This is a genomic window from Seleniivibrio woodruffii (assembly GCF_029267515.1).
GTDB lineage: Bacteria > Chrysiogenota > Deferribacteres > Deferribacterales > Geovibrionaceae > Seleniivibrio > Seleniivibrio woodruffii_A.
In genome coordinates this window covers 55,936-112,761 of sequence record NZ_JAJUIS010000008.1, presented here as the reverse complement: position 1 = coordinate 112,761, position 56,826 = coordinate 55,936, and the positions used below count along the sequence as shown (strand labels likewise).

The 56,826-nt window shown below is 48.5% G+C and carries 60 protein-coding genes and 4 tRNA genes (2 of these 64 cut by a window edge); 48 read left to right on the top strand and 16 right to left on the bottom strand.

The features are described from left to right. The 23 genes from Q7P67_RS09905 to Q7P67_RS09795 all read left to right on the top strand — a co-directional run. Positions 1-454, top strand: partial view of a shikimate kinase gene (locus Q7P67_RS09905; RefSeq protein WP_303851805.1) — the 3' portion only. 65 nt of this gene lie to the left of the window's left edge; 454 of the gene's 519 nt are visible here — the last part of the coding sequence; its start codon lies beyond the left edge, outside the window; its stop codon occupies positions 452-454. 20 nt (positions 455-474) lie between these two features. Beyond that, positions 475-1,524, top strand: a complete 1,050-nt coding sequence (gene aroB, locus Q7P67_RS09900) for a 3-dehydroquinate synthase (RefSeq protein WP_303851804.1) — start codon at positions 475-477, stop codon at positions 1,522-1,524. A 58-nt stretch (positions 1,525-1,582) separates the two neighbouring features. Then, positions 1,583-3,628, top strand: a complete 2,046-nt coding sequence (locus Q7P67_RS09895) for a tetratricopeptide repeat protein (RefSeq protein ID WP_303851803.1) — start codon at positions 1,583-1,585, stop codon at positions 3,626-3,628. Positions 3,629-3,715: 87 nt separating this feature from the next. Further along, positions 3,716-4,138, top strand: coding sequence for a type II 3-dehydroquinate dehydratase (gene aroQ / locus Q7P67_RS09890; protein WP_303851802.1), 423 nt, complete (start codon positions 3,716-3,718; stop codon positions 4,136-4,138). Then, positions 4,135-5,190: a Xaa-Pro peptidase family protein gene (locus Q7P67_RS09885; protein WP_303851801.1), complete on the top strand. Its 1,056-nt coding sequence runs from the start codon at positions 4,135-4,137 to the stop codon at positions 5,188-5,190. The genes aroQ and Q7P67_RS09885 overlap by 4 nt, the downstream gene beginning before the upstream one ends. Before the next feature lie 7 nt (positions 5,191-5,197). After that, on the top strand, positions 5,198-5,773 hold the full coding sequence (gene efp, locus Q7P67_RS09880; protein WP_303851800.1) for an elongation factor P: 576 nt from the start codon (positions 5,198-5,200) through the stop codon (positions 5,771-5,773). Between the two features lie 12 nt (positions 5,774-5,785). Further along, complete coding sequence (gene accB, locus Q7P67_RS09875) at positions 5,786-6,259, top strand: acetyl-CoA carboxylase biotin carboxyl carrier protein (RefSeq protein ID WP_303851799.1); 474 nt, start codon at positions 5,786-5,788, stop codon at positions 6,257-6,259. Between the two features lie 9 nt (positions 6,260-6,268). Beyond that, positions 6,269-7,603 carry an acetyl-CoA carboxylase biotin carboxylase subunit gene (gene accC / locus Q7P67_RS09870; protein WP_303851798.1) on the top strand — a complete coding sequence of 445 codons (1,335 nt, stop codon included), beginning with the start codon at positions 6,269-6,271 and terminating at the stop codon, positions 7,601-7,603. Then, a complete protein-coding gene (locus Q7P67_RS09865) occupies positions 7,603-9,195 on the top strand; it encodes a tetratricopeptide repeat protein (RefSeq protein ID WP_303851797.1) in 1,593 nt (530 codons plus the stop codon). Before accC ends, Q7P67_RS09865 begins: the two co-directional genes overlap by 1 nt. A 13-nt stretch (positions 9,196-9,208) precedes the next feature. Continuing rightward, positions 9,209-9,775 (top strand): hypothetical protein, encoded by a 567-nt coding sequence (locus Q7P67_RS09860; RefSeq protein ID WP_303851796.1) that lies wholly within the window; start codon positions 9,209-9,211, stop codon positions 9,773-9,775. Then, on the top strand, positions 9,772-10,614 hold the full coding sequence (ispE, locus tag Q7P67_RS09855; protein WP_303851795.1) for a 4-(cytidine 5'-diphospho)-2-C-methyl-D-erythritol kinase: 843 nt from the start codon (positions 9,772-9,774) through the stop codon (positions 10,612-10,614). The genes Q7P67_RS09860 and ispE overlap by 4 nt, the downstream gene beginning before the upstream one ends. A gap of 18 nt (positions 10,615-10,632) precedes the next feature. Beyond that, the gene (locus tag Q7P67_RS09850) at positions 10,633-11,583 is read left to right on the top strand and encodes a ribose-phosphate pyrophosphokinase (RefSeq protein WP_303851794.1); all 951 of its coding nucleotides are present in this window, start codon (positions 10,633-10,635) and stop codon (positions 11,581-11,583) included. Then, positions 11,584-12,144: an aminoacyl-tRNA hydrolase gene (gene pth, locus Q7P67_RS09845; RefSeq protein ID WP_303851793.1), complete on the top strand. Its 561-nt coding sequence runs from the start codon at positions 11,584-11,586 to the stop codon at positions 12,142-12,144. Positions 12,145-12,246: 102 nt separating this feature from the next. Continuing rightward, complete coding sequence (ychF, locus tag Q7P67_RS09840) at positions 12,247-13,341, top strand: redox-regulated ATPase YchF (RefSeq protein ID WP_303851792.1); 1,095 nt, start codon at positions 12,247-12,249, stop codon at positions 13,339-13,341. Next, complete coding sequence (locus Q7P67_RS09835) at positions 13,334-14,074, top strand: SH3 domain-containing protein (RefSeq protein WP_303851791.1); 741 nt, start codon at positions 13,334-13,336, stop codon at positions 14,072-14,074. The genes ychF and Q7P67_RS09835 overlap by 8 nt, the downstream gene beginning before the upstream one ends. A gap of 13 nt (positions 14,075-14,087) precedes the next feature. Beyond that, a complete protein-coding gene (gene moaC / locus Q7P67_RS09830; protein ID WP_303851790.1) occupies positions 14,088-14,570 on the top strand; it encodes a cyclic pyranopterin monophosphate synthase MoaC in 483 nt (160 codons plus the stop codon). Positions 14,571-14,924: 354 nt separating this feature from the next. After that, on the top strand, positions 14,925-15,761 hold the full coding sequence (locus Q7P67_RS09825) for a nitrilase-related carbon-nitrogen hydrolase (protein WP_303851789.1): 837 nt from the start codon (positions 14,925-14,927) through the stop codon (positions 15,759-15,761). Then, positions 15,749-16,570 (top strand): NAD+ synthase, encoded by an 822-nt coding sequence (locus Q7P67_RS09820; protein WP_369696018.1) that lies wholly within the window; start codon positions 15,749-15,751, stop codon positions 16,568-16,570. Before Q7P67_RS09825 ends, Q7P67_RS09820 begins: the two co-directional genes overlap by 13 nt. Positions 16,571-16,766: 196 nt before the next feature. Continuing rightward, positions 16,767-18,236, top strand: coding sequence for an IMP dehydrogenase (gene guaB / locus Q7P67_RS09815; protein WP_303851787.1), 1,470 nt, complete (start codon positions 16,767-16,769; stop codon positions 18,234-18,236). A gap of 255 nt (positions 18,237-18,491) precedes the next feature. Then, entirely contained in the window at positions 18,492-20,039 is a 1,548-nt protein-coding gene (gene guaA / locus Q7P67_RS09810) for a glutamine-hydrolyzing GMP synthase (RefSeq protein WP_303851786.1), read from the top strand. 6 nt (positions 20,040-20,045) lie between these two features. Next, positions 20,046-21,272, top strand: a complete 1,227-nt coding sequence (locus tag Q7P67_RS09805; RefSeq protein ID WP_303851785.1) for a lipoprotein-releasing ABC transporter permease subunit — start codon at positions 20,046-20,048, stop codon at positions 21,270-21,272. A 1-nt stretch (position 21,273) separates the two neighbouring features. Continuing rightward, on the top strand, positions 21,274-21,528 hold the full coding sequence (locus Q7P67_RS09800; protein ID WP_303851784.1) for a DUF167 domain-containing protein: 255 nt from the start codon (positions 21,274-21,276) through the stop codon (positions 21,526-21,528). Next, a complete protein-coding gene (locus tag Q7P67_RS09795; protein WP_303851783.1) occupies positions 21,529-22,143 on the top strand; it encodes an HAD family phosphatase in 615 nt (204 codons plus the stop codon). It begins immediately after the preceding gene. Positions 22,144-22,330: 187 nt separating this feature from the next. On the opposite strand, the gene Q7P67_RS09790 is transcribed toward Q7P67_RS09795, so the two are convergent. After that, complete coding sequence (locus tag Q7P67_RS09790; RefSeq protein ID WP_303851782.1) at positions 22,331-22,948, bottom strand: flavodoxin family protein; 618 nt, start codon at positions 22,946-22,948, stop codon at positions 22,331-22,333. Next, on the bottom strand, positions 22,945-23,223 hold the full coding sequence (locus Q7P67_RS09785; protein ID WP_303851781.1) for a putative quinol monooxygenase: 279 nt from the start codon (positions 23,221-23,223) through the stop codon (positions 22,945-22,947). Before Q7P67_RS09785 ends, Q7P67_RS09790 begins: the two co-directional genes overlap by 4 nt. Before the next feature lie 99 nt (positions 23,224-23,322). Between Q7P67_RS09785 and Q7P67_RS09780 the strand changes: the two genes are divergently transcribed. Continuing rightward, positions 23,323-23,724 (top strand): helix-turn-helix domain-containing protein, encoded by a 402-nt coding sequence (locus tag Q7P67_RS09780; protein WP_303851780.1) that lies wholly within the window; start codon positions 23,323-23,325, stop codon positions 23,722-23,724. On the opposite strand, the gene Q7P67_RS09775 is transcribed toward Q7P67_RS09780, so the two are convergent. Beyond that, positions 23,721-24,905, bottom strand: coding sequence for an NAD(P)/FAD-dependent oxidoreductase (locus tag Q7P67_RS09775; RefSeq protein ID WP_303851779.1), 1,185 nt, complete (start codon positions 24,903-24,905; stop codon positions 23,721-23,723). The genes Q7P67_RS09780 and Q7P67_RS09775 overlap by 4 nt on opposite strands. Before the next feature lie 268 nt (positions 24,906-25,173). Here Q7P67_RS09775 and Q7P67_RS09770 point away from each other — a divergent pair, with 268 nt between their 5' ends. The 6 genes from Q7P67_RS09770 to Q7P67_RS09745 all read left to right on the top strand — a co-directional run bounded on the left by Q7P67_RS09770 (position 25,174) and on the right by Q7P67_RS09745 (position 30,563). Then, positions 25,174-25,551 carry a cytochrome c3 family protein gene (locus Q7P67_RS09770; RefSeq protein WP_303851778.1) on the top strand — a complete coding sequence of 126 codons (378 nt, stop codon included), beginning with the start codon at positions 25,174-25,176 and terminating at the stop codon, positions 25,549-25,551. A gap of 17 nt (positions 25,552-25,568) precedes the next feature. Beyond that, entirely contained in the window at positions 25,569-27,956 is a 2,388-nt protein-coding gene (locus tag Q7P67_RS09765) for a molybdopterin oxidoreductase family protein (RefSeq protein ID WP_369696021.1), read from the top strand. A gap of 68 nt (positions 27,957-28,024) precedes the next feature. Beyond that, on the top strand, positions 28,025-28,336 hold the full coding sequence (locus tag Q7P67_RS09760) for a chaperone NapD (RefSeq protein ID WP_303851776.1): 312 nt from the start codon (positions 28,025-28,027) through the stop codon (positions 28,334-28,336). Further along, positions 28,333-29,088, top strand: a complete 756-nt coding sequence (locus Q7P67_RS09755) for a 4Fe-4S dicluster domain-containing protein (protein WP_303851775.1) — start codon at positions 28,333-28,335, stop codon at positions 29,086-29,088. Before Q7P67_RS09760 ends, Q7P67_RS09755 begins: the two co-directional genes overlap by 4 nt. Before the next feature lie 4 nt (positions 29,089-29,092). After that, entirely contained in the window at positions 29,093-29,893 is an 801-nt protein-coding gene (locus Q7P67_RS09750; protein ID WP_303851774.1) for a 4Fe-4S binding protein, read from the top strand. Between the two features lie 19 nt (positions 29,894-29,912). After that, positions 29,913-30,563: a Crp/Fnr family transcriptional regulator gene (locus Q7P67_RS09745; protein WP_303851773.1), complete on the top strand. Its 651-nt coding sequence runs from the start codon at positions 29,913-29,915 to the stop codon at positions 30,561-30,563. 58 nt (positions 30,564-30,621) lie between these two features. Here the strand turns inward: Q7P67_RS09745 and Q7P67_RS09740 are convergent, their stop codons facing one another. Next, positions 30,622-30,927: a hypothetical protein gene (locus Q7P67_RS09740; RefSeq protein ID WP_303851772.1), complete on the bottom strand. Its 306-nt coding sequence runs from the start codon at positions 30,925-30,927 to the stop codon at positions 30,622-30,624. After that, complete coding sequence (locus tag Q7P67_RS09735; protein ID WP_295224428.1) at positions 30,920-31,285, bottom strand: diacylglycerol kinase; 366 nt, start codon at positions 31,283-31,285, stop codon at positions 30,920-30,922. Before Q7P67_RS09735 ends, Q7P67_RS09740 begins: the two co-directional genes overlap by 8 nt. 112 nt (positions 31,286-31,397) lie before the next feature. On the opposite strand from Q7P67_RS09735, the gene Q7P67_RS09730 reads away from it, so the two are divergent. Together Q7P67_RS09730 and Q7P67_RS09725 are read left to right on the top strand one after the other, a co-directional pair. Further along, positions 31,398-31,625, top strand: a complete 228-nt coding sequence (locus Q7P67_RS09730; protein WP_303851771.1) for a hypothetical protein — start codon at positions 31,398-31,400, stop codon at positions 31,623-31,625. Continuing rightward, on the top strand, positions 31,622-32,017 hold the full coding sequence (locus Q7P67_RS09725; protein ID WP_303851770.1) for a type II toxin-antitoxin system death-on-curing family toxin: 396 nt from the start codon (positions 31,622-31,624) through the stop codon (positions 32,015-32,017). The genes Q7P67_RS09730 and Q7P67_RS09725 overlap by 4 nt, the downstream gene beginning before the upstream one ends. A 56-nt stretch (positions 32,018-32,073) precedes the next feature. Here the strand turns inward: Q7P67_RS09725 and Q7P67_RS09720 are convergent. The 7 genes from Q7P67_RS09720 to Q7P67_RS09690 form a co-directional block, all read right to left on the bottom strand. Continuing rightward, a tRNA-Asp gene (locus tag Q7P67_RS09720) sits at positions 32,074-32,147 on the bottom strand. Between the two features lie 11 nt (positions 32,148-32,158). Further along, positions 32,159-32,231, bottom strand: a tRNA-Val gene (locus tag Q7P67_RS09715). Between the two features lie 126 nt (positions 32,232-32,357). After that, positions 32,358-32,432 (bottom strand) — tRNA-Glu (locus Q7P67_RS09710). A gap of 9 nt (positions 32,433-32,441) precedes the next feature. Further along, a tRNA-Lys gene (locus tag Q7P67_RS09705) sits at positions 32,442-32,514 on the bottom strand. Between the two features lie 94 nt (positions 32,515-32,608). Then, complete coding sequence (locus Q7P67_RS09700; RefSeq protein WP_303851769.1) at positions 32,609-33,895, bottom strand: adenylosuccinate synthase; 1,287 nt, start codon at positions 33,893-33,895, stop codon at positions 32,609-32,611. Between the two features lie 9 nt (positions 33,896-33,904). After that, a complete protein-coding gene (locus Q7P67_RS09695; protein WP_303851768.1) occupies positions 33,905-35,029 on the bottom strand; it encodes an ATP phosphoribosyltransferase regulatory subunit in 1,125 nt (374 codons plus the stop codon). After that, positions 35,030-36,181: an alanine--glyoxylate aminotransferase family protein gene (locus Q7P67_RS09690; RefSeq protein ID WP_303851767.1), complete on the bottom strand. Its 1,152-nt coding sequence runs from the start codon at positions 36,179-36,181 to the stop codon at positions 35,030-35,032. A gap of 303 nt (positions 36,182-36,484) precedes the next feature. Here Q7P67_RS09690 and Q7P67_RS09685 point away from each other — a divergent pair, with 303 nt between their 5' ends. Together Q7P67_RS09685 and Q7P67_RS09680 are read left to right on the top strand one after the other, a co-directional pair. Next, the gene (locus Q7P67_RS09685; RefSeq protein WP_369696020.1) at positions 36,485-38,011 is read left to right on the top strand and encodes an aldehyde dehydrogenase family protein; all 1,527 of its coding nucleotides are present in this window, start codon (positions 36,485-36,487) and stop codon (positions 38,009-38,011) included. 13 nt (positions 38,012-38,024) lie between these two features. Beyond that, positions 38,025-38,399 (top strand): DUF779 domain-containing protein, encoded by a 375-nt coding sequence (locus Q7P67_RS09680; RefSeq protein WP_369696019.1) that lies wholly within the window; start codon positions 38,025-38,027, stop codon positions 38,397-38,399. 33 nt (positions 38,400-38,432) lie between these two features. On the opposite strand, the gene Q7P67_RS09675 is transcribed toward Q7P67_RS09680, so the two are convergent. Beyond that, positions 38,433-40,133 (bottom strand): nickel-dependent hydrogenase large subunit, encoded by a 1,701-nt coding sequence (locus Q7P67_RS09675; protein ID WP_303851764.1) that lies wholly within the window; start codon positions 40,131-40,133, stop codon positions 38,433-38,435. Then, positions 40,133-41,245: a hydrogenase small subunit gene (locus Q7P67_RS09670; protein ID WP_303851763.1), complete on the bottom strand. Its 1,113-nt coding sequence runs from the start codon at positions 41,243-41,245 to the stop codon at positions 40,133-40,135. The genes Q7P67_RS09675 and Q7P67_RS09670 overlap by 1 nt, the downstream gene beginning before the upstream one ends. A 119-nt stretch (positions 41,246-41,364) precedes the next feature. Here Q7P67_RS09670 and Q7P67_RS09665 point away from each other — a divergent pair, with 119 nt between their 5' ends. Continuing rightward, a complete protein-coding gene (locus Q7P67_RS09665; RefSeq protein ID WP_303851762.1) occupies positions 41,365-42,303 on the top strand; it encodes a radical SAM protein in 939 nt (312 codons plus the stop codon). Positions 42,304-42,580: 277 nt separating this feature from the next. On the opposite strand, the gene Q7P67_RS09660 is transcribed toward Q7P67_RS09665, so the two are convergent. Then, positions 42,581-43,459, bottom strand: coding sequence for a metal ABC transporter solute-binding protein, Zn/Mn family (locus Q7P67_RS09660; protein WP_303851761.1), 879 nt, complete (start codon positions 43,457-43,459; stop codon positions 42,581-42,583). Beyond that, complete coding sequence (locus tag Q7P67_RS09655) at positions 43,447-43,866, bottom strand: Fur family transcriptional regulator (protein ID WP_303851760.1); 420 nt, start codon at positions 43,864-43,866, stop codon at positions 43,447-43,449. The genes Q7P67_RS09660 and Q7P67_RS09655 overlap by 13 nt, the downstream gene beginning before the upstream one ends. A 256-nt stretch (positions 43,867-44,122) precedes the next feature. On the opposite strand from Q7P67_RS09655, the gene Q7P67_RS09650 reads away from it, so the two are divergent. The 13 genes from Q7P67_RS09650 to csrA all read left to right on the top strand — a co-directional run. Beyond that, complete coding sequence (locus tag Q7P67_RS09650) at positions 44,123-44,875, top strand: hypothetical protein (protein ID WP_303851759.1); 753 nt, start codon at positions 44,123-44,125, stop codon at positions 44,873-44,875. A gap of 3 nt (positions 44,876-44,878) precedes the next feature. Next, on the top strand, positions 44,879-45,646 hold the full coding sequence (locus Q7P67_RS09645; protein WP_303851758.1) for a flagellar hook-basal body protein: 768 nt from the start codon (positions 44,879-44,881) through the stop codon (positions 45,644-45,646). A gap of 11 nt (positions 45,647-45,657) precedes the next feature. After that, positions 45,658-46,446 (top strand): flagellar basal-body rod protein FlgG, encoded by a 789-nt coding sequence (gene flgG / locus Q7P67_RS09640; protein WP_303851757.1) that lies wholly within the window; start codon positions 45,658-45,660, stop codon positions 46,444-46,446. Between the two features lie 12 nt (positions 46,447-46,458). After that, positions 46,459-47,307, top strand: a complete 849-nt coding sequence (flgA, locus tag Q7P67_RS09635) for a flagellar basal body P-ring formation chaperone FlgA (RefSeq protein WP_303851756.1) — start codon at positions 46,459-46,461, stop codon at positions 47,305-47,307. Between the two features lie 93 nt (positions 47,308-47,400). Next, positions 47,401-48,120, top strand: coding sequence for a flagellar basal body L-ring protein FlgH (locus tag Q7P67_RS09630; RefSeq protein ID WP_303851755.1), 720 nt, complete (start codon positions 47,401-47,403; stop codon positions 48,118-48,120). Positions 48,121-48,130: 10 nt separating this feature from the next. Beyond that, positions 48,131-49,243, top strand: a complete 1,113-nt coding sequence (locus tag Q7P67_RS09625) for a flagellar basal body P-ring protein FlgI (protein ID WP_303851754.1) — start codon at positions 48,131-48,133, stop codon at positions 49,241-49,243. Further along, entirely contained in the window at positions 49,243-49,635 is a 393-nt protein-coding gene (locus Q7P67_RS09620) for a rod-binding protein (protein ID WP_303851753.1), read from the top strand. Before Q7P67_RS09625 ends, Q7P67_RS09620 begins: the two co-directional genes overlap by 1 nt. Positions 49,636-49,752: 117 nt before the next feature. After that, positions 49,753-50,052 (top strand): flagellar biosynthesis anti-sigma factor FlgM, encoded by a 300-nt coding sequence (gene flgM, locus Q7P67_RS09615; RefSeq protein WP_303851752.1) that lies wholly within the window; start codon positions 49,753-49,755, stop codon positions 50,050-50,052. Between the two features lie 68 nt (positions 50,053-50,120). Next, positions 50,121-50,600: a flagellar export chaperone FlgN gene (gene flgN, locus Q7P67_RS09610; protein WP_303851751.1), complete on the top strand. Its 480-nt coding sequence runs from the start codon at positions 50,121-50,123 to the stop codon at positions 50,598-50,600. 31 nt (positions 50,601-50,631) lie between these two features. Then, complete coding sequence (gene flgK, locus Q7P67_RS09605) at positions 50,632-52,383, top strand: flagellar hook-associated protein FlgK (protein WP_303851750.1); 1,752 nt, start codon at positions 50,632-50,634, stop codon at positions 52,381-52,383. A 13-nt stretch (positions 52,384-52,396) separates the two neighbouring features. Further along, complete coding sequence (locus tag Q7P67_RS09600) at positions 52,397-56,185, top strand: hypothetical protein (protein WP_303851749.1); 3,789 nt, start codon at positions 52,397-52,399, stop codon at positions 56,183-56,185. 83 nt (positions 56,186-56,268) lie between these two features. Next, complete coding sequence (gene fliW / locus Q7P67_RS09595) at positions 56,269-56,703, top strand: flagellar assembly protein FliW (RefSeq protein WP_303851748.1); 435 nt, start codon at positions 56,269-56,271, stop codon at positions 56,701-56,703. Positions 56,704-56,718: 15 nt separating this feature from the next. After that, a protein-coding gene (csrA, locus tag Q7P67_RS09590; RefSeq protein ID WP_303851747.1) for a carbon storage regulator CsrA crosses the window boundary here: on the top strand, positions 56,719-56,826 show its 5' portion. It continues 123 nt past the right edge of the window; 108 of the gene's 231 nt are visible here — the first part of the coding sequence; it begins with the start codon at positions 56,719-56,721; its stop codon lies beyond the right edge, outside the window.

The window sequence follows — 56,826 nt, the reverse complement described above, 5'->3', positions numbered from 1 at the left end:
TGAAGAGTTTAAACTGGATTTTGTTGATACTGACAAAATGATTGAGGATATGACAGGGAAAAAAATAAGTGAAATATTCGAAGACGCATCGGAAGAGGAGTTCCGCAGGCTGGAAACGGACGTTCTTCGCGACATTACAGAGGGCAAGGGAAGAGTGGTATCCACAGGCGGCGGAATAGTCGTGACACGCGGAAACCTTGAGCTCATGAAAAATTCCGGACTTGTTTTTACACTCATTGCGGATGCGAATACCATACACGAGAGACTGAAACAAGATCAGACCTGCCGACCCCTTCTGGAGGTTGAAGAACCCCTGGACGAGATAAAGCGTCTGCTTTTTGAAAGGGCGGCTTTCTATATTAATGCTCATCATATCATAGAAACTTCCGATATAACTCCCAGAGAGGCTGCGGATCAGATAGTTGCCATTATAAGGGAAGAGCTGGCGAACTAGCCTCCATAAGCAGGAGAAAAATGGGTAAAGTATTTGTTGATCTGAAAAAACAGGTTGACGATTCCTATGAGATCACTATCGGCAGCGGTTTTATAGCGGATACGCTGAAAAATTTCGGCTCTGCCAACGATTTTTTCATGGTAGATGATAACGTTTTCCGGCTGTACAGTGATATCATGCCCACAGAACGGGTATACCGTTTCCGTGCGGATGAACACAACAAAACCCATGAGTCGGTTGTCGCTGTGCTTGGCTTCCTTTTCCGCGGAGAATGCCGCAGAGACGGGAGACTTGTTCTTATTGGCGGCGGCATAACAGGAGACGTCGGCGGTTTTGTGGCGGCAACCTATATGCGCGGCATCAGCTTTGTTCAGATACCTACAACTCTGCTCTCAATGGTGGATTCCAGCGTGGGCGGGAAAACCGGAATAAATTTCAGGGGAGCAAAGAACAACGTCGGTGTGTTCGCCCAGCCGAAACAAGTATATATCGATATGGATTTCCTCAAAACTCTCACAGATGAAGAGTTTCTGAACGGCGTTGCAGAAGTTATCAAATACGGGATGGTATACGATGCTCAGTTTCTCGAATATCTGTATGATAATAAAGAGAGAGTGCTTGCCCGTGACACTGAGGTTCTGGACTATATCGTAACGCGCTGTTGTGGAATGAAAGCGGAAGTTGTGCGCATAGACGAGAAAGAGAAGGGCGAAAGAGCGCTTCTTAATTTCGGACACACCTTCGCACACGCCATAGAGACAGATTCCGACCACAGCGTTAAGCACGGGTTCGCTGTTGCAGCGGGAATGTATCTGGAAACGGATTATGCCGTTAAACACAGGCTGGCTGATGCGAAAGCTCTTGATGATATAAGGCGCGTTCTGACTGCATACGGATTTGATCTTACATACAATATAGCTGATAAAAATGTTTTCTTCGGTGCTATGACTGCGGATAAAAAAGCGGACAAAAAGGGGCTGACGCTCGCGATTGCCCCGAAAACAGGCACCGGTAAACTTGTTAAGAACATCCAGATAGAACAGGTGATCCAATACTTTACGGGCGTCTGATCCTCTCCTGAGTCTTAACCTTTGACTGTTGTTTCATTTCAAGGTAACATATCTCTGTATGGACGAAAAAACAAAAGCCGGACTTCTGGGCGATATCGAATATTTTTCCGCGAAGCTGGAGGCGGACAGTACCTCCATGCTATTTCTTCCGCTGGCAAAAGCATACGTTGAACTGAACCGTTTCGACGATGCCGTTCAGGTGCTTTTCCGCGGTCTGGATGCAAATCCCGAAGTTTCAACCGCAAAGACCCTCCTTGCAAAATGCTATGTGGGCATGGGACGCGTTGACGATGCGAAGGCTATTCTCACCGAAGTACGTGTTCTTGATCCCAATAACTATGCCGCCGAAAAACTGCTCGGAAAAATATATCAGAGCGAAAACGAATACAAAAAAGCCATTATTTCATATAAAAACGCATATTTCTCCGCTCCTGAGGATACTGAACTGAGGGAGCTTATCGAGGAACTCCTTGCCGAAACCGGAATGGAGCTTTCAGATCTGCGCGACGAACGCAAACTTATGGATGACGACGAGCTTCTTGATACTATCGGTCAGGAACTTGCGGATGAAGTCAAACACGAAATAGGTGATTCTGCCGAGCGCCCAAGCCTTTCCGAAGAGGATGTTAAAACCGCTGTTGAAGATATCGTCGGACATTCATCAGATATTGAAGATGCCGATCTCAGCAAGTTTGAGGAGGACGACAGTCCGCCGGATACTTCAAACGAAATAGAATCCGAAATGCTCGCTGAAATATCAGATGATGTTGAACCCACTGAGAGCCTTGATGAAGTGAAGGAAGCTGTTCAGAAATACGAACAGAACTACTTTGCCGGCATTGAAGAGCGCGAGGTGCCTGTTTCCGGCGGAGTTGACGCTCTTGCCGCGGAACTTTCCGCCGACTTCGGACTGGACGGAATAAAGAGCGAAGAGGAAGCCTTTGCGGACGAAGATGATACAGAGTCTGAACTTTCCGGTGCGGACTCCGCAGAAGAGAAGACGGAAGAATCCGGACAGGAGGAACCTGCCACTCCTGCCGAACATAACATATTTGACGATTTTGGCGACATAGAAGAAATATCTGACGAACACCTTGCTTCCATAGACGACCTTTTCAGCTTCGTGCCTGTTTCAGAGGACGGAGAAGAGATGGAAGCTCCTGCGCCTGCTGTTGCGCCCGTGTCTGAAGCCGTTCAGGAGGAAGAAGAATCTTCCGAACCTCATGAGATAGACGCTGAGGAACAGCTTGCGGACATCGGCTCCGAAGTCTCAGAAACACTTACAGAACCGGAAGCAGAACGTGACAGCACAGAAGAGGTCTCTGAAGATGAAACTGTTTCCGCGTCACCTGGATATGGTGAGCCTGATGAACAGGCTTTAGAAGAAACAGCCATGGAGGAAACCGCTCCGGAAGAGCCTGCTTCAGAAGAGCCTGTTTCTGAAGAGCCGCAGCCGGAAGACCCTGTCTCTGAAAATGTGACAGGGGATGATTCCCCTGCTGCCGATGAACCTGCGGAGGAGACAGCTGTCTATGATGAGGCTGCTGAACAGGAAGCAACGGAAGACGAAGCGGAAGAAATACTGTCGGAACAGCCTGAAATACAGGCTGATGAAGCTGAAGAGATACACGACGAGCTTATTACCGATGAAAAAATAGATGACGCACTCAAGGATGTTCTGGGTGATGCGGAGCAGGACGCGGCGGAATACGCTGATGAGATCATTCCGCACAACAGCAACCTGCGCCCTGTTATAGACGTTCAGGAGGCGGAAGAAACGCCGGACGGCGATATCACGGATGAACCCGAAGATGAGGTCATCCCTGAAGATATACTTGAACAGGAACCGGAACTTGTCTCCGAGATCCAGCAGGAGATAAACAGGGATACAGAACTTAACGACGAGCTTGCGACCCTGTTTGCCATGGATGAACTGGAGGAGAGAGACAGAAAACCGCATGTCGATGAATATGTGAACACTGATTCAGGTGAGAATGATGCTGAGAGTCTCATATACGACCCGGAACAGCTCGACAGTGAAACATATGAACAAGTGAACAGGCTTGAAAACTTATTGGAGCTTATAAAAAATAACTCAAAGTAACCCGAAACGGCTGTGTTTAATATTTATATAGCTGGATTTGGCGGTACTAATTGATATAATAGCTGAATTATCTCACGGGAGAAACAGATGAAGATCCTTGTTGTTAACGGTCCGAACCTGAACATGCTCGGTCGCAGGGAAAAGGGGATTTACGGCGACGTAACTCTGGACTCAATCTGCGAAGAGATGAAGCACAGGGCGGACGGCAGGTGCGAACTGGAGTTTTTTCAGTCGAACCACGAAGGCGACATAATTGACATGATACACAGGAGCGACGCGAACGGCATCATTATAAACGCCGGAGCTTATACCCACACGAGCATAGCCATAAGGGACGCGCTGCTTTCGGTTTCACTCCCGTTTATAGAGGTACATCTTTCAAACGTGTATGCAAGAGAGGATTTTCGACATAAATCATATATTTCGGACGTCGCAAAAGGGGTTATCGCAGGTTTTGGCGCGAAATCATATATGCTCGCCCTCGACTATTTCATCGGAGAGCTTGCTTGACAGGCAGAATTGATGAACTTCAAAAACTGATGAAACAGAGCGGTATAGACTGTCTTTTCGTCAGCTCACTTTCTGACATCTTCTACCTGACCGGATTCACAGGCAGTACGGCAATGCTTTTTGTGGACGGTCATTCCGCACTCTTCATGACTGACGGCAGATATGAAGAACAGATAAAGTCTGAGCTTTATAAAGGAATTGACAGCATCATTGTAAACAGCTATCAGGAATCTGCCGCTGCGCAGGCTGCACGGTACAGAAAAGTGCACGTAACTTATTCGTGCGGGCTTCTTGAATATGAAACCCTCACCGGAGCAGGATGCAGCGTTGACATAGACAGGGAAAACCTCATCGGCGGGCTTCGCATGATAAAAGACGCTGACGAGATATCACAGATAAAGGATATGTACAGGGCGGCATACGAAGGGTTCGTAAACTCACTGCCCGTTTTTGTTGCCGGCAACACGGAGGATCACTGGGCGGCGGAACTTGAAAAACAGATGAAGCTGGCTGGTGCGAGAACAACCTCATTTGATACTATCGTCGCTTCAGGCGCAAGAGGGGCGCTTCCCCACGGGATTGCAACCCGAAAAAAAGTTGAGGTTAACGATCCTGTGGTGCTGGACTACGGGTGCAGGCTGAACTATTGCAGCGACGTCACCAGACTTGTCATAGCGGGCGGGAACGCTGAGGCGGAAAAGATAGCCGGCATAGTCTATACGGCGCTTAAAAAGGCATCGGAGTTCGTGCGCGAGGGCGTAAGAGCCTGCGATGCGGACGCGGTTGCCAGAGAATACATAGAGTCACAAGGCTACGGGAAATATTTCAACCACAGCCTTGGACACGGAGTGGGCATAGACGTCCACGAAAAACCGTCGCTTAACAGACGGGACGAGACCGTCCTTAAAGCAGGGATGGTTGTGACCATTGAACCGGGCATTTACCTGCCGGAGAAATTCGGAGTCCGTCTTGAGGACACTGTTCTGGTCACAGAAAACGGATGCGAGAACCTTACAGCGGTTTTTGACAGATATATCTATAAGAATTTATGAGGTGTTTATGAGCGTTATCACTCCCAACCAGTTTAAGAGAGGAGCGAAAATTGAACTCGACGGTGAACCCTATGCCGTTGTCGAGTATCTTCATATTAAATGCGGAAGAGGCGGCGCAAACGTCCGCACAAAAGTGAAAAGTCTTCGCACAGGTGCGGTTATCGAAAGAACATTCAAATCGGATGAAAAGATAAAACAGCCTGATTTTGAAGAGAAAGAGATGCAGTATCTCTACAACGACGGCGAAAAGTTTTATTTCATGGACAACGAAAGCTATGAGCAGATAGAGATCCCCACCGACAGCGTAGGCGATAACTCACTGTTCATGCCTGAGAATATCCACGTTGGCGTGCAGATTTTCAACGGACAGCCCATCGGCATCGACCTGCCGAACTTTGTTGAGCTTGAAGTTGTTGAAACAGACCCCGGTCTGAAAGGCGATACTGTAAGCGGCGGTTCCAAACCCGCAACAGTCAGCACAGGCGGAACAGTTAACGTTCCTCTGTTCATCAACATCGGCGACGTGCTTAAAATAGACACGAGAGAACAGACATACATGGAACGGGTCAGAACCGCCAGATAAGGAGGGTGGAAGATGGACATCAAAGAGATCAAAGAACTGATCAGATTTATTGAAAAATCAGACATCAAAGAATTTGAGTATGAAAACGAGAATGAGAGCATTTACATATCCAAAAACAGCGATGCTCCCCAGATAATTCAGGCAGCACCTCAGATGCAGTACGCTGCCCCCATGCAGATGGCGGCACCCGCCCCTGCTGTTGCCGCAGCTCCCGCTGCCGCAGCACCTGCAGCACCTGCTGTTTCCGGCACGGAGATTAAATCGCCTATCGTCGGAACTTTTTATGAAGCTCCGTCTCCCGGCGCCGCCGCATTCGTTTCTGAAGGCGACACTGTAAAAGCCGGACAGACACTCTGCATCATTGAAGCCATGAAAATCATGAACGAGATTGAAGCTGAATTTGACTGCGTTATCAAAAAAAGAGTCGGTATGAACGGAAAACCCGTAGAATACGGAGAGACGATATTCATAGTCGAACCCATATAAGGGCGTGCCATGTTCAATAAAGTACTGATAGCAAACAGGGGCGAAATAGCCCTCAGAATAATCAGAGCGTGCAGGGAACTGAATGTCAAAACGGTAGCTGTCTACTCTGACGTTGACCGCGACAGCCTCCATGTTGCCATGGCGGACGAGGCGGTGTGCATAGGACCGGCTCAGTCCAGAGCAAGCTACCTGAACGTTAAGAGCATTATGGCTGCTGCCGAGATAGCCGATGCGGACGCCATCCACCCCGGATACGGCTTTCTTGCCGAGAACGAAGACTTCGCCGCTATCTGCGAGGAGAGCGGGTTCAAGTTCATAGGTCCCAGCTCAAAGCATATCGGCATGATGGGAAACAAATCGGCCGCTAAGGACGCCATGAAGAAATTCGGCGTGCCTGTTGTACCCGGCAGTGACGGCTCTGTTGCAGACGTTAAAGAGGGGCTCGAAATTGCGAAGCAGATAGGCTTTCCCGTCATAATCAAAGCTGCGGCAGGCGGAGGCGGAAAAGGTATGCGCGTTGCTCATAACGAAATGAGCTTCCTCAACGCTTTTGAAATGGCAAGAGCTGAGGGCGCAAACGCGTTCGGTTCCGATGAGGTTTACATCGAGAAATTCATCGAGGAACCCAGACACGTTGAGATTCAGGTTTTCGGTGACGGAAAGGGCAAGGGACTTCACTTCTTTGAAAGAGAATGTTCCATACAGCGCCGCCACCAGAAACTTCTTGAAGAAGCTCCCAGCACCGGAATCAGCCAGGCAACAAGGAAAAAAATGGGCGACACCTCTGTTCAGGCCGTTCAGGCTCTTCAATATGAGAACGCCGGAACAATAGAATACCTTGTGGATAAATATGAAAACTTCTATTTTATGGAGATGAACACCCGTATTCAGGTGGAACACCCGGTTACGGAGATGATGACCAATATCGACCTTCTTCAGCTCCAGCTCAGAATCGCCGCAGGCGAACCCCTTGAGCTTAAACAGGAAGATATCAGGATTGTTGGTCATGCCATAGAATGCAGGATAAATGCGGAGGATCCGGAGACGTTCCGTCCCTGCCCCGGCACCATTTCGGGGTATAACACGCCAGGCGGTTTCGGAACAAGAGTGGATTCCGCATGTTACGATGGCTATACAGTTCTTCCGTATTACGACAGTATGATAGCAAAACTTATCGTTTTCGGAAAAAACCGGGAGATGGCTATAGCCAGAATGAAAAGAGCGCTGGACGAGTTTGTTGTGGAGGGTATCAAAACCACCATACCTCTTCATAAACGCATACTCGATCATCACGCTTTCATAAAAGGCGAAATAAGCACGGCATTCATCGAAAGGTACTTTTAATGCGAAATAAACTCATTATCATACTGGCGGGGCTTTTTCTGACGAGTATAATATCCTCGGCAGACACAAGCACTGCGGACTATTCACTGGATTCGCTTTACATGCGCGCCTCGCTGTATGATAACGAGGGTCGTTACGAAGAGGCTGCCGATCTTTACGAGCAGATGCTTGAGAATACGGACAGCGCCTACGTCTACCTGAAACTTGCACAAACCTATATAAAGCTGAACGACCTGCAGGCTGTTAAGCTCACCGTTGAGAAAGGGCTTAGACATAATCCCGATTCCGTTGAGCTTGTTGGGCTTATGGGTGACATCTACCGTATGAACAGGGAGAACATGCCTAAGGCTGTGGAGATGTATAAGAAGGCCTACGAGCTTTCAAACGACAGCAAATATGTTGAATCCCTTGCCGACGCATACGAAGAGATGCGTGACTTCAACAGTGCTATAAGTGCTTATAATCAGCTTATCTCCAAAGAAAAGAAATCCGAATACTATGTAGGCAGAGCTAAAATGTACGCGATGCTGGGGCTTGACAAAGAGGCTCTGGCGGACTATCACACCGCGGCAGATATTGACGGAAACTTTTTTGCCGCATCCCGTCTTGCGGACTATTATCTTGGGCTTAACGACACTGCAAACGCTGTCAAATATCTTAAAATGGTAATACAGACCAACCCCGGTAATATAATCGCCCAGTTTCGACTTGCTGAAATTCTGAAAAAGCAGGGGAAAGAGGTTGACGCATACCCGCTTTATGAAAGCATACTGGAAAATTTACAGGGAAACGAAAAGCTGTATGTGCTGAAACAGCTCGGCTCGCTCAGCTATAATGCCGGAAAATACGACAGGGCTTACGATTATTTCAGACGTGCATTTGAAATAGACAACGACATCCAGACCGGATACTCCATGGCGCTTATGGCGGAGGCGGCAAGGATGGACACGGAAGCGGAGGCAGCATACAACGCTCTGCTTGTGAGACGTCCTGATTTTGCTGACGCAAGAAAACGCCTCGCTGTGATTTATATCCGCGACAAAGAGCCGGAAAGAGCAATAAAAGTGCTCGCAGATATCGATAAAATATATAAGGATGTGGATTTCTACCGCATAACCGCGGAAGCGTACATTCAGAAAGAGGACTACATTTCCGCAGAGAACGTTCTTATAAACGCACTTAGAGAAAATGACAAGGATATAAAACTCAGGCTTGACCTTGCTGTGCTCTACGACGAACAGAAACAGAGGGACAAGGCTGTTGAGCTGATAAAACAGGGGCTGAAACATCACCCCGACAATGAGTCGTTCCTGAACTTTCTCGGATATATGTATGCCGAAATGGGAGTTAATCTCAAAGAGGGCGAAAGACTTATCCGAAAAGCACTGGACAAGCGCCCGGAAGAGGCTGCATACCTGGACAGCCTCGGCTGGATACTCTACAAACAGGGGAAATACAAGGACGCTTTCGTATACCAGAAGCGTGCAGTTAAAAAAGCTCCCGACGAACCGGAGATAACGGCGCATATGAAGGCGATAATGAAAAAACTCGGTATTAAGAAAAGCATAGATGATATCATTAAAGAAGATTAGCCTTTTTTTCGCATTGGTCGTCTTAACCGCTGCCTGTACTGTCAGACCGGTGGTCAGCGATATCCCTGAAGACGCAATCAGCAGAATACAGGACGCCAACAGGGTTGTCTGCGAATATAAAGGTAAGGTTGTCGTGCGCTATCTTTACAAAGAGCAGGATATCCGCCTTAAAGGGTATCTGGACAAAAAGTGCAACAACGATTTTACGCTGACTATACTTGGTCCACTCGGAATAACACTTGCAAAAGTCGATTACAGAGACGGCAAAATAGCTGCTGTTGACGGCACAGGCGATGTGAGTCTGCTCGCTCAGTACATAATGAAGCAGAAAAACCTTGAGAGTATGGTTGAGCTGATCCGCTATCCGTATATGAACGTTGACGATTCATTTAACATATCACTTAAAGACGGCGATTATTTCCTCACAAAGGACAAAGTCGAGATAACCGCCGGAGACGATTACCTCATCAGAACCATCAAAACACCGGAAGGTACCTATACCTACAGATATAACGGCGGACATGCGGAGGATCTGGAATACGTCACTCCGAAACAGTCCGTTTTTATAAGGCTGCAATGAACAGTGTGACCGTTGAAAGCTGCGGGAAGATAAACATCTTTCTGCATATCCTCGGCAAAAGAGACGACGGTTTCCACGAACTTTATACGCTTTTTGCACCAATTGGCATCTTCGATACGATAACAGTTTCAGATGCGGACAGTTTTTCAATAACCTGCGACAATCCCGACATCCCAACGGATGAACGCAATATAATCAGTAAAGTCAGAGACATACTCGTAAAATATTATAATATTGACTGCCGCCACAGGGTTGACATAATAAAACGCATACCCGACGGCGGAGGGCTTGGCGGAGGAAGTTCAAACGCCGCTGCATACCTTAAAGCAGTTCTGAAAATTAAACGGTTACAGATGCCGCTTTCCGCCCAGACGGATATCATGGCGCGCGTTGGTTCTGACACTGCATTTTTCCTTTACGACAGACCAATGATCGGCAGAGGCAGGGGGGAGATACTCACTCCTTACGGATTTCTGCCGCAGGCTTTTGTGCTGTTGGTAAACCCTTCGGTTCATGTGTCAACAGGTCAAGTTTTCTCATCGGGCAATTTGCAGTTGACGGACAGGTCGGAACTGAATAGAATCCCGCACATAGTTAAATTTGAGCAGTACGGCGACATCCTTTTCAACGGGCTTGAACCTGCGGTTCTGCCTTTTTATCCGGCTGTTGCAAAAGCGAAGAACGCTCTGACAGGCGCCGGCGCTGATTTTGCACTTATGAGCGGAAGCGGCGCAACGGTTTTCGGTCTGTTCCGTGATTTCGAACGCGCTCTTGCCGCAGAAAGAAATATCGCCGGAGACAACCCCGGCTGGAAATGTTTTTTAACCAAATTGATATAAATTTCAGGAGTACACAACATGGACTATCTTGTTTTTTCAGGGACGTCAAACCGTCCTCTGGCACAGGAAATCGTTTCCAAGCTGGGAATGAGACTGGGCGATGCGGATATCCGCAAATTCAGCGACGGCGAAATATTCGTCAGAATTAACGAGAGCGTCCGCGGACGTGACGTATTCGTTATCCAGTCTACCTGCAAACCTGCAGAGGAGAACCTGATTGAGCTTATGATAATGGTGGATGCCCTCAAACGCGCATCAGCGAACAGCGTAACGGCTATCATGCCCTATTTCGGCTATGCCAGACAGGATAGAACGAGCGAACCCCGCGTGCCGATTACAGCAAAACTTATAGCTAACCTGCTTACGAAATCCGGTATCGACAGGGTTGTTACAATGAACCTCCACGCAGGACAGATTCAGGGCTTTTTCGATATACCCGTGGATAACCTCTACTCCTCCCCTGTTTTCGAAAAATATTTCGTGGCTAATAAGATGCTCGGCGAGGACTATATTGTGGTATCTCCCGACGCAGGCGGTGTTGCAAGAGCAAGAGCATACAGCAAGATTCTTGAAACAGGGCTTGCCATTGTGGATAAACGCCGTGAGAAAGCCAACGTTGCACAGGCTATGAACGTTATCGGCGACGTTAAAGGTAAAAAAGTAATAATAGTTGACGACATGATAGATACTGCCGGCACGCTGACTCAGGCTGCTCAGGCATGTATAGACCACGGCGCTAAATCTGTTATAGCCGCGGCGCCCCACGGCATCCTTTCCGGACCTGCCATCGAGAGGATAATCAATTCGCCTCTCGAAAAAGTGCTGGTAACGGATTCCGTACCCTTCGCGAAAGAGAAGGCTGTCAGCAAGATAGAAGTTCTTTCCATCGCAGGGCTTTTTGCGGAGGCAATAACAAGAATATGGCAGAAAGAATCCATCAGCTCCCTGTTTGCCAAAGGTCAGGTATAAGTGCTGATTGTCGGACTGGGCAATCCGGGCGAAAAATATGACCGTACCCGTCACAACCTTGGTTTTATGGCGGCGGACGCTCTTGTGAGCGAATACGGCGGCAGCTACAGAGAAGGATTTAAGGGGCTTTATGCAGAAGTTTTCATAAACGGAGCAAAGCACTATGTGCTGAAACCCCAGACATATATGAATCTGAGCGGCGAATGTGTTCAGCCGTTCAGCGCGTTTTACAAGATACCTGTTCAGGATATCGTGGTTGTTCACGACGATCTGGACATGGAGTTCGGCAAAATGAAGATACGCAGGGGCGGAAGCTCCGGCGGGCACAACGGCATAAAATCCATCATACAGATGATGGGCACCGATGATTTCATCAGGCTGAAACTGGGTATCGGAAAAGACAGAAGAAAAGAGACCGTAGGTCATGTTCTGGGCAGCTTTACACCGGAAGAGACTGAAAAACTGCGCGAGCTTATGTACAACAGCGTAAAAGCGCTGATTTCCATTGCGCAGGACGGGCTTTTAAAGGCTATGAACGCTTACAACAACAGAAGCGTGTAAAAAAATAGAGGCGGACACTTGCGTGTCTGCCTTTTTTGTTTTACAGTGAAACAGGGTCTCCTATATTAAAGGGAGACCTTTATTTTATAATCGGAGTTTTAAATGGGATTCAACTGCGGAATAGTGGGACTGCCCAACGTCGGCAAATCCACCATCTTTAACGCACTTACGAAAGCGGGAGCGGAAAGCGCAAACTACCCCTTCTGCACCATCGACCCCAACAAGGGTATCGTGCCTGTCATGGACGAGAGACAGGACTACATCATACAGTTCATCAAGCCGAAATCAATAGTCAGAACCACTGTGGAGTTTGTGGACATCGCCGGACTTGTCAAAGGTGCAAGCAAAGGCGAGGGGCTTGGCAACCAGTTTCTCACAAACATCCGTCAGGTGGATGCTGTTGCTCACGTCGTGCGCTGTTTCGACAACACGGATATAACCCACGTAGAGGGCGGAGTTGATCCGGAACGCGACATAGACATCATCAACACAGAACTGCTTTTAAGCGACATGGAGATAATCGACCGCGCAGTTGAGAGAACCCAGAAAGCGAGCAAGGGAGGCGACAAAGACCTCCTTAAAAAACTTGAGGCATTGAAAGTGCTTCAGGCGGAGGTTGCAAAAGGCACCCTCATAAGAAACATAGATGGCTACAAAGACCACGTTGCGGAACTTAGCGAGTATTCGTTCATCACGGCAAAGCCCGTTATGTACGTTATGAACGTTGACGAGGAGAACATCCTCGAAGATAACGAATATGCAGCAAGGGTTCGCAGTATCGCTGCAAAAGAGAACGCAGTGTGCGTGCGCATCTGCGGGAAGATAGAACAGGAGATTTCCGAACTGGACGAGGACGAGGCGAAAGAGTTTCTGGACAGCCTCGGACTGACCCGCTCAGGACTATCAGAAATGACTGAGCAGGGATATAAGCTGCTAGACCTCATAACTTTTTTCACAGCGGGCGAAAAAGAGGTCCGCGCATGGACAATAACGCGCGGAACCACAGCGCAGAAAGCCGCCGGAAAAATTCACAGTGATATTGAAAGAGGCTTTATCCGTGCGGAGGTTACGGGGTATAATGACTTCAAGGAGTTTAATTCTCTGGCGAAAGCCAAAGAAATGGGCAAAATGCGTCTTGAAGGCAAGGAATACGTCGTTCAGGACGGGGACATAATCTATTTCAGGTTTAATGTTTAAAAAAACACTGATTCTGACTCTGCTTTTTGTGTTTTTCTGCGGGTGGGCTGAGGCAAAGGTCACCTATGGCAGTGTAACGGCGTCCAGAGTTAATATCTATGCGAAACCGTCTTCAAAATCGGAGGTGGTGGGGCTTTTGGGGCGCGGTTCATCCGTTGAGGTGCTGTCTTCGCGCAGCGGCTGGCTGAAAATCAGGCTGCTGGACGGTGGAGCCGGATATGTAAAGGCGTCCGGAGTTCGAACGTCGAAAGTGAAACCGAAAGAACCGGAAAAGAAAGACAAAACGGGTGACGAGATCAGTCGTGTGCTTAATAAATTCAATTCAACAGTAAAAAAATCGGATTTTGCGGATAAAGAGAAGGTTTTTCCCGAACTCAAACTGGTTGTTTCAAAAAGCCCCACGGAGGCGGTTCTGAAATATTCAGGGATAGACGGGGACGGCAAGGAGATACCTTCGCTTAAAAATAACCCGCTGGCAAAGAACATGAGGGAACTTCTCAGTCTTCTTTTCCGCAAGATGCTGGTGCATGAGGCGGCTGAATATAAGCTGACAATCATGGTACCGTCGTTCGGAATCGGAGGAAAAGTTGCAGGTGAGGCGGTTTACGCCGACCTTGTGATGCGCCCGACAGCAAAGGAGCTTGCGGAGATAAAAGAGGGAAAAATGTCTCTGTGGACTGTTGTCCGCTCCACAAGGAAACTTGCCGATATGTTTGCCGAATATCCGAGATAATTGGGGGAGAAAGATGGAAGAACTGACTCATTTCGATGAAGAGGGCAGAAGCCGCATGGTGGATGTCACCGATAAGAATGAGACCGTGCGGGAAGCAGTTGCCGCAGGATACATAAAGATGAAACCCGCCACCATGGATATGCTCATCAAGGGCGAGATGGCGAAGGGCAGAAACGTTTTCGAGGTCGCAAGGGTTGCCGCCGTTATGGGCGTTAAGCGCACTTCCGACCTTATCCCAATGTGTCACCCGCTTTTCATCACTAAGGTTGATGTGTATTTCGAACCGGACAGGGAGAAATCGCAGGTTGATATTCAGGTTGTGGTTAAGATGGCAGGTAAGACAGGTGTTGAGATGGAGGCGCTGACAGGTGTTTCCGTTGCCGCACTCACTGTTTATGACATGTGCAAAGCCGTCGACAAGGACATGCTCATCGGCGGGATAAGAGTGATGAAAAAAACTGGCGGCAAAAGCGGAACTTACATCAGGGAAGAATAGACTGCATTACTGCGTTCGCAGAGACGGGAGAGACAGTCGCCTGTTTTTTTCGTCTGCATGGATGCAGACCGCGCAGCGTGAGCGGAATGAGGCTTAGCCGATTGGAGCGTTGGCGAAAAAATCCTATGATTGGATTTTCTCGTTGTTAAATTGTCAGGCGGCAAAAGCGGAACTTACATAAGACAGGAATGAGATTGCCGCGTCGCTGTTGCTCCTCGCAAAGACAGAGTTGTCTCTGCGAACCCATAAGGGTGAAGCAGTCTCATCCATTGATATGATATATTCTCCGGCTGATTGTAGCGTTGGCGAAAAAATCCTATGATTGGATTTTCTCGCTGTTAAATAGAGGCATTTATGAAAGTACATCTGGCGCAGATGAAACCGATACTGGGCAATCTGGAAAAGAATGCCGAGAACCATTTTAAAATCATTGAGCAGGCTGTGGAAGAGGGCTGTGACCTTGTGGTGTTCCCTGAACTCTCACTCACAGGCTACTATCTTCTCGACCTCGTATACGACGTTGCCATGGATGAAACCCATCCGGTCTATCAGCGCTTTCTGGAATATTCAAACGAAATCGCTATAGTCTTTGGCTTTGTTTACGAATCCAGAGAGAAGCTGTTTTATAACGCGGCTTCGTTCGTCCACAGAGGCAAAACCGTGCATTTGCACAAAAAAGTTTATCTGCCGGACTACACCCTTTTTGAAGAGGGCAGATACTTTGCCGCCGGAAACAGCATTGAGGCGTTCGATACTGAGTTTGGCAAATGCGGAATACTCGTCTGCGAAGACGTTTTCCATTTAAGCTCGCTTTATATCCTTTCCCAGTCCGGCGTGCAGAACATAATCATTCCTTCCAACAGCCCTGCAAGAGGTAATCTTGAGCAGGGGCACGACGCATCTAACACATGGCAGACATCCAACAGGTATATTGCAGGTGTGCTCACTGTAAATCTCGTGTTCGTCAACCGCGTCGGTGTGGAGGACGGAGTATCCTTCTGGGGAGGCTCAGAGGCATACGACGCGAAAGGCAGAAGGCTTGCTGCGGCAGATATGTTCAAAGAAGAGGGTATAACTGTCGAGGTTGACCACGACAGCGTGCGCAGAGCACGCATAGAAACGCCCTTCCTGCGCGATGAAAAGAGCTTTATTGTAAGGAACTTTCTGAATGAGGAGGGATGCGGAAAATGAAGCTGAACCTTGACCTCACCGTGGATATACTCACGAATTTCATCAAGGACGAAACTGAAAAAATAGGTCTTAAAAACGTAGTTCTCGGACTTTCCGGCGGAATAGATTCAGCTCTCAGCGCGGCACTCGCCGCAAAAGCGCTTGGCGGAAACAGAGTGTATGCATATTGTATGCCTTATAAACTCAGCAGTGACGAGAGTCTTAAAGACGCTATGAAAGTTGCGGAGACATTCCGGCTGAATTTCGATGTGATAGAGATAACCCCTATGGTGGATCCGTATTTCGACATGATACCGGATATAGACAAACTCCGCATGGGCAACGTAATGGCGCGTCAGAGGATGATATGCCTTTTCGATATGTCGGCAAAAGTTGCCGGGCTGGTGCTCGGAACCAGTAACAAGACGGAGCTTCTGTTGGGTTACGGCACATGGTACGGCGACCTTGCAAGTGCTCTTAACCCCATCGGCGACCTTTACAAAACGCAGGTGTGGGAGCTTTCGGAATATCTGGGCATCCCGCAGTCGGTTGTGGACAAAGCGCCTACGGCTGACCTCTGGGTGGGACAGACCGACGAGCAGGAGCTTGGCTTCACATACAGACAGGCGGACGACCTGCTTTATGCTATGGTGGACGAGCGCAGACGCATACCGGAGCTTATCGGGATGGGTTTTGAAGAGGAACTCGTTAAAAAGGTTGCGGAGAAGGTGCGGAGAAACCAGTTTAAGAGGAATATGACGGTCATTGCAAAGGTAAGCCAGCGCACGATAGGGCGTGACTTCCGCTATTGCAGGGACTGGGGCTACTGATAGATAAAGGTTTTGCACCCTCCTTTAGAAAACATTTACACTATTTATGTAAATGTTTCTGTTCCAAACTCGTTGAATAAAGGAGGGCGGGGGTGGATTTTGATTAACATTTAATGTAAATCCCCCTTAGTCCCCCTTTATTAAAGGGGGACAAAAAATAGCCAGACGATAATCGTAATTACATAGAGGTGATTGGATGTACCATGAGAAAATACTGAAGGATGCGCTGACGTTCGATGACGTTCTCATCGTTCCCGGAAAGAGCGAAATCCTGCCCAAGGATGTGGACACGCGAACCAAACTCACTGACAGAATAAGACTTAATATTCCCCTTGTCAGTGCTGCTATGGACACCGTAACCGAGGCGAGACTCGCCATTGCAATGGCGCAGGAGGGCGGCATCGGCTTCATCCACAAAAACATGTCTATTGAGGCGCAGGCGGACGAGGTTGACAAGGTTAAGCGTTCCGAAAGCGGAATGATAGTTGACCCGGTTACTATCGACCCGGACAGAACGGTTGAGGATGCCCTCGATCTTATGGGCAGATATAAAATCAGCGGCGTTCCCGTTGTTAAGGATGAAAAACTTGTGGGCATCCTTACCAACAGAGACCTGCGTTTCGTTGACAGATACACCGCTAAGGTGTCCGAATTTATGACAAGCAAAAACCTTGTGACAGTTCCCGTTGGAACTTCTCTGGAAGAGTCTATGAAGCACCTTCAGGAGCACAGGATAGAGAAACTTCTTGTGGTGGACGACCACTATCAGCTTAAAGGGCTTATCACCATCAAGGATATAAATAAACGCATCAAATATCCCAACGCTGCCAAAGATGATATGGGCAGACTGCTTGTGGGTGCCGCCGTGGGTGTTGGCGAAGAGGCGAAAGCCCGTGTTGCCGGACTTGTGGCAAAGAAAGCGGATGTCATCGTTGTTGACACGGCTCACGGTCACTCTTTCAAAGTGCTTGATATGGTGCGCTGGATAAAGAAAGAATATCCCGACATTCAGGTCGTTGCCGGCAACGTCGCAACAGGCGAAGCGGTGGAGGATCTGGCGAAGGCTGGCGCAGACTGCGTTAAGGTCGGCATCGGTCCCGGTTCAATCTGTACGACACGCGTTGTTGCAGGTGTGGGCGTTCCTCAGATAACAGCTATCATGGACTGCGCGTCAATGGGCGACAAATACGGTATCCCGATAATCGCAGACGGCGGTATCAAATATTCCGGCGACGTTGTCAAGGCTATAGCCGCAGGCGCTTCATGCGTAATGATGGGTTCCATGTTCGCAGGTACTAAGGAAGCTCCCGGCGACATCGAACTTTTTCAGGGCAGAAGCTACAAGGTATACAGAGGCATGGGTTCTGTAGGCGCTATGAAAGAAGGCTCCAAAGACAGATATTTTCAGGACGACGTAATGAACGAGCAGAAGTATGTGCCGGAAGGCATCGAGGGCAGGGTTCATTACAAAGGCGAACTGAGCGGAACTATCTATCAGCTTGTGGGCGGTCTGAAATCCGGTATGGGTTACACTGGCAGCCGCAATATTGACGACCTGCGCAAATACGCTAAATTCGTTAAGATTTCGGGCGCGGGACTGAAAGAGAGCCACGTTCACGACGTAATTATTACGAAAGAAGCACCCAACTACTGGGTTACAACTTAATATATTTAATGTTAATCCCTCCAAACCTCCCTTTATCAAAGGGAGGCTTTTTGCTCCCTCCTTTAACAAAGGAGGGCTGGGGTGGATTTTCTTGATAAGCAATTTATGGGAGAATAAAACTTCAGTATGAAGTTCTCGGAGGCAGCAGAGCGGGTTTTACCCGTGATGCGAACGGAGAGTGAGTGAAGCACGGGCTTTGCCCCGCTGAACGATATCAGAAATTTCCCCACGGAGGGGAAATTTATGGGAGATTAAATGGATATTCATAGCCAGAAGGTACTGATATTAGATTTCGGTTCGCAGTACACCCAGCTTATCGCCAGACGTGTGCGCGAGGCGAACGTTTACTGCGAAATATACCCCTGTACCGCAGATTTCGAAAAAATACGCAATTTCGGAGCAAAGGGGATAATCCTTTCGGGCGGTCCCGCATCTGTATACGATGAGGATGCGCCCAAAGTTTCAAAAGAGGTCTATGACCTCGGTGCGCCTGTGCTTGGCATTTGCTACGGACACCAGCTCACAGGTGAATACTTCGGCGGAAAGGTTGCCGCCGCAGATCACAGGGAATACGGACGTGCAGAACTCTTTATCGGCAAAAAAGACCCCTTCTTCGAAGGAATAGAAACCGAATCGTTCACCGTCTGGATGAGCCACGGCGACAGACTGGAAAAGATGCCCGAAGGGTTCGACGTTATAGCTTACACAAAAAACGCACCCGTTGCCGCCATGAAGCACCACACAAGACCTATTTACACGATACAGTTCCACCCCGAAGTTGCGCATACCGACAACGGTGCGCAGATACTGAAAAACTTCGTTGTGGGCGTTTGCGGATGCCAGCAGATTTGGACTCCCGCAAACTTTGTTGAAGCCGAGATAGAGCGCATCCGCGAGCTTGTGGGCGACAAAAGAGTCCTTTGCGGACTTTCAGGCGGCGTGGATTCATCCGTTGCTGCGGTTCTCATCCACAGAGCCATCGGCGACAGGCTGACGTGCGTTTTCGTAGACAACGGACTTCTGCGCAAAGACGAGGGAAAACAGGTTGAGGAGGCATTCCGAAACCATTTCCATATGAACCTGATAGCTGTTAACGCTGAAGACAGATTTCTTGAAGCTCTCAAAGGCGTTACGGATCCCGAAAAGAAAAGAAAAGCCATCGGCAACCTGTTCGTAAGGATTTTTGAAGAGGAGTCCAAAAAACTGGGTGATTTTGATTTCCTTGCACAGGGAACGCTTTATCCTGACGTTATCGAATCGGTCTCATTCCGTGGACCGTCCGTAACTATCAAAACACATCACAACGTCGGCGGTCTGCCTGAGGATATGAAGTTTAAACTTCTTGAGCCTCTGCGCGAACTGTTCAAGGACGAGGTGCGTGCTGTGGGTGCTGCGCTGGGCATCGGTGAAAACTTTATCTGGAGACACCCCTTCCCCGGTCCCGGACTTGGCGTGCGTGTGCTTGGCGAGGTCACTAAAGAGAGATGCGACGTTCTGCGTGAAGCGGACGCTATATATATGGAAGAACTGCACAAAGCGGGGCTTTACAGAAAGATATGGCAGGCGTTCACAGTGCTTCTGCCAGTCAACACCGTTGGTGTTATGGGCGACAACAGAACCTATGAAAACGCTGTTGCAATCCGTGCGGTGGAATCCACCGATGGGATGACAGCCGATTGGGCGCATATCCCTTATGAGGTGCTGGGCAGGATATCCAACCGCATCATCAACGAAGTGCGCGGCATAAACCGCGTGGCGTATGATATCAGTTCCAAACCGCCGGCAACTATCGAGTGGGAGTAATTTCCATTGAAATATGAACGCTTTATAGCGGAGAGATATTTAAAGTCAAGAAAATCGAACCGCATACTCTCGTTTATTTCGGGAGTATCGGTTCTGGGCATAGTTCTGGGCGTTGCCACTCTGATAGTGGTGATAAGCGTCATGAGCGGCTTTTCGGATAACCTGAAAAACCGTATCCTCGGTGCGAACGCCCATATTGTTGTCAACCGCATGGACGTCAGCCCAATAGAGGACTGGCGCACTGTGAAACAGCAGATAGCTTCCGTTGAGGGAGTTACCGGAGTTTCACCCTTTATTATCAGTCAGGTGCTTCTCACAAGCCAGAACAATGTGGCAGGCTCCGTTATCCGTGGTGTTAACGCGGCGGACGAGATGAAGGTCACTACAATAGCAAAGTTCATGAAAGAGGGATCGTTCTCTGACCTGAATATAAAAAGCGAAGTTCCGATGATTGCGCTTGGCAAGGAGCTTGCGGCGAATCTGGGCGTTGTGGTTGGCGACAACATCACCATGGTCTCACCTCTGGGTAAAAAGGGTCCCTTCGGTATCACCCCTAAAATGAAGCATTTTCAGGTGTGCGGTGTGTTCGATACGGGAATGTACGAATACAACAACACACTGGCGTATATAAATATGTCCGCGGCACAGGATTTCTTCGGTATGTCGGATGTGGTTTCAGGTTTCAGCGTAGGCACAGTGAATTTTGACTATGCGCCGGATATCGCCGCGAACATACAGAAAAAGCTGGATTTCCCCTATTGGTCGCGGGACTGGATAAGCATGAACCAGAACCTTTTTTCCGCTCTCAAGCTGGAAAAATACGCGATGTTCATCATCCTGACGCTTATAATCATAGTCGCATCATTCAATGTTATCAGTATGATAACGGTCACCGTAAAGGATAAGAAACGGGACATTGCAATTCTGCGTGCCATGGGAGCGTCGGAAAGCTCGATTTCGGGCATTTTCAAGCGGCAGGGCATGATAATCGGTGTTACGGGAACGATAATCGGCAACCTTCTGGGGCTTGCTATCTGTGTTGTGCTGATGAAATTCAAGATAATTTCTCTGCCAGCCGACGTGTATTTCATGGACAGAATACCCGTTAAGATAGAGGTTATGACATTTGTCGTGGTCTCATTCTGTTCGCTGCTGATAACCTATCTTGCAGGTTTGTTCCCAGCCAGACAGTCGGCGAAACTCGACCCTGTGGAAGCTCTGCGCAGGGATTGATATGAAATTGTCCGTGTACGTTCAGCCGGGTGCGAAAAAGACGGAACATTCAGGTATGCACGACGGCAGACCAAAGATAAGGCTGAACGCGCCTCCTGTGGACGGCGCGGCGAACGACGAACTGGTGAAGTTTGTGGCGAAGAGGCTCAAACTGCCCAAATCGTCTGTAAAGCTGGTTTCCGGTCATGCCTCAAGACTCAAGACCCTTGAGATAGATGCGGACGAAGAGGACATAATGGAAGTATTCGGAGAATAGATGTTCAAGGCTGCTCTTCTGGATTTCGATAATACAATTCTGGGCACTGAAAAAGGGAATTTCAAGGCGTTTCACGATGCCATGCACGACTTTTACGGGCATGGTCTGCGCGTTGACGATTTTCTGCATTTCAGCGGCAGTTCATGGCTGGATATCTTCCGGTATATCACGAATAAATACGGGAAAATCACAGCAGAAGAGCTGAACGTGCGCTTTATCGAGCGGAAAGCGGAGTTTTTTGCGCATCACGGGGTGGTCGTCGCCGACGGCTTTCGCGAGCTTATGGAAAAGCCGATACTGCGCGCCATTGTGACGGGCAGCAGCAGAGCGGAGATAGAGATTTTCTCGCATATAGTGGATTTTTCAGCCTTCGATACGATAGTTACGAATGATGATATAGTTAACGGAAAACCCCACCCCGAGCCATATCTATTAGCCCTGCAACGTTTGAACATCGAAGCCTCAAAAAGTTTTGCGGTGGAGGATTCGAAGATGGGCATCACATCCGCCCGTTCCGCAGGCGTGTTCACCTATTTTCTCCGGCAGTTTGCCGACGAGGATCACACATCCATTGCTGACAGGGCTGTGGATTCTATGCGTGAGATTATTTTTTGATGTTTCTGAGCGTTTTTCAGAAGTAATGTTGTATTGCTCCCCCCTTTGTCAAAAGGGTAGACAAAACACGAGATCGCTTCGGGCGCAAAACCCTCGCGAAGACCGGATTTTCTATCTGTCTTTGCGAACCCTGAACGGGTGAAGCAATCTCAATTCTGGAGATGTATAATCATATATTGTGTATGCTCTATTCCGCGCAGGAGCCGCCTGACAGCGGGTAGCTGTCTATAAAGGGCTTGATGGCTTTTCCCAGCCAGTCTGTAACAGCCGCGAGATGATCCATATTCGCCATTCCCTCTTCGTCGTTAAGCACTTCGCCTTTGCCCCGTCCGTATACCATGTTCCAGTAGGTTGAACCGGGCAGAATCATGCGGGAGAGGTGCAGGAAATGGTTGATGGAGTCTATTGTGTGTATGGAGCCGCCGCGGCGCACAGCGGAAACGCCCATGCCTATCTTGCCTTTCAGCAAGTGGCCGTTCGCTATCGCAACATAGCCGGCTCTGTCCATAAGTGCCTTTATTTCGGCGGTGACATCCGCAAAATATGTGGGTGAGCCGATGACGATTGCGTCCGCTTCCACCATTTTTGTAAAAACTTCGTTGAATCTGTCCTCTTTAAGAGTGCATTTTCCGTCATGATTTTTGAAGCAGCCTCCGCAGGATATGCAGCCGCGGAACACATGCCCGCCAATCTGTACATAGTCCGTTTCCCACCCGCGGGCTTTCAGTCCGTCCAGAACTCTGTTCACGATTATTTCCGTATTGCCGCCCTTTCTGGGGCTGCCGTTGATACCTAAAACCTTCATTTTGCCACCTCGTATTTGTTAATGACGACATCCTCTTTGTGCCAGTCCTTAGTTTTCTCAAAAAATTCAACCATATAAGGCTGTTTCATGTGCGCGTCAAGGTGCGCGTTGCTCTCCCATATCTCGAAACAGAAAACCTGATCATTGAGCTTCGTTATGGTATATTCGCCGCATCCGTCCTCTTTCAGCACGTCGGGGCGCACTTTCAGAAGCCCGTCCAGCGTTTTGTCGGCGTATCCGTCTTTAAGTGTCATTGTTACGTGAAGTATAAACATTTTTCCTCCTCTTGTTGCGCAAATAATAAACTGATACTATAGTAAACACAAGAACGGTAAAAAAATACATGTACTTACATAAAGTATAGTGAGGCTTTTATGGGCAACTGTAAAACGAAAAACCTGTGCGGGAAATCATACAACTGCTTTTTTGAGCTTACCATGACAGTGTTTTCCGGCAAGTGGAAGGCGATAATTCTTTACCATATAGCCGAGGCGGAGGTGCTTCGTTTCAGCGAGATACGCAGGGGCATGAACGGCATAACGGAACGGATGCTTGCAAAACAGCTCAGGGAGCTTGAGGCAGACGGCGTAATAAGCCGTCATATCTACAATCAGATACCGCCCAAGGTGGAATACCGCCTTACAGAAATAGGTAAGAAACTGATTCCGATACTTAATATGATGAAGGACTGGGGAATTGAATATGAGGAATACCTCGGCGGAAGAGAGATGTTCGCCTCCGCCGGGTATGAACAGCCTGATAATTCTATTGTTTAAAGTGAGGCTCTTGCCGCCTCTTTCGTGCTGCGTATGGCACAGTCTTCAAGAGCAAGCCCTGTAAACCAGTTGCCTGTAACGTACAGTCCTTTGGTTTTAACTATGATGGAATCCAGCATCGCCATCAGCTCCTCGTGCCCCAGTTTAAGTGTCGGGCAGTAGTGAACCGTTTCCGCAGTATGCACGAATTTTGACCTGTCGGTTCTCAAAGCCTTTTCTATTACAGCTATTTTCTGTTCACTTGTCAGTCTTTCGGGTTTGAAGTGGAAGGCGAATCCGCGGTAATAAGAGTCCTCGACGACATCCCTTGACACCACTGAAGTATATTCTCCCTCTGCCGGAATGATGAAGCTGAGTTCTTCAACGGGCGTATCACCCTTTTTAACGATAATCCCCATGCTTTCAACCTTTGCTGATGGTATTGAAGAAAGGATAGCCGAGGCTTCCGGTGAAGTAGTTTTAAGAAGTCTGCCCGCCTCTGCCGGATAACATGCCGCTGTAAAGTTATTGGCGGTGAAGTTTTCTCCCGTTGATGTCACAACGGTGTAAGCCTCGCCGTCATAAGAGACCGATTCGGCGCCGCACGATGTTTTAAGGGTGATGTTCTCCATCTGTGCAGTTTTAGTTATGAACTGCGCCATGCCGCCTTTGATGGTGAAGCTGCGGGGCAGCGATTTGTCCTTTGGTCTGCTTTTCAGCATCATGTCCGCCGGAAAATCGGAACCGTCCTGAGATATTACCGCCGCTATCATAGGGCGGAACATCTTTTCATAGTTGCCCTTTCCCAGTATCGCCGAGTAAAAATCCCTTACCGTTCTGCCCTCTTTTTTAACAAAGAACGCTTTTGGCATGTTTAAGGCGAGTTCCAGCTTATTCAGGCATTTTGTCAGCGGAACAAGCTCTGCCGATGTGAGCATACGGAAAGGAACCTTTTTTCTGGGCAGAAAATCCGCCGCCATTCCCGCGCTTTTCATAGCGGAGATATATGATGCGTATGACGCGTAAACTGTGTGACCTCCGAGTTCCAGCCAGAAATTATCATATGATGCGGAGGCGAGGCATCCGCCCGCTCTTTCCGCTTTTTCCAGAACCAGAACCGTTTTCCCCTTTTCAGCCATTTTACGGGCAAAGACCATGCCGCTTATGCCGCTGCCCGCCACAATAAAGTCAAAATGAGCCATAACTCCCTCCGGGTGTTTTATAATTCACTATACCCCCGCGCGCCGGCATAATCAATAAATCAAAGTGATGAAATAACGGGCGGAGGGTCTATTTACATAATTTACAGTATGCTTACAACCTTAATCTCTCATTTACAAAAATAGCGCTAGGCTTAAAGGAGAAATAGCGCAACGTTAAACCGTTTCCGACGGACTTACCCCAACTGCCGCACCCTGTGCGGTTTGAGTCGCGCCGGAAACGCTAATTTTTGTGAACCGGAGGTACTTTATGGGCAAGAGACTGGCTGTTTTTATTTTGTTGCTTTCGCTCGTCGCATTCGGCGCGGCGTCGGCAAAAAGTTCCAAGGCTAAAGGGCACCCTGAAAAAATGGGCACCGCTGACTGTATCGAGTGTCATATGGACGTTACTCCCGAAGTGTATCAGCAGTGGGAACAGAGCGCTCACGGTTTCGTCGGCGTTAAGTGTCAGGTTTGCCACGGCGACGAAAAGAATTTTAAAAAGACTCCCGATCAGCTTACCTGCATAGGCTGCCACGACCACGAGGCGGAGAACAACACTGCGCCGAAAGTAACCTGCATCACCTGCCACAAGGCACATACTTTTCTGACACACAAGCCGGGATACACTCCCACAGACGTTAAGTAAGGAAGGATTGCGATATGATGAACATTACCAGAAGAAATTTTATAAAAGCATCAATGGCTGCTGCTGCCGCCGCATCTGTCGGCGTTGCTCTGCCTAAACAGGTTGAGGCTGCGGAGGCGGTTGACAAATGGGTTAAAGGAACCTGCCGTTTCTGCGGAACCGGCTGCGGTGTATACGTCGGCGTAAAAAAAGGAAAACTTGTTGCCATTAAAGGTAATCCAGACGCAAAAACTAACTTCGGATTCCTTTGTGTGAAAGGTTTTCTTGCTTATAAATGTATGTATCACCCCGACAGGCTGAAAGCTCCTATGATCCGCCAGAAGGACGGAAAATTCAAAGAGGTTTCATGGGACGCGGCTCTTAACTATGTTGCAGACAGGTTTAAATATTACCGTCAGAAATACGGTAAGGACTCGGTTGCATATTACGGCTCCGGTCAGGCTCTGACTGAGGAAACCTACACCTTCAATAAGCTCTTTAAAGGCGGTTTCCGCACAAACATGGTAGAGGGCAACCCACGCCTCTGCATGGCTTCAGCAGTTGCGGGATACATCACGACTTTCGGTTCTGACGAGCCTGTGGGTTCGTATGCCGACATTGAAAAATCAAAATGTCTGTTCATCACAGGTTCCAACACCAGCGAGTGCCACCCTGTGCTTTTCCGCAGGATAATGCGCCACAAGCTGAACAACCCCGATGTGAAGATAATCGTCTGCGAACCCAGAAAAACATCAACAACAAAGATAGCAGACCTCTGGCTGCCCGTTGATCCGGGAACGGATCTTGCGGTGTTCAACGCTATGATAAAATACATTCTGGACAACAATCTGTACGATGAAAAATTCATGGCTCAGAACACCAGAATAACGAACGGCAAAGAGGAAAAAACTATTGCCGAATATAAAGAATTTCTGAAAGATTTCACCCTCGAAAAGGTGGAAAAGCTCACCCGCTGTCCCGCGGAGAACATTAAAAAAGCGGCTGAGTGGTTTGCGAAGAGCGATGCCACCATGTCTTTGTGGTGTATGGGGCTTAACCAGCGCGTTAAGGGTACATGGGCGAACAACCTTATACATAACCTGCACCTGATTACAGGTCAGATATGCAAACCCGGCGCAGATTCTTTCTCACTTACAGGTCAGCCCAATGCCTGCGGAGGCGTTCGCGAAACCGGAGCACTTTCTCACCTGCTCCCCGGAACAAAACCCGTTGCCAACGACGCATGGCGCGCCCATGTTGAAAAATGCTGGGGGCTTGAAGCGGGAACAATAGATCCTAAGCCCGGATTCCATACTATGAAAATGTTTGATGCACTGGGCGGCGAGGCGGATTCGTCTAAACCCATAAAAGCGGTGCTGGTCTGCACAACTAACCCTGCACAGTCGCTCCCCAACCTCCACCGGTATGTGAAGGGTATGCAGGACAGCTTTATGGTTGTGCTGGATATCTTCCCCACAAGAACAACCCAGCTTGCGGACGTTGTTCTGCCCGCCGCGTTCATATATGAGAAGGGAGGCGTTTACGGATGCTCCGAGCGCAGAAGCCAGCTCACTGAGAAGGCTGTTGAACCTGTTGGTCAGGCAAAGCCTGATATCTGGATTGCCGCCCAGCTTGCCAAACGCATGGGCATGGAGAAACTCATCCCCTGGAACGGCGACGACATTATGAAGATGAACGAAATGGCTTGGGACGACTACAGAAACGTTACGAAAGACACAGACCACACTTTTGCCGGAGCGCCATATTCACGTTTGAAAAAAGAGAAGGCAGGACTCCAGTGGCCCTGTCCCGCAGTTGATAAACCCGGAACAGTGAGAAGATATGTCCGCGGCGAAGACCCCATGTTCGAGCACGCAGGATTCAAGGCTAAGTTCGGACATAACTTCGACCCCGCAAGAAAAGTAAACTTTTATAACGATGCTAAAAAAGAGGGTAAGGCGAATATCTTCATGCGTCCATATGCTGGAGCCGCAGAGGTGCCGGATGCAAACTATCCCTTCTATCTTACAACAGGACGCGTTATTGAGCAGTGGCACACGGGAACCATGACAATGCGTATTCCTGAGATAGCCAGAGCGCACTCAAACGCGTATGTTGAGATTCACCCCGAAGATGCTAAAAAAGCGGGAATCACAGCGGGGGATATGGTTGAGATAGCCAGCAAACGCGGCAAATGTGTAATGCCTGCCCACATCGTTACAGGCACTCTGCCGGGCGTTCTGTTTGTTCCGTGGCATGATCAGGCTTTCATACGCATGATAAATTTCGTTTGTAACGATGCTGTGGACGAAGTTTCATTCGAACCCGAATTTAAGATTGCCGCCGTTAAAATCAGAAAGGTTTCAGGACCTAAAAACGTAGCGGAGAAGTTTATAATCAGCAACATAAATTCCAAATACTCCTAAGGGAGTTTATACGCCTCTTGCGCCCCGTGACGGCGGGGCGCTTTTTTTATACAATCGGAGGATTAATCATGATTTTTTCAGGCAGCGTGGTGTATGTAAACCCAGAAAATCTTCATAAAGCAAAAGAAATACTGAAATTCAGCGACAATATAGACGTTTTCGCCGTAAGCGACGACAAAACCCAGATAATCATAGCCATTGAAGCGGACGACGAGGAACACCTTCAGAAGATATGCGCAGACCTGCGCGGATTTCCTGAAATTCTCGAAGTAGCCCATCATATCTTCCATTTTGAGGATGAAGTTGAAGAAATCCTTGCCGGGAACAAGGTTCCGTCTCTGGACGGCTTCTTTAAAAGCAGAAAGCGCGAAGAAAGATGAGAAACAGATTTACGGAACTGTTCGAAGGGCTTCTTAACAGTAATCCGTTTAAAAACTATTATAAAAAGAACAGGCTTCGCCCGCCCGGCGCGGCGACTGAGGAGACCTTTATGGAGCTGTGCATAAGGTGCGCACGCTGCATAGAGGTCTGCCCCTACGATTCCATCGAGAGAGCCGACCTGTTTGAAAAACTCCAGATAGGAACGCCATACGTCTATCCCGAAAACAAAGCCTGCTACCTGTGTATGCGCTGTATGAAGGTATGCCCCACAGGTGCGCTTAACCCGAAACTTACCGAGGGCAAACAGGTGCGGATGGGGATAGCGGTCATAAACCAGAACGTCTGCCTTAACTTCCTGTATTACAGGGACGAGATGACGGGCGTTTCATCCACGGGAACAGCCCAGCTCTGCGGCACCTGCTATAATGTCTGCCCCTACACCGATGAGGCAATCGTCATGGAGAAATTCATTCTCCCTGTGGTGACGGACAAATGCACCGGATGCGGCATCTGCACGGAAAAATGCCCCGCCACGCCGGAAAAAGCCATTTCAATCTATCCTGAAGGTATGCCGGTTGACAAGAACACCGGATATTTCGGCAGACGGTCAAAGGTTCACGGTGAAGAGCGCAAAAAGAGCAAAGACGCTCTCAGGGGTGAAAAACTCCTTGAGGAGAAGCAGAAGATAGACTCGTCGGACGCTAAGCCCGATTTCGAGTACAACACAGAAAACTACGATCAGGAATGGTAATACCATGAAGATAAAAAGATACAGGCGCACTGCGCAGATACTCACGGTCTTTGCCATTTTTTTCATACCCGTTCTGAACGTTTTCGAGCTTTATTTCATAAAAGGAACGTTCATTTCAATGGATATAGGCGACGCGGCTATGGCAGACCCGCTGGCGGTTTTCCAGTCTATGATAGCCGCCGGACGAGTGAACGAATATATGCTCGGCTCTGTGGTGATCCCGATTGTTCTGATGCTCCTGCTTGGGCGTGTGTGGTGCAGTTGGTTCTGCCCGTACTACCTCTGCGCTGAGTTTATGTCGTGGCTGCGAAGAAAGTTGAAAATGAAGGCATATAAGCCGAAATTCGCGGAAAATATTCACATAAAACAGTCGAAGGTCAGATATATTTTCCTGTTCGCGGGGTTGGTGCTGATGGCGATTGCCGGAGTGCCCATACTGAACCTGATATCCGCGCCGGGTATAATCTCCACTCAGGCGATGGTACTTGTAAAATTCCATTACGTAACCTTCGAACTGGTGTTCGTTGCGGTGCTTCTTCTGCTGGAACTATTTTATTTCCGCTTCTGGTGCAGATTTTTCTGCCCGACGGGAACTTTTCTGTCATTTTTCCGCTCGAAACGCGGAATGACCGTTCGCAAAGTCCGCACCGAATGTTCTAACTGCATGTCCTGCGTTCGAAGCTGCCCAATGATGATAAACCCGATGACAATGGGCGAAACGTCCCACTGCAACAACTGCGGGGACTGCGTGGACGCCTGCCCCGACAACAAAAAGGAAGATACGCTGAAATTTACATTTAAGTGATTTATGCTATAATGCAGGTATGAATAAACAGGAAGCTATCAAACAATTTGCGGCGGGGTTTTTCGGCTCCGCCGATCCGGAACTCATTAAGGTGCTTGATGCCATCTGCCGCCACAGAACGGCGGAGAAGAAGAGTATTCTCTTTGTCGAGGGGCAGGAGGGCAGCACGGTCTATTTCCTTGTTAAAGGCAGTATAAAGCTGTTCCGCACCAACGACGAGGGCAGAGAGGCTGTCGTCCATTTCGTGCGTTCAGGCGAAATTTTCGCCGAGATACTTTTACAGCTCGGACTGAAATATCCCGTAACGTCTATGACGCTGGAGGAGTGCGAACTTCTGGAAATTGACGCGCACAGGCTGGAAGAGGTTATCTCGAAAGATCCGAAAGTATCCATGCGGCTCATAGGCGCGCTTTCAAAGCGTATCAAATATTTTGTGAACCTGATAGAGAGTCTTACCGTTAACGACGTGCGGGCAAGGCTTGTGAACTGGCTGAAATCCCAGAAAAAGAAAGAATCCGCAGTGATTAAACTACCTGTCCCTAAAGGGGAACTTGCGCTTCTGCTGGGTACGACCGCGGAAACCTTTTCCCGTATACTTAAAAAGTTGCAGGAAGAGGGGTATATCGAGGTGCAGGGCAGGGAAATTAAAGTTTTGAAGAATCTGGAATAAAATCAGACTGCCCCGTCTCTGCCGGGAATGAAATGACGAAGCAGTCTGTATTTAATTCTTAATACTCTACACCCGCCGCCTGAACGTGTTCGGCGCTGAAAGCGTGGCAGGGTGTTACACCGTATACCATCCCGCATTCACATTTGGCTTCGAATGTGTACATTTCAAATTCCTGTCCGCAGTTATCGCATGATATATGAAGCGGCAGGGGCATCATGCCTTCCGAAAAGCCCATCATCCGCAGTTTGTCCACCACCTGTTTTCCTGATTCAAAAGAACCACTGCATCCTTCGTGCATGGTTTCCTCCCTGATGTTTTTTGTAAGTATAGGCGGTTTGTTGCGGATGAAATTGATTTTAGTCAAAAAAGAGTGAAAAAATTGTCCAGAACCAGATAAGTCCGGTGATTATGAAGCTCATGAAGACCAGCGCACTTCCGGCATCTTTCGCCCGCTTGGCTTTTTCGTCATATCTCATGGTGACAAGATCCACCGTGCGTTCTATGGCGCTGTTTGCCAGCTCTGCGGCGAGGGGAATGAGCATGGAGGTGCTGAGTATACCTTTGTGAAGAACGGGGATAGGAGCGGCTATTATGCCTATCAGAAGGGCAATGAAAACATAGACCTCAAGTTTGAAAGAGCTTTCGTTGAGGAAAACCTCTTTCAGACCTTGCAGGGCATATCCCCAGTTTTTGAAAAGATGAAATTTCTGTTTGTTCAGCATGACGTTATTGTAGCATAGATTTTAAAAGTGAAAATAAAATTGTGGTCAGAAGATTGACAATAAATAAGCGAGGAATTATATTTCGGTTATAACATTGTATATACGGTGATTTATGATAAAAAATCTCACAAAACACGGCAACAGCCTTGCTCTGGTTATAGAAAAGCCGGTTCTTGAACTTTTAGGAGCAGATGCCAAGACACAGTTTAAAATTACTACAGATGGGAAAGCCCTCATTTTGACTCCGGTTACGGGTGATGAAAGAGAGAAAGAAATTCTGGATGCAGCCGAAAGGATTACAGAAAAATATAGTGACGTGTTCAGAAGGCTTGCCGAATGAAGGATGTATCCTTTCTGACTCCTGAAATTGTCATTAAACTTCATTCGTTACAGATTATGAAATTCGGTGGTGACAGCTCATTGAGAGATGCGAATTTACTTGATTCCGCGTGTGCAATGCCTGTTGCTGTTTTTGGAGATGAATACCTTCATGCTGATGTTTTTGAAATGGCAGCAGCGTATCTGTACCACATCACTAAAAATCACCCGTTTGTTGATGGGAATAAACGTACCGGATTAATATCTGCGATGGTGTTTTTAGATATTAACGGGTATGTCGTAAACTCCGGCGATGATGAACTGTATCGTGTTGCACTTTCGGTTGCAGAAGGCAGTCTGGGAAAACCTGACGTCGCGGATTTCTTCAGAAAATGGACAGAGATTAAAGATTAATAGATACAAACAAAAAAGCCTGTCTTAAAGACAGGCTTTTCGGTTTTTTAACAGGACGGGGACGAAGGGACTCGAACCCTCGACCTCTGACGTGACAGGCCAGCGTTCTAACCAACTGAACTACGCCCCCTGTTAAAAAAATGGGTAGTGCAGGGATCGAACCTGCGACCCTCGGCTTGTAAGGCCGATGCTCTCCCAGCTGAGCTAACCACCCGATTATACTTTGCAAAAATTTTCCGTCAATGGAAAATTTTTGATGCCGCTGCTCTCAGGCAAAAGCCTTCGTTCCGCTTACGCTCCGCGGGCTTCATCCTGAAGCCTTGGCATCTATTTTTAAAAACGTCTCCAAGGGGATTCGAACCCCTGTCGTCGGCGTGAAAGGCCGATGTCCTAGGCCGGGCTAGACGATGGAGACATATTAAAGTGAGCCATGTTGGACTTGAACCAACGACCCATTGCTTAAAAGGCAATTGCTCTACCGACTGAGCTAATGGCTCGTATCACTTTAGTTTTTCCCGCCCGGCGCCTTTCGGTCACCCACGCGAGAGGTAGGTTATACCAAAGTGATAAATCTATGTCAACTACTTTTTATCAAAAAAGTTCATTTAATTTTATTGTCTGTTCCCTGTCGGTTCCGAGGCTCACCAGAGCATAGGGAACTTTCAGGAAGTCACTGATATACTGCACATATTTTTTAGCGTTTGCGGGCAGTTCATCATAGCTTTTGACAGTTGTAAGATCCTCTTTCCATCCGTCGAACTCTGTATAAACAGGTACGCACTCGTCCAGATATTTAAGTTCTGCGGGGAATTTGTCGAGAACCTTGCCGTCGTACTCATAAGCGGTACAAACTTTGATCTTGTCCAGTCCTGAAAGCACGTCCAGCTTTGTAAGGGCAATAAGGTTTATGCCGTTTATTGAAACGGAGAATTTAAGGGATACGAGGTCGAGCCAGCCGCATCTTCTGGGTCTGCCGGTTGTTGCGCCGAATTCATGCCCCGCCTGACGCAGATCTTCGCCGTCCTGACCGAGAAGCTCGGTGGGGAAGGGTCCGCTGCCCACGCGTGTGGAATATGCCTTAACGACGCCGAGAACGTTGTCTATCTTGCGGGGTGATAGACCGGAACCGGTACATGCGCCGCCTGCGGATGCGCTGCTGGATGTGACATAGGGGTATGTGCCGAAGTCAAGATCCAGCATTGTTCCCTGTGCGCCTTCCATCATTATCTTTTTGCCGGCGTCGTAAAGATCTGTAATCATTTCTGACGTTTCAGCGACATAGGGTTTGATGTACTCTGCGTATTCTTTATATTGTTTGAAGATTCTTTCAGCGTCAATTTTGTCCTGTTTGAAGAGGTGTTCCATAAGGAAGTTCACTTCGCGGACGTTCTGTTCCAGTTTTTCACGGAAGACTTCGTCATCGTAAAGGTCGCATATACGGATACCTGTTCTGGCGGATTTATCGGCATATGTGGGACCGATACCTCTTCCTGTTGTGCCGATCTTCTTTTTGCCCTTCATTTCTTCTCTGAGGACGTCTATTGTCTTGTGATAGGGCATGATAACGTGTGCACGTTTGCTGATGTAGAAGTTTTCATCGAAAACAACGCCCTGTTTTTTCAGTATTTCCATCTCTTCGATGAGCGCGTCGGGAGCGATGACCACGCCGTTTCCTATGATGTTGATTTTTCCTCTGTGGATGATACCGGAGGGAATAAGGTGGAGTATGTATTTCGTATCGCCGACAACAACGGTGTGACCTGCGTTGTGACCGCCGGAATAGCGGACAACCACGTCTGCGTCAACTGTGCTGAGGTCTACGACCTTTCCTTTTCCTTCGTCGCCCCACTGGGCGCCAAGAACTACTGTACAGCTCATTTTGCTACCTCACGAAAGTGTATTTAAGAAATTGTAACTGCTCTCAAGTTCAGCTTTTGCCTTTTCATCCTCCGCGTAGAAGACGGAAAAGCCCTTATCTCTCAGTTCCTCGCATTTGCAAAGGTTTTCGCTGCCGACGACAAGCCAGTCTATCTCTTTAAGGCTGATGTCGGATTCGTCAACGCTGTATATCTCCTCGACATAGAACACCATGCCGCAGGCACAGGCTTTTCTGCCGAAGTTTTCAGTAAGATTGTCATAACGTCCGCCGACAGCGAGGCTTTCGCCTATTTTCGCGTGGAGAACGCTCAGTGTGATTCCGGTGTAATAGTCAAGCCCTGCGGATTCGGAAGCGTCGAAAACCAGCGCTTTAGGGTCGAGACCGAGCGCTATCAGCCTTTTGAAAAGGGTGACGATGTAATCCACGCTCTCCGCCAGCTCACTGTCAAATCGGCATTTCTCTGCCAGTTCCCGAACGGTGTCTATGCCGCCGAAAGCCTTTGGCAGATGCCTCAGAAACTTTTCAGGATCGTTGTCGCCTTTAAACATTTCCGCTATCGCAGTTATGTTCTTTGCTGCAAGGTGTTTGTGATATTCATCTTTGCAGTCGCCCGCCAGCTCCAGCGCGCGGCGTGTGAAACTGCTGTGACCGAAGACATATTTGCATCCGTCGATGTCCAGTTTTGCGAAAACGCGCTTCGCCATAAGGAGCATCTCAGTATCGGCCTCCAGTCTGCTGTTGCCGAACAGTTCCGCACCAACCTGCAACTTTTCGGACTTAACGCCCTTGTCCAGATCAACGTTGCGGAACACCCTTCCGTTGTATGAAAGACGGATAGGCAGGGGAAAATCGCTCATGTAGTTGGCAAAATATCTTGCCACCTGCGGTGTGAAATCCGGACGCAGCACAAGGGATTTGCCTGTGTTACGGTCTATGAAACGGATTATGTTTTCGTCACGGAAGTTGTGCATAGTGTCTTTGAGCATGTCGTAATACTCGTAGATGGGCAGGAAAATATCCATATACCCGTATGACTTCACAACGTCCTTTATAGTTTTTTCGATGCGGTTCATTTTGACCGATCTGCCTGGGGCTATGTTTCCCGCGGAGTTCGGCATCATATTGCGTACCATTTATTCACCGATGTAGTTTTTCAGTATTTCCTGCGCGGCTTTAACGCCGGAACCCATGTCGAATTTCACGCCGAATTTCGCCAGACCCATCTCCAGACCGCTGATGGCGGTGATGGTATCGAACGCGTCATGATATCCGAGGTGAGATATGCGGATTATCCTGCCTTTAAGGTGATCCTGTCCGCCTGCGTAGGTTATGCCGACCTTTTCACGCATGAACTTGACGAATTTACCTCCCTCGAAACCGTCAGGCAGGTAAAAACCTGTCGCTGCGTTTGAAGGTGTTCCCGTGGGCAGAAGTTTAAAGCCCATCGCCTGAACAGCGGCACGGGTCGCGTCCCCGTTTATCTGGTGGCGTTTGTAAACGTTTGTCAGCCCCTCTTCCTCCATCATATCAAGGACAACTTTGAGTCCGTTGATGATTGTTACAGTGGGAGTGTATGCAGTTGTCGCCTCGCGCTGAGATTTAAGCTCGCGCTTGAGGTCGAGGTAATATCTGGGGATGGTTGCCTTTTCGCAGAATTTCCATGCCTTGTCGCTGAGTGCTATGAAGGCGAGACCGGGGGGCAGCATAAATGCTTTCTGTGAGCCTGTAACAGCTATATCGATGCCCCATTCGTCCATGAGTGTTTCGTGGACGCCGATGGAGGTGATGCCGTCAACTATGAAAAGGGTGTCCTCTTTGGTTGAGATTATCTTTCCGATTTCTTTAACGGGATGATATGCGGTTGTGGAGGTTTCGCTGCCCTGAAGCATAACAGCTTTTGTGTCGGGGTTTGCGATGAGGAAGCTCTCAACCATTGCTGGGTCAACAGATGTGCCCCATTCGAGTTCTATGACGTGAACGTCCATTCCGAAAGTTTTGGATATGTTTTTCCAGCGCTGACCGAACTTGCCCGCATCGATAACCAGAACCTTGTCGCCTGGGTTCAGGGTATTGATGATGGCGGCTTCCATGCCTGCCGTACCGCTTCCGGCGAGCATCAGCACCTCTTTCTTTGTATTGAATACCTTTTTAAGCCCTTCTGCGGACTGTGCAAAGGTTTTTGAAAATTCGTCTGTTCTGTGGTGGATCATGGGCTTTGCCATTTCCAGAAGCACTTTTTCCGGAACGGGTGTCGGTCCGGGAGCCATGAGGTATTTTTTCAGCATATAAGCACCTTCATTTTAGAGAAAATTACTTTTCACGATACTACAGCGCTTCCATATAGTCAATGAAAGGAAGGGCAGAAAATAAATTAAACACAGAGGTTAACAACTCAGGCATTAAAACAGTCTTTTTTTCTCCGGTTTGAGGTTGAGCGGGTTATGCAGTCTTGACTGTCAAGGGGTGCAGACCTATTATTAATGTTAGTAATGATTGCATCCGGACTAATTCACTCCGGATACACTTCTGAGGTTTCCATAGAGGCGCTGCCTATGTCAAAACCCTGTGAAAAAGCTATGGAGGTAGCTATGGGAAAAATTTACGAGGCACCCGGAAAGGCGGGAAGTATTGTATCATTGAAAGCCCGTTACGATAACTTTATCGGCGGAGAATGGGTTGCTCCCGTCAAGGGACAGTATATGCCCAATATCACACCTGTGACCGGAAAACCCTTTTGCGAAGTCGCAAAATCCACGGCAGATGACGTCGAACTGGCTCTGGATGCGGCGCACAAAGCTAAAGACGCATGGGGTTCGGCATCTCTTACAGAGCGTGCCGCGGTTCTTAACAAAATTGCCGACGCAATTGAGGCGAACCTTGAAATGCTGGCTGTGGCAGAAAGCTGGGAAAACGGAAAACCCGTGCGCGAAACACTGGCGGCGGATATACCGCTGGCTGTGGATCATTTCCGCTATTTCGCCGGAGCCGCAAGATCCCTTGAAGGGACGATAACAGAAATAGATAAAGATACCGTTGCATATCACTTCCACGAGCCGCTGGGGGTTGTCGGGCAGATAATTCCCTTTAACTTTCCTCTGCTCATGGCAGCATGGAAGATAGCGCCAGCCCTTGCTGCAGGCAACTGTACCGTGCTGAAACCCGCTTCGCCGACCCCCTGGTCGATACTGAAGCTGATGGAGGTAATCGCCGGAGTCGTTCCGAAAGGCGTCATCAACGTTATCACAGGTCCCGGCGGAGAGATTGGAAAAGCGCTCGCCACAAGCCCGCGAATAGCGAAGATAGGCTTCACCGGAGAAACCACCACAGGCAGACTGATAATGCAGTATGCCGCACAGAATATAATTCCATCCACAACAGAGCTTGGCGGCAAGTCCCCCAACATCTTCTTTGAAGACGTTATGGCTGCCGACGATGCGTTTCTCGACAAAGCCATCGAAGGTCTGGTTCTGTACGCCTTCAACAAAGGCGAGGTCTGTACATGTCCCTCCCGTGCGCTCGTTCAGGAATCCATCTATGAAAAATTCATGGAACGCGCTCTGAAACGTATAGAAAAAATTGTTCAGGGCAACCCACTCGATACGTCCACGATGATAGGACCGCAGGTCTCAAAACAGCAGATAGAAAAGATAAGCGGCTATGTGGATATCGGTAAACAGGAGGGTGCGCAGTGTCTCATCGGCGGTGAACGCGCTGTTATGGGCGGCGAATTTGCAGAAGGATATTACTTCAAGCCCACCGTCCTGAAAGGAAATAACAAAATGCGCGTATTTCAGGAGGAGATATTCGGTCCCGTGCTTGCCGTGACAACGTTTAAAGACGAAGCGGAAGCGCTCAGTATAGCCAACGATACGCTGTACGGTCTCGGCGCAGGCGTATGGACGAGGAACGGCAGCCTTGCATATCGGATGGGACGTGCCATAAAAGCCGGACGTGTCTGGACAAACTGTTATCACATGTATCCCGCTGGGGCGGCTTTCGGCGGATATAAGATATCCGGTGTCGGAAGGGAGAACCACCGTATGATGCTTGAGCATTATACCCAGACGAAAAACCTTCTGGTGAGCTACAGCCCCGATCCGCTGGGATTCTTTTAAAAGAGGTGGCATGATGAAAACGTCAACAGGTGAACCTGCGGTTGTCGCCACACCTGCGGCTCTTGAGGCGATAAAGAAACTTCTGGAAGAGCATGAATCAATTATGTTCTATCAGTCCGGCGGCTGCTGCGACGGCAGCCTGCCGATGTGTTTCGGAAAAGACGAGTTCATCATAAGCGATAATGACGTTCTTCTCGGTGAAGTAGGAGGGTGCCCGTTTTATATTGATTTTCGTCAGTATGAAGTGTGGAAGCATACCCAGCTTATACTTGATGTCGGTGAAGGTTATCCGGAAGGGTTTTCACTGCCCGCAGGAGAAGACAGTCATTTTATAACAAGGTCGCGCGTATGCGTGCTGCAACCTGATAAAAGCGAAGGCAGACCCTAGGGTCTGCCTTCTTAATATTAAGTTCTGTAACTGTCAAAGTACCTGTACTTTAGTTATCTCAATCCCCTTTTCGTCCGTAAGGTGTACCGCGCACGCGAGACACGGGTCGAACGAGTGGATGGTTCTGAGTATTTCCAGCGGCTTGTTGGGGTCGGCTATGGGTGTTCCGATGAGGGACTGCTCATAAGGACCGTGGATGTCACCTTTGTCCATGGGACCTGCGTTCCATGTCGATGGCACGACAGCCTGATAGTTCTTTATCTTGCCGTCCTCAATGACTATCCAGTGACCAAGAGCGCCTCTTGGCGCTTCGTGCCACCCGTAGCCCTGTGCTGTTTTAGGCCATGTTACGGGTTCCCATTTTTCGCCTGCGTGGGTTGTGTAGTCTCCTGCGCGGACGTTCTCTGTCAGATCGTTGATCCATTTGTCAACACGGTTGACTATAACAAGAGTTTCGATTGCTCTTGCAGCGGTGCGTCCCAGAGTTGAGAACAGCGCTTCGGGTCCGGCGCCGAGTTTTGCCAGAACGGAATCCACAACGGGCTTTATCTCTTTGTGCCCCTTTGCGTATGCAACAAGCACCCTTGCCAGCGGTCCTACTTCCATAGGTACGCCGTTATAGCGGGGCGATTTGACATACGAATAGTCTTTTTCCACTTCAAGGAACTGATAAGGCGGTTTGGGTCCTGTGTAGCGTTTTTCCGTTGCTCCCTCATAGGGGTGTTTCGCGTCCTTGTCCACATACCATGAGTGGGCTGTGTCTTCAGCTATCTTAGATTGGTCAACCTCCATTATATTAGAGAGGTCGCCGCCCATGATTATGCCGGATGGTATCCACATGTCGTTCGGGTATCCCTTGTTTGTTTCGGGATATTCGCCGTATGACATATAGTTTTTATGTCCTGCGCCTATTCCTGCCCAGTCCAGATAGAAGGGTGCGACAGCAAGCACGTCGGGAATATACACTTTTTCAACGAACTCTTTGGCGATGTTGTTGTATTCCTTTATCATAGCTATGCGGTCTGCATTCAGTGCGTTCTGGCTGTTGGGGTCGATGGGGAGCGCCATTCCGCCCACAAGGAAAGTTTGGGGGTGGGGGTTTTTCGAGCCGAGAACCGCGTGTATCTTGATTATCTCTTTCTGTATCTCCAGGGCTTGCAGGTAGTGCGCCGCAGCCATCAGGTTTGCTTCCGGCGGCAGTTTGTATGCGCTGTGTCCCCAGTATGCGTTTGCGAAGGGACCGAGTTTACCGGTGTTCACAAATGCAGTGAGCTTATCTTTAACGGATTTGAAATAGTCTTCACTGCTGTATTTCCAGTCGGAAACAGACTGCTGAAGCTGTGCTGTTTTCGCCGGATCAGCCTGAAGAGCTGAGGTTATGTCAACCCAGTCCAGAGCGTGCAGGTGATAAAAGTGGATAACGTGGTCCTGAACGCACTGGGAACCCATTATTATATTGCGCATCAGCTCCGCGTTGTATGGCACATGGATATCCAGTGCGTTTTCAACGGCGCGGATGGATGCGATGGCGTGTACCGTGGTGCAGACACCGCAGAATCTCTGTGTGATGTACCACGCATCTCTGGGGTCTCTGCCCTGAAGGATTTTTTCAATGCCTCTGAACATTGTGCCGCTTGAAAATGCGTTTGTTATGACGCCGTTTTCAACCTTTGCCTCAATGCGCAGGTGACCCTCTATCCTGGTGATAGGGTCTACAACTATCCTGTCAGACATTATTTGCCCCCTTCTTCCGTTTTGTCATGGTCAAGGTGTTCCGCTTCGACCTTCTTGACCATGCCTTTGTTGCGTATCATGTTCAGTATGCCGTGAACCGCGAATACGGCGGCGACGGCTCCGGCGAGTTTAACGCCGATTTTCGTTGCCTGAGATTCGACTCCGAAGCCCGGAATATTGGGCAGGCGTCCATAGAACGGAGCCATTGTATCCATAAAGCCCGGTTCCGCACAGCCGACGCAGCCGTGACCTGCCATTACAGGCCAGCTTAGACCGTCGTTGAAACGGATTGTGGGGCAGTTGTGGAATGTTTCGGGCCCTTTGCAGCCCATTTTGTAAAGGCACCAGCCTTTTTTATGCGCATCGTCGCCCCATGCGTCAACATATTGTCCGGCATCGAAGTGACCTCTGCGTTCGCAGTTATCGTGGATTCTTTTCCCGTATGCGAATTTCGGGCGGAGGTGTCTGTCCACAGCGGGCAGATCTCCGAAAACGAGGTAGTGTACAACAAGTGCCGTTATGTTATCCGCGTTGCAGGGACAGCCGGGAAGGTTGACAACGGGTTTGCCGCTGACAATATCCTGAACGCCTTTGGCACCCGTGGGGTTCGGGTGTCCGGCGGGTATGCCGCCGAAAGATGCGCAGTTGCCCACTGCTATCACCGCTGCGGCGCCTGCGGCAGCTTTTTTAAGGTGGTTGATGGCGGTGTCGCCCGCCACGCAGCAGTATACGCCGTCGTCATTAACGGGTATAGCGCCCTCTATGACGAGCAGGTATTTGCCCATATTCTTTTCCATTGCCTGTTCTTTTGCTTCTTCGGCAAGGTGCCCTGATGCCGCCATAATGACTTCCATGTAGTCAACTGACAGAACGTCAAGAACGATTTCTCCAATTTTCGGACGACCCGAACGCAGAATCGCTTCTGAATCACCTGAGCAGCTCTGAAACTCCATCCATATAACGGACGGACGACCATCTTCGTTTTCCAGAGCCTCGGCAATCTGCGGAGCGAATGTCTGCGGCAGCGCGAGTGTGGCGCTGACAGCCGTGCAGTATTGCAGAAACTCTCTTCTGCTGACACCGCAGGATCGCAGGACTTCTCTAAGACTCATCACAGACCTCCTGAAACGGTTTTCTATATAAATACATTATAAACTCATTATTGTGTTTTTGCACAGTAGTATTACAATAAATTTAAACTTTTGTCTAAAACGTGGTGGAAAATATGTATATGAAAACTAAAGGATACAGATTTTTATTCGGACCTGTGCCGTCAAGGCGTTTGGGGCGTTCACTCGGTATTGATATAGTACCCTCGAAAGTTTGTTCCCTTAACTGTATATACTGTGAAGTGGGCAGAACAACTCTTTGTGCAGTTTCGAGACAGCGTTTTAATGACCCTGATGAGATTATAAATGAATTCAGCCAATGTTATTCATCCGTTGAGCATGGGCTTGATATCGTAACCGTTACAGGTTCCGGCGAACCGACCCTGTGTTCAGATTTAGGATATATTATCAGGGAGATAAAGAAAATCAGCAAAGTTCCTGTGGGCGTGCTGACAAACAGCACCCTTTTCACCGACCCGAAGGTGAGAGAAGAGCTTATGGAGGCGGACGTTGTTGTGCCCAGCATCGACGCGGCAACGCAGGAGACATTCAAAAAGGTGTGCATCCCTCATCCGTCACTTAATATAGAGGATATAAACGAGGCGGTTGTTACGTTTTCTCAGGAATATCAGGGCAGGCTGCTCATAGAGATTCTGCTTTGCGAGGGGATAAACGACAACTTTGATGAACTCGGAAAGATAGCGGACATAATAAAAAGGTGCAGATATGAAAAGGTTCAGTTGAATACTGTTCACCGCCCGCCTGCGTTTTCTTCCGCGAAGACGGTTAGCGGTTCTTTCCTTTTGGAGGCGGCGCTGTTTCTTTCCGCCCGCGGTATTAAGGTTGAACCCGTCAGCAACTATATAAAGGATTTTTCCGGCGGCAGCATGACACGCGCGGAGCTTGAAAGGCTTATCAGTATGCGTCCTTGCAGTGTTTCTGACATTTCCATGGTTTTCGGCGTGCCGAAAGAAGATGTTGAAACTGTTCTGTCTGAAATACCCTCAGAAAAACTAGAAATAAGGGATATGGACGGCGTGAACTTCTATTTTATGAAATAAAAAAGGCGGGTTTTGCGACCGGGCTCAGGTTGTTGCCAAACTACAGATTCGTACAAAACCATTAGACTGCTTTGGGCTGAAGCCCTCGCAGAGACAGATTTTTCTTTTCGTCATTGCGAGCACTAGCCGAAGGCTGAAAACATTTGCCTATTTTTGCAAATGTTTCTGTACCGAGCTTGCTGAAATGAGTCCACTTTAAACTATTTGTCGAATAAAGCGAAGCAATCCAGTTTTTTCTTTGTCATTATTCAGAGGGGCGCAGATGCGCCCCGTTATATTATTGTCCGGCGATGGCTTTTGCCACGTTGAGCATGTTATTTTCCCAGTCGGCAGAAAGCGGGTCAATCATGACAACCTTTGCCCCTGTTTCCTTGGCGATTGTCTCAACCTCTTTTTTAGAGAACTGAGGCTGTGCGAAGATGGTTTTCAGTTTTTCGTGCTTCGCTGTGTCGATAAGTTTTGCCAGTTCCGCGGGTTTCGGCGACTTTCCGTCTATTTCAACAGAAACCTGAGTCAGCTTATATCTGTCTGCGAAATATCCCCATGAGGGGTGGAACACCATGAATTTTTTATTCTTTGAAGCCTGAGTGATCCTTGCTATCTGCTGATCCAGCACTTTCAGGTTGTTTGTGAACCCGTTAAGGTTTGCTGTGTAAAAATTCTTATTCATAGGGTCTGCCTGTGAAAGAGCTGCGGCAATATTTTTTGCCTGCGCCATAACAAGTACGGGGTCAAGCCATATGTGCGGGTCTGCCATGCCTTCATGGTCGTGATGTTCGTGTCCGTGCTCCTCTTCGCCCTCATCTTCATCGTGGTGATGGTGTTCAGCCATCTGACGTTTTTTAATACCTTTGTCGGTGGCGACTATTTTGAGGTTTTTGTTCACGCCTGCAATCTTTTTAAGCCATGCCTGTTCGGACGGGTCGCTTATGGAAAAATAGATTGATGACTGAGCAAGCTCTGTCATCTGTTTCGGTTTCGGTTCGTATGAATGGGGGCTTGAACCTGCGGGAACGAGAACGAAAACGTCCGCCTTGTCCTTTGCTATCTGTTCAACGAAATATTTCTGGGGAGCGATGGTGACGAACACCTTCATTTTGGCGAACGCCGGAGCCGCGATGAGTACGGCACACATAAACAATACTAACTTGCGCATGAGCTGCACCTTCCTTTAAGTATAAGTTCAACGGATGTAACGTCTTTTTGCTGTCCGAGCTTTATAAAGAACGCGGACTCGTCGAATCCGTACGGTTTGAGACACTCTATCCCGCCGCAGTTTTCGCATATGAAATGCGCGTGGGGCGGGTTGTGTTCGCAGGATTTTTCATAGAACGTGAGCCCGCTGTCTGCATGGACTGGGCGCACAAGCCCTTTTTCTGTGAAGAGCTTCATTGCACGGTAAACGGTGGCAAGGTCTATCCCTCTGTCTTTGACCATGAGATGCAATTCATTTGCAGACATTGGCTTTGCGCTGTCCAGCACAGCATGGAGGATTGTTTCTCTCGCCTCGGTTTTTACGGTATTTGTTATTTTTAGCAGGTTATCTGCTTTACATTTTTCCATGAGCTAATGATACATTTTTGCAAATGATTTGCAAGTGCAAAAAAAGAAGAATAGATCGCTTCGTCGCTTTACTCCTCGCGAAGACGAATTGATGCTGTTTCTGAGAATGTATCAGGTTTCACGGAAGAAACCCGCTTGCGTGAATGAAGGGAGGCTTCGCCGACCGTAATGTTACGCAATTTTTCCATGGATGGATAAAATTGCGCACAATCAAATCTGGCATCTCCATTGCTTCTACATATTTCAGGAGCGAAAAATGAAGAAATTATTTCCCATCCTTCTTGCTGTGATGGTCTTCGCCGGATGTTCAGTGAAGAATAAGGCGGTTGATGTTATAGAGAACAACCCCGTCACGTCGGTCGGCAAAAACGTAACCAGCAGGATTGACAGTTTCATAATAGAGCCTGTAACGGAGCTTATGCGACCAAGTTCGGGTTTGCTGCTTTTCGCTGTTGTTCTTGAGACCAATACGAACGTTTCGTCGCTCCTGTATGACAAGACGAAGGAAAAGGCGGAAGATTACGCCCATATCGTTACGAAGAAGCTGGATCACGGCAGGTTCATATATGTGGTACCGCCGCGGATAATCCATTCCGACGGAACATATGAGTTTAACGAGACGCTGCATACCCAGATACGCAATTTTATGGCGGCTGGCGAATACGGTATTCCGGTGGATAGAATAGCACAGGCGGAATATATAGTTGTTTTCAACGCCAAGGAATCGTTTGACAGAAACTATGGAACGAACTCGTCTCAGGTAAATTTTTCCATAATGAACAAGGATGACACACCCGTCTATGCAGCGAGTCTGCGGATGGAGAGTAAATCGGATAAGAATTTCTGGTATTACGCTGAAAAGAAAGCCATGCCGGTCAGGACACTTACTATGAAAGGGCTTGCATATATAATGGCGAACAGCCTGCCCGAAGCGCACGGCGACAGAACAAAACTTCAGGCGGCGACAGACAAGGCACTTGCCAAAGTCGGAATGAACAGGGAGGGCTGAAAAATGCTGAACGGAATGTACACTGCAACCGGAGGTCTGCTGGTACAGCAGAGGAGGATGGACGTTATATCCAACAACCTCGCAAACGCAAGCACCAAAGGTTACAAATCTGATACGGCGGTATTTTCGCAGTACCTCGCAAATGCGGGCAAGTACCCGGACGACGTGATTAGAAACAGTACATATAACAAAACCATTAACGCCACATCCAGACTGGACGGCATAAAGACGGATTTTGCCATGGGAAATATGCAGGAAACGGGGCGCAGTCTCGACTTTGCCCTGACCAACCCAAACGCATATTTTGCCATTGATACTCCTTTCGGTATCCGTTTTACGCGGAACGGGGATTTCACTGTTGATTCCGAGGGTGAGCTGACCACGCAGGAGGGGTACAAGGTGCTTTCAAACCTGACGGTGCCCCAGAACATTCAGATACCTCAGAACGCGCAGACCCTTGTGATTGCTGAGAACGGCGACGTTCTGGTGAACGGCGTGCCGACAATGCGCATAGCAACTGCGGAGTTTGAGGATATGGACAAGCTGGAAAAGGTGGGAAGCAACCTGTTTGCCGCTGTGGACATGCTGCCGGAGGAATCAGAAAATCCAGGCATTGAGCAGGGGTTTCTGGAAGGCAGCAACGTGAATCCGGTCTCCGAGATGGTGCGGATGATAGAAGCGAACAGAACTTTCGAAACATATCAGAAGGTCGTTACAACCATAGACGAACTCAATAACAAAGCAGTTAATTCTGTCGGCTCTATGAGCTAAGGAGCAGATAAATGTTCAGAGCACTTTGGACAGCCGCCTCCGGCATGACGGCACAGCAGACAAACATTGATACCATATCAAACAACCTTGCGAACGTTAACAACATCGGGTTCAAAAAATCCAGAGCGTTCTTTCAGGATCTTATATATCAGGAAATTAAGCCGGCAGGTGCAATCTCTGCGGCAGGTTTGACACACCCCACAGGTATTCAGGTGGGTCTTGGTACGAAGGTTTCCGCCATTGAGAAGGTCCACTCTCAGGGCAGTTTCCAGAACACCGACGTTGACCTTGACATCGCCATCGAGGGGGACGGATATTTCCAGTTCCAGCTTCCCAACGGCGATATAGGATATACAAGGGCGGGTTCACTCAAAATAGACGTGAACGGCAACCTGACCAACGAGAACGGATATCTCCTTGATCCCGCAGTGACAATTCCGGACAACACCACTTCGATAGCTTTCGGTGAGGACGGAACCATCAGTGTTGTCACACCCGATCAGGACGAGGCGCAGGAGGTCGGACAGATAGAGCTTGTGCGGTTCATCAACCCTGCGGGTCTGAAATCCATAGGAAAAAATTTCTACGTCCCCACGGGCGCAAGCGGTGAACCGGTTGCAGGAACACCGGGCGAGGAGAACTTCGGTACCATAGCGCAGGGCGTTCTGGAAATGTCGAACGTAAGCGTTGTTGAGGATATGGTAAATATGATAACCGCCCAGAGGGCATATGAGATAAATTCCAAGGCGATTCAGACAGCAGACGATATGCTTCAGGTTGTAAACAGCCTCAAAAGGTAATATAGTGTAAGAATGAGATTGATTATTCTGTTTATAGCCTTTTTTGTATTTGCCGGAGCGCAGGCAAACGAAATACTTATCGATTCCGAATGTATAACGCTGAGGGATATTTTTCCCGATCTGCCCATAAACGATAACGTCGCCTGCGGGCTGGACTACGGGCAGGAAAAGGTCATCAACAGACAGATGGCAGCCTATATTATCAATAAGTATAAGATTGCCGGTGCAGTGCCGGGCGAGGCGACTTTCAGACGGCGCGGAACAGAGATAACCCCTGAACGATTCAAAGAAGACATTAAAAATCAGCTTGCCGTGATGTATCCGGATATCAACGTTGAGGTTGAGGACGTGCGGATGTCCAGACCCTTCTACACGGCGGACAATATGCAGTACAAAATTGATATTCCCGTGAACAGGTTCGGCAACGTCTCAGTGGGCGTTGACAACGGCACCAGAAAATACAGCTACAGTGTCCTGCTTAGAGCCTATAAAGACGTGTACATCGCGTCTTCGTTGATAAAAAAGGGAGACAGCGTCGCATCAAAAACAACGATCTATAAAATGGATATGTCTAAAGTTCACGGAGAACCCGTCATGAAGCTGAACGGGTTCATGGCGTCCATAAACATTCCGGCGGGCAGAGTGATAACCGACAACATTGTTGAGAAACAGCCGGACGCTTTGAAAGATTCCAACGTCACTATCATATACAGATCGGACAACCTTGAGATAGCCGCACAGGGCAGACTGACCGAAGACGCATACGAGGGAAAAAACGTCCGCGTGGAAAACATAGCCAGCGGCAAAATTATCCGCGGGATGTATGCCGAAGGACGGAAAGTCATTGTAAACTCAAGATAACACTTGACTGTCAACCCCTCTCCATAATCCATTCATAATCTGGCACGGATTTTGTTATTACTCCTTAGTGAAAATAAGCTGCGGAGTATGACAATGATGAAAAACATTCTTTTTATGCTGGTTCTGACCGCGTTCATCACAACAGGATGCGCGAAGAAGCCCACATTTGAGAACGATGCACTTTCAAACAGCTATCGCAAAGAGCTTGAAGACTATAAAAAGATGCAGGAATCCAAAAAACCCACCGCTTCCCTCTGGACAGATACGGCTTCTCAGAGCAGTCTGTTTCTGGATTATAAGGGCAGACACATAGGCGACATAATCACTGTCAACATCATAGAGAGTACGTCCGCCACAAACTCCAACTCCACGGCAACAGCAAAAACTCAGGCGACCTCTTCAACACTCACCAATCTGATGGGGCTGCCGACAAACCTCGGTGTTTCAAACCTTCTGGGCACGGGCAACCCGCTTAACCTCGACAACAGCCTTAATTCATCCAACACTTTTAACGGCAGCGGTTCAAAATCCAAAACGGATCAGGTGACAGGTACCATAGCCGCAAGGGTGACAGAGGTTCTCCCCTCCGGCAACCTTGTTATAGAAGGGCACAGAGAGATAATCGTTGACAATGAGAAACAGACGATAACTCTGAGCGGCATAGTCCGCCAGAAAGACATAGCAGCGGATAACACGGTATTTTCCACCGCCATTGCCGATGCAAAAATAGCTTACAGCGGTGCAGGTATGCTCTCCGACGCGAACAAACCCGGCTGGCTCATGACGCTTCTGAGCTGGGTAATGCCTTTCTAAGGGGGACAGGATGAGGACAGTTCTTTTAACACTTATAATCGCGGTATTCGCCCAGAGCGCTTTCGCTCTGGTTAAGATAAGGGATATATCAAACATTGAGGGTATCAGGGACAACCAGCTTATAGGCTACGGTCTTGTGGTGGGTCTCAACGGCACAGGAGACAAGAGCGGTACGGAATTTACCGTTCAGTCGCTGGTGAACATGATGGAAAGAATGGGAATAACCGTAGATAAGAACTCGGTAAAGGTCAAGAACGTTGCCGCGGTGATGGTGACTGCCAAGCTGATGCCATTTTCAAAGGGCGGCGCTAAGATGGATGTTATCGTTTCTTCCGTCGGCGACGCGAAGAGCCTTGAGGGCGGCACACTTCTTATGACCCCTCTGTCGGCTGCAAACGGACAGGTATACGCAGTTGCGCAGGGTCCGGTTTCCGTGGGCGGTATGAACGTTGCGTCCGCCGGAGCGGGCACGATAAAGAACCACCCCACAGTGGGTATGATACCCAACGGCGCCATTGTCGAGCGTGAGATACCTTTCACCATGGACGAATCCAACATAACGCTGAACTTTAAGAACGGAAGCATTTCCGACATGGTAAAGGCGAAGGATGCCATAAACCGTAAAGTCGGCTCAAACGTGACGAAGATAACGTCGCCTTCCACTCTTGAGATAGTGGTTCCCCGCGCGCAGATGGATAACTTTTATGTGTTCATGGATAATATTCTGTCCGCGGAGATAGAACCTTCCAACCTTGCCAAGGTTGTTGTTGACGAGCGTACGGGCACTATAGTTATGGGTGCGGACGTCCGCATAAACACCGTCGCCGTATCCCACGGCAATCTGACCATAAACATCAACTCCACTGTTGAGGTGAACAGGGATCAGAACTTCATAGGCGATCAGGGCGGTCAGAACAACAATAACAACCAGCAGGGACAGCAGCAGCAACAGATAACCGTTACAGAGGAGAACGCCAAGCTGATGGTGGTTCCCGAAGGCGTTGCCATAAGCGACCTTGTAAAGGCGCTCAACTCCATAGGAGTGACCCCCAGAGACCTGATATCCATACTTCAGGCGATCAAATCCGCCGGCGCGCTCCACGGCGAACTTCAGGTGATGTAATGAATATCGATTTGGTAGACAGCTCCGTAAACTATGCGAAGGATAAGAGTGAAAAGCTGAAAAAAGCCTGTGAGGACTTCGAGGCGCTTTTCGTTTCAAAGATGTTCGAGACTATGCGCAAGTCAGATGTTGAGGGCGGGCTTATCGAAAAGAGCAGAGGAGAGGAGATTTTCACCTCCATGCTTGATTCCGAGGTTGCTCAGGAGTCGGTTAAAAACGGCGGCATGGGCCTTGCGAAGATGCTTTACGATTCCATGAGCCAGTATGCGGACAACTCGAAAGGAAATAATTTCCCCGCACAGGAAAAAACAGCCTCTGCAGGGGACGATATAGTCAAATTAAGGCAGAAATTAAGTGGCACGGATGTTGCTTCTGAAATGTCAGTCAGGTAACTGACGCTATATGAGTGCAGGAAACGGGTAACAGATTTTTTTACTGGAATAACCGGATTAAAACTGCTAAAGTTTTTAGAGGGTAGTCCGATTAGAGACTAGTACCGGAGGCTCAAAATGAGAATAGACGACAAAATGAGATTCGACCTGAACAAGGCGAACGAAGCGGCTTCAAAGAAGAAGACATCTGCTTCCTCAGCGGAGTCTGCCTCATCAACATCCGGCTCTGATTCGGTTTCACTTTCTGACAGTGCTAAAGTGCTGGCAGGAATGAAAAATACTCTTGCATCCTCTCCCGATGTCAGAACCGATCTGGTGGCTGATCTGAAAAGCAGAATCGAAAACGGAACCTATAATGTTTCCGGACGCCAGATTGCGGATAAGATTGTACAGACATCGGTGGAAGACCTCTTCTAAAAACCTTTAGTCCAAAACCCGTATGACAGCCTGTATCTCATAGCTGCCGAATCATTCGGAGGTATGAGATGGAAAACATCAAAGCATTGCTTGAGATAATGGACTCTCAGAAAAAAGTTTACACTGAGATGCTGTCCATTCTTCAGCAGGAAAAAGAAGCCGCGATGAAATGGAACGCAGCCCGCACAAACGAGCTTGCGAAGACCAAAGACACCCTTGCTTACAAGGAAAAGGTTATCAACGAGGCTTTTGTCAACTGCATCAAAAAAATTGAGAAACAGCACGGGCGCGAAGGGCTTCGTGTTGAGATTATCGCGCGTGAACTGGCTGGCGAACATTCCTCGGAGCTGATGGCAGTCCGCAATGAGCTTGTTGCCCTCACAAAAAAGGTTAACGACGCGAACACCTCGCTCAAAATTCTTTTCAAGACAAATATGACGCTTATCGACGGGCTTTTCCAGAAGCTCGGAATCGCAGGCAGAAACACCTACGGCATAACTAAGCAGTATAACTCTGCCAAAACGTCAACCATCTGTCAGACAGGCTAAAGTTCGCCCCTGAAAAAGGCGGGAGAGGAACATGGGAAACATATTAGGAATATTATCCACAGGCGTATCCGGGCTCTTTGCATCGCAGGCGCAGATTGATGTTGCGGGTAACAACATCACAAACGTCAACACCGAAGGGTATTCGAGACAGAGGGTCAGCCTTGTAACTTCCAACTCCCAGCTCACAAGCTACGGAGTTTTCGGACGCGGCGTAACCGTTGAGAACGTTGTGCAGGTCTACGACGCGGTTCTTGCGTCAACCATACGGACGGAAACGTCCGATCTGGCGTATTATACGACGATGCAGGACACGCTGACCAACATTGAGATATACTTCAATGAGCTTGAAGACGGTTCCGGTCTCGGAGAGGCTATGTCGGAATATTTCGATGCGTGGAGCGACCTTGCGAACACTGCCACCGATGAATCCGACGAGGCGCTCATCAAGAAACAGACGGTAATTGAGAAAGCGTCCGTTCTTGCAGAGAAGATACGCGCGAGCTATTCCGCTCTTGAGGATATGCAGAGCCAGTCCAACGATAACATTAAAGACTATGTTTCCGAAATAAATTCCATCTCACAAAACATATCATATCTGAACGGTCAGATAGCGCTCATAGAGGCGACAGGCTCAATGGCGAACGATCTGAGAGATCAGCGTGAGATGCTTCTTAACGACCTTTCGGAACTTGCCAATATAACAGTTACTGAGCGTTCGTCAGGACAGGTTGCAGTTTATGTCGGAGGTAACGCCCTTGTTGACGAGGGTAATGCGTTCACTCTTACTGCTGCTCAGACATCCGGTTCCGATACCGATGTGAGCATCTACTGGGGATCAAAAACAACAGGACCGCAGGGAGTTGACATCACATCCGCTTTCAGTTCCGGCAAGATAGGCGGCGAACTGGAGGTGCGTGACAACCTTGCTCAGACCTATAAGGATCAGCTTAACGATCTCGCTTCCACACTTATAACAGCAACAAACGAGCTTCACGCTCTTGGTCAGGGTTCAGACAGGCTTACTCAGATAACTTCTTCCACAGGAGTAAAAAACGCATCATATCCTCTTAACGAACCGGCAGGTGCACTGCCTACAGCCGTTAATGCCGGAGTGCTGCGTATCTCCGTATACGACAGCGAAGGCAACGTGGTGGAGAACCTTGACATAGAGATAGACCCGTCAAAGGATTCGCTGAACTCCATCATATCGAAAATATCGTACGCCGACGGAAACCCCAACGGCGGCCTGGTACAGGCTTCCCTTTCGCAGAGCAACACGCTCAAGATAACCTCTGAATCAGGCTATACTTTCTCCTTTGCGGAGGATACTTCCGGTATTCTTGTTGCGTCAGGTACATATGGCTTTTTCTCCGGTCAGGACGCTTCCAATATAGACGTTTCAACACTGATAAAAGAGAACATAAGCTACCTTGCCACTTCTCAGTCAGGTGCTGTCGGCGATAACACTAACGCTGCGGCAATTGCCGATCTGAAGGGGACAAAAGTTTTTGAACAGAACGTAACTATTGACGAGTTTTATTCACTCTTCATAGGTACTATAGCAACCGATAAAGCCACCGCAGATACTTATGCTACCACAAAAGAGAATCTGGTGGATGAATATTCACTGAAGCTGGAGAGCATCAAAGGCGTTTCGCTGGATGAGGAGATGGCGGAAATAATCCGTTTCCAGAGGGCGTATGAAGCTAGCGCAAGATTCATCAACGTCATTGACGAGATGATCGACAAGATTGTGAACGGTCTTGGCACCGGCGGCAGATAATTAGGGGGCTGACATGAGAATTACAACCAATATGGTTCATATGACATATACGTCAGGTAACGCCAGAAGTCTTTCAAATCTTCTGGATGCGAATGAAAGGGTTACTGCCGGAAGAAACATGCTTAATCCGGAGGATGACCCGACATATTATGTCACTGCATACGGTATGCAGATAATGTCCAACGATGCCACACAGTACGGCAGAAACGCTGAAAACGCCGTGACATGGCTGGACAACGAGGATAACCTGCTTCAGACCGCATACGACTACCTTTCGAAAGCTAAGAACGAACTTGCAGTCGCGGGCAGAAACGACAGCCAGAATGCCGAAAGCCGGAAAGCTCTTGCCGGCGACGTGCTTTCCATACTTAATGCTATGAAGGATATCGGAAATTCACAATATCTCGGCAGATATGTCTTTGCCGGATATGAAACCCAGACGGAGCCGTTTGTAAGCGGCGACAGAGAGGTTTCCGCCGTGGTTTCCAACATCTCAGGTTCCGAAGCCATATCCAAAAGACTTTACGGCGATATGCCGGAACTTTCCGAAGGTTCGTACACAATGAATATGAGCATCATCGACGGTGTTGCATATCTTAATATGACAGATTCCCTTGGAAAGACCGTACTTCTGGACAGCAACGGCTCGGATGAGACCACCACCACAGGCAACATCACCACTACGACTCTGGTTGCTGCGTATGAGGGCGAAACCGTTATAAACACAGGCATAGGCGTAGGGGTCAAGCTCCCCTCAGGTCTGGTTGACGGTACAACCATGAAAATGCAGTTTTACTATACCCCCGGTGACGACATCACCTATCTTGGCGATGACGGGAAGATAACATCGAAAATAGCGTCAAATCAGGACGTTGTAATAAACGTCAACGGTCAGGAAACCTTTATGGAGACTTACAGAACCACAAAGGGAACCACAAGGAACACCGTTAACGGAATAGGTATAACGAACACCACCAAGTTCACGCAGATTGATGGTGCAAACGTAAGTACCGCTGATTCCATAAGTTTTTCCGGTACGGACCACAACGGATACGCCATCGGTACTGCGAAAGTTTCCGCTCCATCAAACGTGAACCTTGATATGGCGACCGCTTCCGAAGAGGAAAGAACAATAACTGTCAGATACGCCAACAGAGACTACCAGGTGACCCTTGCGCAGAAAGGTTATTCCGACATGGACGAAGTTATCTTCGATATAAACAGAAGCCTTGAAAATCAGGGACTTGGCGGTGAGATGTCTGCTGTCAGCGACGGCGACAGAATAATGTTTGTTTCAAACAGAACAGGCGAAGGCGTTCAGATATCCGTCACAGGTTCCCAGAACAATAAGCTGGGATTCAACGCTTTGCCGGTTACGGCAAACGGCATGGATACGACTTTTGAACTGTCATATGACAATTATGTCGGTCCGGTTACTACAACACACAACGACGTTGCCATAACAGGCGGCGTATATACCGAGGTCACCGTTAACGGTCAGACCATAGGCTTTACACCCGCTTCCGGTTCTGCAGCAGACATTCAGTCAGCTCTTAATCAGTCTTTGCTGGACAACGGGTTGGGTTTCGATGTGTACGGCACCGTAACAGACACGGCGACTCCCGGTCAGTATGACATAACCTTCGAACTGATTAACGCGGAATACACCGATGAAACGAACCTCGCCACAAAGGTCGGAGCAGACTATCAGTTCGATACACCGCGCGGAAGCGACTATCCGGTGGATAACGAAAAGAATATCAGCGATATGCTGGCATATATTGAAAACCTGTACGGAAACGCCGTGGACGCATCCATAGTTGACGGCAAACTGCAGCTTAAAGACCTCAGAAGCGGAACGAGCAAGCTCTCGTTTGCTGTTGATGAACACAACTCCGGTATCGGTTATGCGAAAAACTCATCGGATATCATGCTGTCAGGGTATTACAGTTCCAAAAAAGACGACAGTTGGGACGTTGTGGTAAACGTAGGCGCCACAGACATTACTGTGAAAGTTACCGACAAGCTCGGAAACGTAATATACGATAATTCCGCCAACCCGATATTAAAGGCGAACTATGACGGCGGAGACATAGATATCGGAAACGGCGTGAAGATGCAGCTCGGTTCCATAGCAGGTTCGGCAACGCCCGTTACGACTACTTTCTCAATCGACCTGACGGCAAACTCGAACCTCAGCTTCGGCGACCTTAACATTACGGAAAAGGGTGAAAACGTAAACGTTTTCAAGTCCCTTGAAAACCTTTACTACGCTCTTGAGATGAACATCCCCGATTCGGGGATAGGTGCTCCAAGCTCATGGAATAAAGAGACACTGAATTCAACAGCCGTTCCATCGCTTGACGGTGAGTTCAGGGGCAACTATAACGAGATATTTAATTTCGAAGTTCAGTATTCGGAATCTCAAAGCGATTTCTATCTCCAGAAAAAACAGGAGTGGACATCATCAAATTTCAACGACCTGAACGTCGGTACCGTGGGCTTTGAACTGGTTATTAATACAGACGACGGAAAGGTTACGAAGAACTATTCCTCCTCTGCGGCAACTTCCGACGACAAACTGGAAGACTTTGTTGCGCAGATAAATTCTGACTATGATCTGCAGAAACTGGGCGTGCGGGCCTATAACGATAACGGTCAGCTCCGTATCGACACAAATTCCGGAGCTATGGAAATAGACGTCAACTATAACGACGAGCTTTCCGCATATGTGATGGGTATGGACGACCTTAAACCCGCCACAGCGGAAATTTCACCCACTTTGCAACTCAGTAATCTGGATAATCCCGCGACGCTGGATATTAACTATTACGATGGTGCTGCATGGCAGACTGCAACAGTAACCGTTCCGAACGTTGACTATGCGGACAACGCCGCGTTGATTGCCGAGATAAACTCTCAGTTGGGTGCAACCGGACTCACTGCATCCATGGCAGCAGGAGAATTAATTTCATTTTCCGGTCCGACATCCGATATTATAGTTTCAGGTGATGCGGCAGGTTCTCTCGGTTTTTACAACAAGGCCGGTGCAGATACCATCACAAGCAGAACGGCTGTCACTATGGATCTCAGCGAAAAGAACTCTCAGGAAAGAACCCTGACGTTCTCTTATAATGACGGTACCGACAAAACTGTCAGCATCGAGGTTGATGCGGAAAATTTCATGACCTATGAAGATATGATAACCAACATCAACGAAAAACTTGCCGATGCCGGTATAAGCGGCATAGTTCAGGCTGAAATGGTGGGAACAGACAGCATAGGCTTTTCTTTCAACGGTGTAACAGGCAGCTCTATTTCAGGAGACTACGAAAGCACTATGGGCTTTGCGAAGGCAGGCGACGCTGTGACCATGAAGGTTACAGGCGACAGCGGAGAGCTTATAAACACCTATACGATGGATACCGCCGGAGAGAAATATTATGTGGCTGACGGTGTTTATCAATACTATGACGCCGGATACCTTTATGCCACTGATTCTTTCACAGCGGCAGTCGGTTCGGGAATAGAGTATGAGCTGGACGTTCTGGCGCAGGCTGAATCTCAGGTTCTTGCCGCGCTGACCACTGTCGGCAACAGCACAAGCAAGGCTGAATCGGCAATGACGTTTAATGAATCGCTCAAGCTCACCACTGAGGAGCTTAAAGCTAAATATACAGGATCGACACTTATAGACCAGACACAGGCTTCGGCAGATCTTACCGTTGCCGAAACGGCTTACCAGTATGCGTTGAAATCAACATCGCTGCTTTTAAATGTAAGTCTGCTTGATTATCTGTAAAAAGTGCCGATTAAATATAAGATGATAACTGAACCAAGGAGAATTTCATGGGTGCAAATTCTGTCAATATATGTGAGGATACAATGGAAACCAGAAAGATAGTATCCGGTAAACTGGGTGAAATCACCTTCACCGAGAATGACATAATAACTTTGTCGTCCCCGATGCTGGGCTTCCCCGACCTTAACGATTTTATTCTTATCTCGAACGAAAAATCATATCCTTTCCTTTGGTTCCAGTCGGTTCAGGACAAGGATATCTGCTTCATCCTTGTGGAGCCGGAGCTTTTTGTTCAGGAATACTCACCCAAAATGAACAAACGCGAGTTAAAAATTCTCGGTGCCGAAGACGAAAGCAAACTGAAACTGTTCTGCATCGTCGTTGTTCCGGACCAGCCTAAAAACGCTACTATGAACCTGAGAGCGCCAATGGTTATGAATACTGAGAAAAAACTTGCAAAGCAGGTTATTCTGGAAGAAGATAAATGGCAGATTAAGACTCCTCTGTTCAATAAATAAACCACAGGAAGGCACATGCTTGTATTATCAAGGAAGATAAACGAGAGCATAATCATCGGCGATAATATCGAAGTAACCATCGTCGAGGTCGCAGGGCGCAATGTCAAGATAGGCATAGATGCG

Coding starts and splice junctions, on each gene's coding strand:
- aroB (WP_303851804.1), top strand. CDS start 475: ATGGGTAAAGTATTTGTTGATCTGAAAAAACAGGTTGACGATTCCTAT.
- Q7P67_RS09895 (WP_303851803.1), top strand. CDS start 1,583: ATGGACGAAAAAACAAAAGCCGGACTTCTGGGCGATATCGAATATTTT.
- aroQ (WP_303851802.1), top strand. CDS start 3,716: ATGAAGATCCTTGTTGTTAACGGTCCGAACCTGAACATGCTCGGTCGC.
- efp (WP_303851800.1), top strand. CDS start 5,198: ATGAGCGTTATCACTCCCAACCAGTTTAAGAGAGGAGCGAAAATTGAA.
- accB (WP_303851799.1), top strand. CDS start 5,786: ATGGACATCAAAGAGATCAAAGAACTGATCAGATTTATTGAAAAATCA.
- accC (WP_303851798.1), top strand. CDS start 6,269: ATGTTCAATAAAGTACTGATAGCAAACAGGGGCGAAATAGCCCTCAGA.
- Q7P67_RS09865 (WP_303851797.1), top strand. CDS start 7,603: ATGCGAAATAAACTCATTATCATACTGGCGGGGCTTTTTCTGACGAGT.
- ispE (WP_303851795.1), top strand. CDS start 9,772: ATGAACAGTGTGACCGTTGAAAGCTGCGGGAAGATAAACATCTTTCTG.
- Q7P67_RS09850 (WP_303851794.1), top strand. CDS start 10,633: ATGGACTATCTTGTTTTTTCAGGGACGTCAAACCGTCCTCTGGCACAG.
- ychF (WP_303851792.1), top strand. CDS start 12,247: ATGGGATTCAACTGCGGAATAGTGGGACTGCCCAACGTCGGCAAATCC.
- Q7P67_RS09835 (WP_303851791.1), top strand. CDS start 13,334: ATGTTTAAAAAAACACTGATTCTGACTCTGCTTTTTGTGTTTTTCTGC.
- moaC (WP_303851790.1), top strand. CDS start 14,088: ATGGAAGAACTGACTCATTTCGATGAAGAGGGCAGAAGCCGCATGGTG.
- Q7P67_RS09825 (WP_303851789.1), top strand. CDS start 14,925: ATGAAAGTACATCTGGCGCAGATGAAACCGATACTGGGCAATCTGGAA.
- Q7P67_RS09820 (WP_369696018.1), top strand. CDS start 15,749: ATGCGGAAAATGAAGCTGAACCTTGACCTCACCGTGGATATACTCACG.
- guaB (WP_303851787.1), top strand. CDS start 16,767: ATGTACCATGAGAAAATACTGAAGGATGCGCTGACGTTCGATGACGTT.
- guaA (WP_303851786.1), top strand. CDS start 18,492: ATGGATATTCATAGCCAGAAGGTACTGATATTAGATTTCGGTTCGCAG.
- Q7P67_RS09800 (WP_303851784.1), top strand. CDS start 21,274: ATGAAATTGTCCGTGTACGTTCAGCCGGGTGCGAAAAAGACGGAACAT.
- Q7P67_RS09795 (WP_303851783.1), top strand. CDS start 21,529: ATGTTCAAGGCTGCTCTTCTGGATTTCGATAATACAATTCTGGGCACT.
- Q7P67_RS09790 (WP_303851782.1), bottom strand. CDS start 22,948: ATGAAGGTTTTAGGTATCAACGGCAGCCCCAGAAAGGGCGGCAATACG.
- Q7P67_RS09785 (WP_303851781.1), bottom strand. CDS start 23,223: ATGTTTATACTTCACGTAACAATGACACTTAAAGACGGATACGCCGAC.
- Q7P67_RS09780 (WP_303851780.1), top strand. CDS start 23,323: ATGGGCAACTGTAAAACGAAAAACCTGTGCGGGAAATCATACAACTGC.
- Q7P67_RS09775 (WP_303851779.1), bottom strand. CDS start 24,905: ATGGCTCATTTTGACTTTATTGTGGCGGGCAGCGGCATAAGCGGCATG.
- Q7P67_RS09770 (WP_303851778.1), top strand. CDS start 25,174: ATGGGCAAGAGACTGGCTGTTTTTATTTTGTTGCTTTCGCTCGTCGCA.
- Q7P67_RS09765 (WP_369696021.1), top strand. CDS start 25,569: ATGAACATTACCAGAAGAAATTTTATAAAAGCATCAATGGCTGCTGCT.
- Q7P67_RS09760 (WP_303851776.1), top strand. CDS start 28,025: ATGATTTTTTCAGGCAGCGTGGTGTATGTAAACCCAGAAAATCTTCAT.
- Q7P67_RS09755 (WP_303851775.1), top strand. CDS start 28,333: ATGAGAAACAGATTTACGGAACTGTTCGAAGGGCTTCTTAACAGTAAT.
- Q7P67_RS09750 (WP_303851774.1), top strand. CDS start 29,093: ATGAAGATAAAAAGATACAGGCGCACTGCGCAGATACTCACGGTCTTT.
- Q7P67_RS09745 (WP_303851773.1), top strand. CDS start 29,913: ATGAATAAACAGGAAGCTATCAAACAATTTGCGGCGGGGTTTTTCGGC.
- Q7P67_RS09735 (WP_295224428.1), bottom strand. CDS start 31,285: ATGCTGAACAAACAGAAATTTCATCTTTTCAAAAACTGGGGATATGCC.
- Q7P67_RS09730 (WP_303851771.1), top strand. CDS start 31,398: ATGATAAAAAATCTCACAAAACACGGCAACAGCCTTGCTCTGGTTATA.
- Q7P67_RS09725 (WP_303851770.1), top strand. CDS start 31,622: ATGAAGGATGTATCCTTTCTGACTCCTGAAATTGTCATTAAACTTCAT.
- Q7P67_RS09700 (WP_303851769.1), bottom strand. CDS start 33,895: ATGAGCTGTACAGTAGTTCTTGGCGCCCAGTGGGGCGACGAAGGAAAA.
- Q7P67_RS09695 (WP_303851768.1), bottom strand. CDS start 35,029: ATGGTACGCAATATGATGCCGAACTCCGCGGGAAACATAGCCCCAGGC.
- Q7P67_RS09690 (WP_303851767.1), bottom strand. CDS start 36,181: ATGCTGAAAAAATACCTCATGGCTCCCGGACCGACACCCGTTCCGGAA.
- Q7P67_RS09685 (WP_369696020.1), top strand. CDS start 36,485: ATGGGAAAAATTTACGAGGCACCCGGAAAGGCGGGAAGTATTGTATCA.
- Q7P67_RS09680 (WP_369696019.1), top strand. CDS start 38,025: ATGAAAACGTCAACAGGTGAACCTGCGGTTGTCGCCACACCTGCGGCT.
- Q7P67_RS09675 (WP_303851764.1), bottom strand. CDS start 40,133: ATGTCTGACAGGATAGTTGTAGACCCTATCACCAGGATAGAGGGTCAC.
- Q7P67_RS09670 (WP_303851763.1), bottom strand. CDS start 41,245: ATGAGTCTTAGAGAAGTCCTGCGATCCTGCGGTGTCAGCAGAAGAGAG.
- Q7P67_RS09665 (WP_303851762.1), top strand. CDS start 41,365: ATGAAAACTAAAGGATACAGATTTTTATTCGGACCTGTGCCGTCAAGG.
- Q7P67_RS09660 (WP_303851761.1), bottom strand. CDS start 43,459: ATGCGCAAGTTAGTATTGTTTATGTGTGCCGTACTCATCGCGGCTCCG.
- Q7P67_RS09655 (WP_303851760.1), bottom strand. CDS start 43,866: ATGGAAAAATGTAAAGCAGATAACCTGCTAAAAATAACAAATACCGTA.
- Q7P67_RS09650 (WP_303851759.1), top strand. CDS start 44,123: ATGAAGAAATTATTTCCCATCCTTCTTGCTGTGATGGTCTTCGCCGGA.
- Q7P67_RS09645 (WP_303851758.1), top strand. CDS start 44,879: ATGCTGAACGGAATGTACACTGCAACCGGAGGTCTGCTGGTACAGCAG.
- flgG (WP_303851757.1), top strand. CDS start 45,658: ATGTTCAGAGCACTTTGGACAGCCGCCTCCGGCATGACGGCACAGCAG.
- flgA (WP_303851756.1), top strand. CDS start 46,459: ATGAGATTGATTATTCTGTTTATAGCCTTTTTTGTATTTGCCGGAGCG.
- Q7P67_RS09630 (WP_303851755.1), top strand. CDS start 47,401: ATGATGAAAAACATTCTTTTTATGCTGGTTCTGACCGCGTTCATCACA.
- Q7P67_RS09625 (WP_303851754.1), top strand. CDS start 48,131: ATGAGGACAGTTCTTTTAACACTTATAATCGCGGTATTCGCCCAGAGC.
- Q7P67_RS09620 (WP_303851753.1), top strand. CDS start 49,243: ATGAATATCGATTTGGTAGACAGCTCCGTAAACTATGCGAAGGATAAG.
- flgM (WP_303851752.1), top strand. CDS start 49,753: ATGAGAATAGACGACAAAATGAGATTCGACCTGAACAAGGCGAACGAA.
- flgN (WP_303851751.1), top strand. CDS start 50,121: ATGGAAAACATCAAAGCATTGCTTGAGATAATGGACTCTCAGAAAAAA.
- flgK (WP_303851750.1), top strand. CDS start 50,632: ATGGGAAACATATTAGGAATATTATCCACAGGCGTATCCGGGCTCTTT.
- Q7P67_RS09600 (WP_303851749.1), top strand. CDS start 52,397: ATGAGAATTACAACCAATATGGTTCATATGACATATACGTCAGGTAAC.
- fliW (WP_303851748.1), top strand. CDS start 56,269: ATGGAAACCAGAAAGATAGTATCCGGTAAACTGGGTGAAATCACCTTC.